Annotated in this window: 54 protein-coding genes and 2 pseudogenes (2 of these 56 running past the window's edge); 36 read left to right on the top strand and 20 right to left on the bottom strand. The window is 73.3% G+C overall.

Annotated features, from left to right (window positions below):
* Together MTO91_RS21820 and MTO91_RS21815 are read right to left on the bottom strand one after the other, a co-directional pair.
* Window positions 1-22 carry the 5' end (the start) of a hypothetical protein gene (locus MTO91_RS21820; RefSeq protein WP_476652558.1) on the bottom strand. The gene continues 353 nt to the left of window position 1, outside the view, so only the first 22 of its 375 coding nucleotides appear in the window; its start codon is at window positions 20-22; the stop codon falls past the left edge of the window.
* A 1-nt stretch (window position 23) separates the two neighbouring features.
* Entirely contained in the window at window positions 24-281 is a 258-nt protein-coding gene (locus MTO91_RS21815; protein ID WP_476652557.1) for a hypothetical protein, read from the bottom strand.
* A gap of 109 nt (window positions 282-390) precedes the next feature.
* On the opposite strand from MTO91_RS21815, the gene MTO91_RS21810 reads away from it, so the two are divergent.
* The 12 genes and pseudogenes from MTO91_RS21810 to MTO91_RS21755 all read left to right on the top strand — a co-directional run bounded on the left by MTO91_RS21810 (window position 391) and on the right by MTO91_RS21755 (window position 16,371).
* Window positions 391-2,100: a hypothetical protein gene (locus MTO91_RS21810; RefSeq protein ID WP_476652555.1), complete on the top strand. Its 1,710-nt coding sequence runs from the start codon at window positions 391-393 to the stop codon at window positions 2,098-2,100.
* On the top strand, window positions 2,097-4,073 hold the full coding sequence (locus tag MTO91_RS21805; RefSeq protein ID WP_476652553.1) for a type I restriction-modification system subunit M: 1,977 nt from the start codon (window positions 2,097-2,099) through the stop codon (window positions 4,071-4,073). Before MTO91_RS21810 ends, MTO91_RS21805 begins: the two co-directional genes overlap by 4 nt.
* Window positions 4,066-4,581 (top strand): annotated as a pseudogene (locus MTO91_RS21800) (restriction endonuclease subunit S); the annotation flags it as partial. The gene MTO91_RS21805 and the pseudogene MTO91_RS21800, both read left to right, overlap by 8 nt.
* 66 nt (window positions 4,582-4,647) lie before the next feature.
* Window positions 4,648-5,310 (top strand): restriction endonuclease subunit S, encoded by a 663-nt coding sequence (locus MTO91_RS21795; RefSeq protein ID WP_476654995.1) that lies wholly within the window; start codon window positions 4,648-4,650, stop codon window positions 5,308-5,310.
* Window positions 5,307-8,438 (top strand): type I restriction endonuclease subunit R, encoded by a 3,132-nt coding sequence (locus tag MTO91_RS21790; RefSeq protein WP_476652552.1) that lies wholly within the window; start codon window positions 5,307-5,309, stop codon window positions 8,436-8,438. Before MTO91_RS21795 ends, MTO91_RS21790 begins: the two co-directional genes overlap by 4 nt.
* Complete coding sequence (gene rhuM / locus MTO91_RS21785) at window positions 8,435-9,463, top strand: RhuM family protein (protein ID WP_476652550.1); 1,029 nt, start codon at window positions 8,435-8,437, stop codon at window positions 9,461-9,463. The genes MTO91_RS21790 and rhuM overlap by 4 nt, the downstream gene beginning before the upstream one ends.
* An 18-nt stretch (window positions 9,464-9,481) precedes the next feature.
* Window positions 9,482-11,032, top strand: a complete 1,551-nt coding sequence (locus MTO91_RS21780) for a protein kinase domain-containing protein (RefSeq protein WP_476652548.1) — start codon at window positions 9,482-9,484, stop codon at window positions 11,030-11,032.
* Window positions 11,033-11,158: 126 nt separating this feature from the next.
* The gene (locus MTO91_RS21775) at window positions 11,159-11,314 is read left to right on the top strand and encodes a hypothetical protein (protein WP_476652546.1); all 156 of its coding nucleotides are present in this window, start codon (window positions 11,159-11,161) and stop codon (window positions 11,312-11,314) included.
* Window positions 11,315-11,326: 12 nt separating this feature from the next.
* Window positions 11,327-11,719 (top strand): hypothetical protein, encoded by a 393-nt coding sequence (locus MTO91_RS21770; protein WP_476652545.1) that lies wholly within the window; start codon window positions 11,327-11,329, stop codon window positions 11,717-11,719.
* Between the two features lie 13 nt (window positions 11,720-11,732).
* On the top strand, window positions 11,733-13,460 hold the full coding sequence (locus tag MTO91_RS21765; RefSeq protein WP_476652544.1) for a hypothetical protein: 1,728 nt from the start codon (window positions 11,733-11,735) through the stop codon (window positions 13,458-13,460).
* Window positions 13,461-13,510: 50 nt separating this feature from the next.
* Complete coding sequence (locus tag MTO91_RS21760; RefSeq protein WP_476652542.1) at window positions 13,511-14,149, top strand: response regulator transcription factor; 639 nt, start codon at window positions 13,511-13,513, stop codon at window positions 14,147-14,149.
* A complete protein-coding gene (locus MTO91_RS21755) occupies window positions 14,146-16,371 on the top strand; it encodes a sensor histidine kinase (RefSeq protein WP_476652541.1) in 2,226 nt (741 codons plus the stop codon). The genes MTO91_RS21760 and MTO91_RS21755 overlap by 4 nt, the downstream gene beginning before the upstream one ends.
* Here the strand turns inward: MTO91_RS21755 and MTO91_RS21750 are convergent.
* Together MTO91_RS21750 and MTO91_RS21745 are read right to left on the bottom strand one after the other, a co-directional pair.
* A complete protein-coding gene (locus tag MTO91_RS21750) occupies window positions 16,353-16,898 on the bottom strand; it encodes an AMP-binding enzyme (protein WP_476652539.1) in 546 nt (181 codons plus the stop codon). The genes MTO91_RS21755 and MTO91_RS21750 overlap by 19 nt on opposite strands.
* A gap of 98 nt (window positions 16,899-16,996) precedes the next feature.
* Window positions 16,997-17,473: pseudogene (locus MTO91_RS21745) on the bottom strand (AMP-binding protein); the annotation flags it as partial.
* 200 nt (window positions 17,474-17,673) lie between these two features.
* Here MTO91_RS21745 and MTO91_RS21740 point away from each other — a divergent pair.
* The 10 genes from MTO91_RS21740 (at window position 17,674) to secA (ending at window position 31,118) form a co-directional block, all read left to right on the top strand.
* Window positions 17,674-19,014, top strand: coding sequence for a glutamate mutase L (locus tag MTO91_RS21740; RefSeq protein ID WP_405415221.1), 1,341 nt, complete (start codon window positions 17,674-17,676; stop codon window positions 19,012-19,014).
* Window positions 19,015-19,267: 253 nt separating this feature from the next.
* A complete protein-coding gene (gene ahcY, locus MTO91_RS21735; protein WP_208821674.1) occupies window positions 19,268-20,755 on the top strand; it encodes an adenosylhomocysteinase in 1,488 nt (495 codons plus the stop codon).
* A gap of 108 nt (window positions 20,756-20,863) precedes the next feature.
* Window positions 20,864-21,343, top strand: a complete 480-nt coding sequence (locus tag MTO91_RS21730; protein WP_073576339.1) for an NUDIX hydrolase — start codon at window positions 20,864-20,866, stop codon at window positions 21,341-21,343.
* A gap of 16 nt (window positions 21,344-21,359) precedes the next feature.
* A complete protein-coding gene (locus MTO91_RS21725; RefSeq protein ID WP_476652537.1) occupies window positions 21,360-22,004 on the top strand; it encodes a dTMP kinase in 645 nt (214 codons plus the stop codon).
* A gap of 25 nt (window positions 22,005-22,029) precedes the next feature.
* Window positions 22,030-22,707, top strand: coding sequence for an MtrAB system response regulator MtrA (mtrA, locus tag MTO91_RS21720; RefSeq protein ID WP_020622190.1), 678 nt, complete (start codon window positions 22,030-22,032; stop codon window positions 22,705-22,707).
* A 28-nt stretch (window positions 22,708-22,735) separates the two neighbouring features.
* A complete protein-coding gene (mtrB, locus tag MTO91_RS21715) occupies window positions 22,736-24,520 on the top strand; it encodes an MtrAB system histidine kinase MtrB (RefSeq protein ID WP_405415227.1) in 1,785 nt (594 codons plus the stop codon).
* Window positions 24,517-26,241: an LpqB family beta-propeller domain-containing protein gene (locus MTO91_RS21710; protein ID WP_405415230.1), complete on the top strand. Its 1,725-nt coding sequence runs from the start codon at window positions 24,517-24,519 to the stop codon at window positions 26,239-26,241. The genes mtrB and MTO91_RS21710 overlap by 4 nt, the downstream gene beginning before the upstream one ends.
* A gap of 117 nt (window positions 26,242-26,358) precedes the next feature.
* Window positions 26,359-27,093: a ComF family protein gene (locus MTO91_RS21705; RefSeq protein WP_308816902.1), complete on the top strand. Its 735-nt coding sequence runs from the start codon at window positions 26,359-26,361 to the stop codon at window positions 27,091-27,093.
* Window positions 27,094-27,413: 320 nt separating this feature from the next.
* Window positions 27,414-28,073 carry a ribosome hibernation-promoting factor, HPF/YfiA family gene (gene hpf / locus MTO91_RS21700; protein WP_073576336.1) on the top strand — a complete coding sequence of 220 codons (660 nt, stop codon included), beginning with the start codon at window positions 27,414-27,416 and terminating at the stop codon, window positions 28,071-28,073.
* 219 nt (window positions 28,074-28,292) lie between these two features.
* On the top strand, window positions 28,293-31,118 hold the full coding sequence (gene secA / locus MTO91_RS21695; protein ID WP_405415234.1) for a preprotein translocase subunit SecA: 2,826 nt from the start codon (window positions 28,293-28,295) through the stop codon (window positions 31,116-31,118).
* Between the two features lie 39 nt (window positions 31,119-31,157).
* On the opposite strand, the gene MTO91_RS21690 is transcribed toward secA, so the two are convergent.
* On the bottom strand, window positions 31,158-32,003 hold the full coding sequence (locus MTO91_RS21690) for an Rv3235 family protein (protein ID WP_476652535.1): 846 nt from the start codon (window positions 32,001-32,003) through the stop codon (window positions 31,158-31,160).
* A gap of 280 nt (window positions 32,004-32,283) precedes the next feature.
* Between MTO91_RS21690 and MTO91_RS21685 the strand changes: the two genes are divergently transcribed.
* The 4 genes from MTO91_RS21685 to MTO91_RS21670 are packed head-to-tail and all read left to right on the top strand — an operon-like array spanning window position 32,284 to window position 35,003.
* Window positions 32,284-32,787: a MarR family winged helix-turn-helix transcriptional regulator gene (locus MTO91_RS21685; RefSeq protein ID WP_405415239.1), complete on the top strand. Its 504-nt coding sequence runs from the start codon at window positions 32,284-32,286 to the stop codon at window positions 32,785-32,787.
* A 16-nt stretch (window positions 32,788-32,803) separates the two neighbouring features.
* Window positions 32,804-33,790, top strand: coding sequence for an ABC transporter ATP-binding protein (locus MTO91_RS21680; protein WP_251784272.1), 987 nt, complete (start codon window positions 32,804-32,806; stop codon window positions 33,788-33,790).
* A complete protein-coding gene (locus MTO91_RS21675; protein WP_178376074.1) occupies window positions 33,787-34,551 on the top strand; it encodes an ABC transporter permease in 765 nt (254 codons plus the stop codon). Before MTO91_RS21680 ends, MTO91_RS21675 begins: the two co-directional genes overlap by 4 nt.
* Before the next feature lie 47 nt (window positions 34,552-34,598).
* Complete coding sequence (locus MTO91_RS21670; protein WP_476652533.1) at window positions 34,599-35,003, top strand: HAD-IA family hydrolase; 405 nt, start codon at window positions 34,599-34,601, stop codon at window positions 35,001-35,003.
* A gap of 118 nt (window positions 35,004-35,121) precedes the next feature.
* On the opposite strand, the gene MTO91_RS21665 is transcribed toward MTO91_RS21670, so the two are convergent.
* The 3 genes from MTO91_RS21665 to MTO91_RS21655 are packed head-to-tail and all read right to left on the bottom strand — an operon-like array spanning window position 35,122 to window position 37,490.
* Window positions 35,122-35,382 (bottom strand): antitoxin, encoded by a 261-nt coding sequence (locus tag MTO91_RS21665; RefSeq protein ID WP_073576330.1) that lies wholly within the window; start codon window positions 35,380-35,382, stop codon window positions 35,122-35,124.
* Window positions 35,383-35,401: 19 nt separating this feature from the next.
* On the bottom strand, window positions 35,402-36,673 hold the full coding sequence (locus tag MTO91_RS21660) for an alpha-hydroxy acid oxidase (protein ID WP_405415243.1): 1,272 nt from the start codon (window positions 36,671-36,673) through the stop codon (window positions 35,402-35,404).
* 22 nt (window positions 36,674-36,695) lie between these two features.
* Window positions 36,696-37,490 carry a TrmH family RNA methyltransferase gene (locus tag MTO91_RS21655; RefSeq protein ID WP_062397518.1) on the bottom strand — a complete coding sequence of 265 codons (795 nt, stop codon included), beginning with the start codon at window positions 37,488-37,490 and terminating at the stop codon, window positions 36,696-36,698.
* Between MTO91_RS21655 and MTO91_RS21650 the strand changes: the two genes are divergently transcribed.
* Both MTO91_RS21650 and MTO91_RS21645 read left to right on the top strand, forming a co-directional pair.
* Window positions 37,489-38,958 carry a WS/DGAT/MGAT family O-acyltransferase gene (locus tag MTO91_RS21650; protein ID WP_476652530.1) on the top strand — a complete coding sequence of 490 codons (1,470 nt, stop codon included), beginning with the start codon at window positions 37,489-37,491 and terminating at the stop codon, window positions 38,956-38,958. The genes MTO91_RS21655 and MTO91_RS21650 overlap by 2 nt on opposite strands.
* The gene (locus MTO91_RS21645) at window positions 38,955-39,461 is read left to right on the top strand and encodes a DUF6912 family protein (RefSeq protein ID WP_073576326.1); all 507 of its coding nucleotides are present in this window, start codon (window positions 38,955-38,957) and stop codon (window positions 39,459-39,461) included. The genes MTO91_RS21650 and MTO91_RS21645 overlap by 4 nt, the downstream gene beginning before the upstream one ends.
* A 14-nt stretch (window positions 39,462-39,475) precedes the next feature.
* Here the strand turns inward: MTO91_RS21645 and MTO91_RS21640 are convergent, their stop codons facing one another.
* Window positions 39,476-40,306 carry a crotonase/enoyl-CoA hydratase family protein gene (locus MTO91_RS21640; protein WP_405415249.1) on the bottom strand — a complete coding sequence of 277 codons (831 nt, stop codon included), beginning with the start codon at window positions 40,304-40,306 and terminating at the stop codon, window positions 39,476-39,478.
* A gap of 32 nt (window positions 40,307-40,338) precedes the next feature.
* On the opposite strand from MTO91_RS21640, the gene MTO91_RS21635 reads away from it, so the two are divergent.
* Window positions 40,339-41,277, top strand: a complete 939-nt coding sequence (locus tag MTO91_RS21635) for an SMP-30/gluconolactonase/LRE family protein (protein WP_476652529.1) — start codon at window positions 40,339-40,341, stop codon at window positions 41,275-41,277.
* A gap of 9 nt (window positions 41,278-41,286) precedes the next feature.
* Here MTO91_RS21635 and MTO91_RS21630 read toward each other — a convergent pair whose 3' ends face one another.
* The 3 genes from MTO91_RS21630 to aroA are packed head-to-tail and all read right to left on the bottom strand — an operon-like array spanning window position 41,287 to window position 44,448.
* Window positions 41,287-42,087, bottom strand: coding sequence for a hypothetical protein (locus MTO91_RS21630; RefSeq protein WP_405415254.1), 801 nt, complete (start codon window positions 42,085-42,087; stop codon window positions 41,287-41,289).
* Window positions 42,088-42,134: 47 nt separating this feature from the next.
* The gene (gene rsgA / locus MTO91_RS21625; RefSeq protein WP_208824101.1) at window positions 42,135-43,154 is read right to left on the bottom strand and encodes a ribosome small subunit-dependent GTPase A; all 1,020 of its coding nucleotides are present in this window, start codon (window positions 43,152-43,154) and stop codon (window positions 42,135-42,137) included.
* Between the two features lies 1 nt (window position 43,155).
* Entirely contained in the window at window positions 43,156-44,448 is a 1,293-nt protein-coding gene (gene aroA / locus MTO91_RS21620; protein ID WP_346104308.1) for a 3-phosphoshikimate 1-carboxyvinyltransferase, read from the bottom strand.
* A gap of 35 nt (window positions 44,449-44,483) precedes the next feature.
* On the opposite strand from aroA, the gene MTO91_RS21615 reads away from it, so the two are divergent.
* On the top strand, window positions 44,484-45,302 hold the full coding sequence (locus tag MTO91_RS21615; RefSeq protein ID WP_405415258.1) for an SOS response-associated peptidase: 819 nt from the start codon (window positions 44,484-44,486) through the stop codon (window positions 45,300-45,302).
* On the top strand, window positions 45,299-45,898 hold the full coding sequence (locus MTO91_RS21610) for an alpha/beta hydrolase family protein (RefSeq protein WP_476652528.1): 600 nt from the start codon (window positions 45,299-45,301) through the stop codon (window positions 45,896-45,898). The genes MTO91_RS21615 and MTO91_RS21610 overlap by 4 nt, the downstream gene beginning before the upstream one ends.
* A gap of 45 nt (window positions 45,899-45,943) precedes the next feature.
* Here MTO91_RS21610 and MTO91_RS21605 read toward each other — a convergent pair whose 3' ends face one another.
* From MTO91_RS21605 to ybaK, 3 genes are all read right to left on the bottom strand, one after another.
* Entirely contained in the window at window positions 45,944-48,133 is a 2,190-nt protein-coding gene (locus MTO91_RS21605; protein ID WP_476652526.1) for a putative bifunctional diguanylate cyclase/phosphodiesterase, read from the bottom strand.
* Between the two features lie 20 nt (window positions 48,134-48,153).
* On the bottom strand, window positions 48,154-48,975 hold the full coding sequence (locus tag MTO91_RS21600) for an SAM-dependent methyltransferase (protein ID WP_346104314.1): 822 nt from the start codon (window positions 48,973-48,975) through the stop codon (window positions 48,154-48,156).
* A gap of 112 nt (window positions 48,976-49,087) precedes the next feature.
* The gene (ybaK, locus tag MTO91_RS21595) at window positions 49,088-49,564 is read right to left on the bottom strand and encodes a Cys-tRNA(Pro) deacylase (RefSeq protein WP_405415264.1); all 477 of its coding nucleotides are present in this window, start codon (window positions 49,562-49,564) and stop codon (window positions 49,088-49,090) included.
* Between the two features lie 313 nt (window positions 49,565-49,877).
* Between ybaK and MTO91_RS21590 the strand changes: the two genes are divergently transcribed.
* Window positions 49,878-50,522 carry a sigma-70 family RNA polymerase sigma factor gene (locus MTO91_RS21590; protein WP_062403710.1) on the top strand — a complete coding sequence of 215 codons (645 nt, stop codon included), beginning with the start codon at window positions 49,878-49,880 and terminating at the stop codon, window positions 50,520-50,522.
* Between the two features lie 41 nt (window positions 50,523-50,563).
* Entirely contained in the window at window positions 50,564-50,908 is a 345-nt protein-coding gene (gene rsrA / locus MTO91_RS21585) for a mycothiol system anti-sigma-R factor (RefSeq protein WP_062403708.1), read from the top strand.
* An 83-nt stretch (window positions 50,909-50,991) separates the two neighbouring features.
* On the opposite strand, the gene MTO91_RS21580 is transcribed toward rsrA, so the two are convergent.
* Entirely contained in the window at window positions 50,992-51,066 is a 75-nt protein-coding gene (locus MTO91_RS21580; RefSeq protein WP_369804880.1) for a 50S ribosomal protein bL37, read from the bottom strand.
* A gap of 92 nt (window positions 51,067-51,158) precedes the next feature.
* Between MTO91_RS21580 and MTO91_RS21575 the strand changes: the two genes are divergently transcribed.
* Window positions 51,159-52,673 carry a sensor histidine kinase gene (locus MTO91_RS21575; protein ID WP_251784254.1) on the top strand — a complete coding sequence of 505 codons (1,515 nt, stop codon included), beginning with the start codon at window positions 51,159-51,161 and terminating at the stop codon, window positions 52,671-52,673.
* Window positions 52,674-53,152: 479 nt separating this feature from the next.
* On the opposite strand, the gene MTO91_RS21570 is transcribed toward MTO91_RS21575, so the two are convergent.
* On the bottom strand, window positions 53,153-53,404 hold the full coding sequence (locus MTO91_RS21570; RefSeq protein WP_043277332.1) for a WhiB family transcriptional regulator: 252 nt from the start codon (window positions 53,402-53,404) through the stop codon (window positions 53,153-53,155).
* A 477-nt stretch (window positions 53,405-53,881) separates the two neighbouring features.
* Window positions 53,882-54,832: a diacylglycerol/lipid kinase family protein gene (locus tag MTO91_RS21565; protein WP_062397493.1), complete on the bottom strand. Its 951-nt coding sequence runs from the start codon at window positions 54,830-54,832 to the stop codon at window positions 53,882-53,884.
* Between the two features lie 83 nt (window positions 54,833-54,915).
* Here MTO91_RS21565 and MTO91_RS21560 point away from each other — a divergent pair, with 83 nt between their 5' ends.
* On the top strand, window positions 54,916-55,344 hold the full coding sequence (locus MTO91_RS21560; protein WP_476652522.1) for a hypothetical protein: 429 nt from the start codon (window positions 54,916-54,918) through the stop codon (window positions 55,342-55,344).
* On the opposite strand, the gene MTO91_RS21555 is transcribed toward MTO91_RS21560, so the two are convergent.
* Both MTO91_RS21555 and MTO91_RS21550 read right to left on the bottom strand, forming a co-directional pair.
* Window positions 55,341-55,838, bottom strand: a complete 498-nt coding sequence (locus MTO91_RS21555) for an N-acetyltransferase family protein (RefSeq protein ID WP_476652520.1) — start codon at window positions 55,836-55,838, stop codon at window positions 55,341-55,343. The two genes, MTO91_RS21560 and MTO91_RS21555, sit on opposite strands and share 4 nt — an antisense overlap.
* Entirely contained in the window at window positions 55,835-56,455 is a 621-nt protein-coding gene (locus MTO91_RS21550; protein WP_476652518.1) for a histidine phosphatase family protein, read from the bottom strand. Before MTO91_RS21550 ends, MTO91_RS21555 begins: the two co-directional genes overlap by 4 nt.
* A gap of 125 nt (window positions 56,456-56,580) precedes the next feature.
* Between MTO91_RS21550 and MTO91_RS21545 the strand changes: the two genes are divergently transcribed.
* A protein-coding gene (locus tag MTO91_RS21545; protein WP_476652517.1) for a serine protease crosses the window boundary here: on the top strand, window positions 56,581-57,004 show its start. Its footprint extends 623 nt past the window's final position; 424 of the gene's 1,047 nt are visible here — the first part of the coding sequence; the start codon lies at window positions 56,581-56,583; its stop codon lies off the right edge, out of view.

The raw sequence follows: 57,004 nt of genomic DNA, 5'->3' as shown, positions 1-57,004 counted from the left end.
GCTCGTCGGGTCCGTAGGTCATGTCAGGTCTCCCGTGGGCGACGGGGCACGGGCACGGTGGTCCACGTCCGGCGGGAGGTCAGGTGCCAACCGTCGCAGGTCGGGCAGGCGTAGGAGCGGACCGGGTCGCGGTGCCGGGCGGCGCCCGAGCAGCGGATCCGGGCGAGGGCCAGGTCGGCGGCGATCCGATCACGGAAGCGGCGCTTTCCGCAGGACCTCTCCCGGACGACCGGGGAGCAGAGCGCGCGTTCGGCGGCGAGGGCGAGACGGTGGTGGCGCACGGTTGGCCTCCTGACGGTGGACGTGGCGCAACCGTAAGGGCATTTGTGTGCGCTCGCCACTGTGTTCACAAACTTGATTCGTGATGTTGTGAACGCTACTGTCTCGTTCGTGAGCACCGACACGGACGATCTCGTCACGGCCGCCGCCATCGCGCGCCGGGCCGGAGTGGGCAGAGCTGCCGTGTCCAACTGGCGGAAGCGGTACCCCGACTTCCCCCGCCCCCGGGGCGGGTTGTACTCCTGGCCGGAGGTGTTGCGGTGGTTGCGGGCGACGGGCAAGGCCGACCAGCTCGCCGTCGCCGGGCAGACCGACACCGGCACTCAGCGGCTCGACGGCGTCGTGGCCGGTTCGATCGCGGGGGTCGCCGTCGTCCCCCAGGAACGGGCCGTGGACGGACTCGGTGACCACGAGCTGCTGGCACGGACGATGGCCGCGCTCCTCCCGTTCCCCGACGATCTCGGTGACCCCGGAGCAGGTGGCACCCCTGACTCCGGCGAGCCCCCTGTCGTACTGGACCCGTCGTGTGCCGGCGGGGTGCTGCTCTCGGCCGTCGCGGACCGCTTCGGCGACCATGCCCTGCTGGTAGGCCATGAGGGCGACGAGGCGGTGGCGCGGACGGCGGCCGAGCGGCTCCGCTCCCACCCGCACGCCCCGCCCTATGCGGTCCTGTCCGCCGAGCGCGGTGGCGACGACCGGCTCGCCCCGTACCGGGGCCGGGCTGCCGGTGTCCTCTGTCTGGGACCGGCGCTGACCCGACCCGCTCCACGGCCGACCGACGATCGGGACGACGCGCCGCGGCACGACCTCGGCTGGATCGGCTACGCCCTGTCCCTGCTGCGCCCCCGGGGGACGGCCGTGGTCGCGGTCCCTCCGACGATCGCAGCCCTGGGCTCGGGGCGCGATCTCCGCGCCGAGCTGGTCCGGAGTGGGACGTTGCGGACCGTGGTCGCGCTCCCGGCGACCTTGACCGGTGCGACCGGGTCGATGCTGCACCTCTGGGTCCTGCGTCGGCCCCCGGTCGATGACCGTCCGGTCCGGATGGTTGCGCTCGACCACCTCGCCGAGCCGGCCGATCTGCCGACCGACGACCGCGGGTGGGAGCACCTGATCGCCGATGCGGGCCCGGAGCGGGTCCGAATGGTCCCGCGGCTGGACCTGCTCGATGACGGTGTCGACCTGTCGCCGCGCCGCTACGTCGACGACGTCGGGATCGGACCCGCCGACGAGTTCACCGACATCGTGCGACGACTGCGTGCCGCATTCGTCGGTGTGAGCGACGCGATCCCCGACCCCGTGGGTTCCCCCGGGAGCCGGGAGCGGTCGACGGTCACGATCGCCGAACTCGAACGGGCCGGGGCACTACGCGTCCGCGCGCGGGACACCACGCCGCGGGCCGGGGACGTGCTGCTGCGGGTTCTCGGGCGCCCACCGGTCGTCGCGACCGGCACGGCCGACGACGACCGCGGCGTCGCCCAGGTCGTGGAGATCGCGCCCGGGAAGCTCGACGCGCACTTCCTCGCGCTGTTCCTGCGGGCCGAGGTCGCCGCACTCACGGTGTCCAACACCCACGGCGCGATCAGCCGCGACGACCTGCGCCGGTGTCGGATCCCCCGGATGCCGTCGGCCGAGCAGCGCCGCTACGGCGCGCACTTCCGCCACGTCGTCGACCTGCAGGCCGCCATGGCCGCACTGGCCGGTCTCGGGCAGGGGGTGCTGGAGCAGACCCTGCACGGCCTGACCGCCGGAGCCCTGCTGCCCGCCGCCATCACCGACCGCGAGACCATCGTCACCGAACCGAGCGAAAGCGAGACCCCGTGACCTCCGGACTCACCTTCACCGACATGCCGGGCGCCATCTGGAAGGTGGCCGATCTGCTGCGTGGTGATTACAAGCGCCACGAGTACGGCGGGGTGATCCTGCCGTTCACGCTGCTGCGCCGCCTCGATGCGCAGTTGGCCCCGACCCGGGTGAAGGTCCGCGAGCGCGACGCGCAGCTCGGGGACATGCGCAACAAGCAGCCGCTGCTGGTGCGGGCGTCCGGGTTGCCGTACTACAACGTCTCGCAGCAGGACTTCACGACGATGTCCGGTGACGCGACCGGGGTCGCGAAGAACGTCCGCGACTACGTCAACGGGTTCTCCGAGAACATCCGGCAGATCCTGGCCGCGTTCGACTTCGACAACAAGATCACCAAGCTCGCCGAGAACAAGCTGCTCTACCAGGTCGTCGCGAAGTTCAACGAGTTCCACGGCCTGGAGAAGCTCGACAGCCACGAGATGGGGTACGTCTTCGAGCACCTCATCCGCAAGTTCGCGGAGGACTCGAACGAGACGGCCGGTGAGCACTTCACCCCGCGCGAGGTCATCAAGCTGATGGTGAACCTGCTGTTCGCCCCGGACGACCGGATCAGCGAGGAGGGCCAGGTGATCAACATCCTGGACCCGGCCTGCGGGACCGGCGGGATGCTGACTGCCGCGGACGAGGCGATCCGCTCGATGAACACGCGCGCCGAGGTCTACCTCTTCGGCCAGGAGGTCAATCCCGAGTCGTGGGCGATCGGGCAGGCCGACATGCTCATGAGCGATCGTCCGGGCCGCATCGACCTGGCGAACACGTTCTCCCAGCCCGCGTTCGCGGACCGGAAGTTCGACTACATGCTGGCGAACCCGCCGTTCGGCGTGGAGTGGAAGAAGGTCAAGGACGACGTCGAGAACGAGGCCGAACTCGGCTTCGCCGGCCGCTTCGGTGCGGGGCTTCCCCGGATCAACGACGGCTCGTTCCTGTTCCTGCAGCACATGATCTCGAAGATGGAGCCCGCGGACGGCAAGGGCTCCCGGCTGGCGATCGTGTTCAACGGGTCCCCGCTGTTCACCGGCGCCGCCGGGTCCGGGGAGTCGCGGATCCGGCAGTGGATTCTGGAGAGCGACCTGCTCGAAGGCATCGTCGCGCTGCCCGACCAGCTCTTCTACAACACCGGGATCTCCACCTACTTCTGGATACTGTCCAACCGCAAGCGACCGGCGCTGAAGGACAAGGTCATCCTGCTCGACGCCCGCGACCAGTGGGTGAAGATGCGCAAGTCCCTGGGGGACAAGCGCAAAGAGATCAGTGCCGACCAGATCAAGCACATCACCGAGCTGTACGACAAGGCCGTCGACGTCGCCGCCGATCCGGAGCACCCCGACCATGCGAAGGTGAAGATCTTCGGGACCCGTGAGTTCGGGTACCAGCGGATCACCGTGGAGCGGCCGCTACGGCAACGGTTCGAGATCACCGAGGACACGCTCGTTGCGCTGGAGTACGCCAAGCCGCTCGCGAAGTGGGCGGACCGGGACGCGTTCATTGAGGCGCTGCGCGATCACGTCGGGACGGTGTGGGCGACGAAGAAGGAGGCCGGGATCGGTCTGCGGGACATCCTCGCCGGGACCGGGGTGCTCTGGCCGAGCACGCAGTCGGTGCTCAAGGCGATCTGGGGTGCGGTCGGGGTCTCGGATCCGGAGGGGGAGTACCAGCTCGTAAAGGGAGAGCGAGTCCCGGATCCGGATCTGCGGGATTACGAGAACGTTCCGTTAGGTGAAGATGTCGAAAGATACCTTGACCGGGAACTGATTCGCTATTTTCCGGATGCTTGGATCGACCACTCAAGAACGAAGATCGGCTACGATATTCCGCTCATGCAGCACTTCTATAGATACTCTCCTCCTCGATCGATTGTCGAGATCGATCGGGAGTTGACAACACTCGAAAGTCAAATTCAGAGCTTGCTCCAAAAGGTGGCACGGGGTGCTTGACTTGCAACTGTCAATCCCCAGTTCGTGGGAGATTGTTCCACTAAAAGTGGTTGCATCCCAGATTCGCAGGGGTCTGACGCCCAACTACGTAGACCATAGCCCTATAAGGGTTGTGGGGCAGACTGCCGTTCGTCATGGGCGCGTTAGCTGGGAGCAGGCGCGGCCTCATGGTCAGGCCTACTCTCCACTGGATTCAGAGAAGGGGAGCCTCCTTCTCGGCGACGTTCTTGTCAATTCAACGGGCACAGGAACGCTTGGTCGAGTGGCCTACTGTGAATCGCTGCCGAGGGGATCGTTTTACGTCGCCGACAGTCATGTGACAGTAGTTCGACCAAATCCGGAACGAGTTCTTCCGCGGTTTCTCTATTATTGGCTGGAGTCGGCCCCCTTGCAGGGTCTTCTGAGTTCAATGGTGGTTGGTTCAACCAATCAGATCGAACTGTCTAGAGACCGTTTCGCAGTAGCTCCCGTTGCGCTTCCCTCGCTTGAGGAGCAGCGAGCCATAGCAGATTATCTTGATGTCGGCTGCGGGAGGATGGACGACATCGCTCGGAAGTCGCGGAGCTTGCAGACGGTGAGCGATGAACGTGTCGATTCCTCGATCATGAATCTCGTCGGGCGGAGCCGTCTAACGGGGGCTGATGGTTTCAAATGTGTGCCGATTCGACGTGTTCTTCGTAAGCTGAATCGCAAGACCAAAGACACCGCCGAGGTTGTTACGGCGTTCCGTGATGGTCAGGTCACTGCCCGCAGCCTTCGCAGGCTAGATGGGTACACCGTCTCGTCGTCGACAGCACCTCAAGGTCAGGGTGTGGAGGTGGGGGACGTCGTTGTGCATGGGCTTGACGGATTCTCTGGCGCGATTGGCGATGCAGAGGCGGCCGGAAACTGCAGTCCCGTAAATCATGTTTGCCTACCCGTTGACGGCGGAGATCCTGCCTTCTATGGACGCCTTCTGCGTCTGCTTGCTCTAGATGGATATCTGGAGCTATTCGCGACAAGCACCCGCGAGCGCGCGGTCGACTTTAGAAACTGGGAGAAATTCGCGGGTATTCCAGTGCCGGAAATTCCGATCACAAGGCAGCGAGAGATCGGCGTCGACATCTTATCCGGCAGGATTGCAAAGACAAGAATTGAAGATTTCTGTAAGCTGATCGGGGAGCGGCGGAATTCGTTAATTGCGGCCGCTGTGACTGGTCGGATCGACGTAACGACCGCGCGAGGTGTCGACGTATGAACCCCGGCGCCCACACCGAGCTGGCGTTCGAGAACGCCGCCGAACACGAGCTGACCACCTACGCCGGCTGGTCCCAGGCGTCGAAGGGTTTCTACCGCCCCGACCTCGGCCTCGACACCGGCGCGTTGTTCGAGTTCATCGCCTCCACCCAGATCAAGGCCTGGAACCGGCTCGTCGACCTCTACGGCGGCGATCAGGACACCGCGCAGCGCAAGTTCGCCGAGCGCGTCGCGATGGAGATTGACTCCCGGGGCACGCTCGACGTGCTGCGCCAGGGCGTGAAGGACCGCGGCGTCCAGATCGAGCTGTGCTTCTTCCGCCCCGGCCACACCATCGCGAAGGACGCGCTTGCCGAGTACGAGGCGAACGTGTTGACCGTTGCCCGGCAGGTGCACTTCAGCACGAAGCAGGCGACGCTGTCGGTCGACGTCGTCCTGCTGGTCAACGGCCTGCCCACCGCGACGATCGAGCTGAAGAACCCCAACACCGGTCAGGGTATCGAGCACGCGAAGGCCCAGTACCGTGATCGCGACCCGCGCGAACTGCTGTTCGCCAAGCGTGCGTTCGTGCACTTCGCCGTCGACCCCGACCAGGCCGCGGTTGCGACCCGGCTAGCCGGCGGGAGCACCCGGTTCCTGCCGTTCAACATCGGCACGAACGGGCCCGGGATCAGTGGGTCGGCGGGCAACCCGCGGCCGCCGGCGGGGGAGTACGCCGTCGCCTATCTGTGGCGCGAGATCTGGCAGCGCGACAACTGGCTGGAGATTATCCAGAGGTTCGTGCACGTACAGGGCGCCGACTCGACCGGGAAGCGGCTCAACCCGCACACCGCGGACCGGATCTTCCCGCGCTACCACCAGTGGCACGCCGTCACCACGATGATCGACCACGCCCGCGCCCACGGCGCCGGGAACAACTACCTGGTCCAGCACTCGGCGGGCTCGGGGAAGTCGAACACCATCGCCTGGCTCGCGCACCGGCTGTCCAACCTGCACGGCGCTGACAACAGGCCGGTGTTCGACAAGACCGTCGTCATCACCGACCGGGTCGTGCTCGACCGGCAGCTCCAGCGCACGATCTACCAGTTCGACCACGTCCCCGGCGTCGTCCGGAAGATCGACGACGACGCGACCCAGCTCGCCGAGGCGCTGACCGACTCGTCGTCGAAGATCGTCATCTCGACGTTGCAGAAGTATCCGTTCGTCCTGCAGAAGCTCGCCGACGGCAACCTCGGCGACCGCCGCTTCGCCGTCATCATCGACGAGGCCCACACCTCCCAGAGCGGTGACGCCGCCACCCGGTTGAAGCAGGCGCTCGGCTCCAACGCCACCGCCGAGGAGGGCGAGGACCCGGTCGCTGCGCTCGCCCGCGCCCGGGGGAAGCAGCCGAACCTGTCGTACTTCGCCTTCACCGCCACCCCGAAGTCACCGACGCTGAAGACGTTCGGCACCTGGAACGAGCGCGGGATCGACCCCGTCTCCGGTGAGCCCGGTGTCTACGAGCCGTTCCACGTGTACTCGATGCGCCAGGCCATCGAGGAGGGCTACATCCTCGATGTCCTCGCCAACTACCTCACCTACGAGACGAAGTGGCGGCTGCGCAACGCCGCCGTCGAACAGCAGTCCGGAACGTCCAACCCCGACGTCGACGAGCGCAAGGCCAAGGCCGCGCTGGTCAAGCTCGCCGAGCAGCACCCCACCGCGGTGAAGCAGAAGGCGAAGCTGATCGTCGAGGACTTCCTGGAGTCCGTCGCCCCACGCCTCGGCGGCCGTGCTAAGGCGATGGTGGTGACCGGCAGTCGTCAGGAGGCGCTCTCGCTCTACCAGGCCATCGTCCACTTCGTACAGAAGGTGGCCGATCGCCCGGAGATCGGGGTGCTCGTCGCGTTCTCCGGGAAGCTGACCGACACCGACTCCGAACTGGAGTACACCGAGGCCCAGCTCAACGGGTTCCCGGAGGCCCGGCTGCCCGAGCGGTTCGCCTATACCCGGGCCGACGACCCGAACGCCGCCGCGCGCGGCCAGGAGGAGTACCGGCTGCTCGTCGTCGCCGACAAGTACCAGACGGGCTTCGACCAGCCGCTGCTCTGTGGCATGTACGTCGACAAGCTGCTCACCGGTGTCGCCGCGGTGCAGACGCTGTCCCGGCTCAACCGCACCCACCCGCTCAAGACCCAGGACGACGTCCGCATCCTCGACTTCGCCAACTCCGCCGACGCGATCCAGGAATCGTTCGCACCCTGGTTCGAACGGACGTTGACCACCGAGGGCGATCCCAACCTGCTCTACGACAAGCAGCGCGAGGTGATGGACTTCGGGCTGCTCGACGTCACCGAGATGGAGAACCTGGTCCGGGTGCTCGCCGGCGCCCCACCCGGGCGGCAGGCGCCGGCGGCGGAGAAGAAGCTGCACGCGAAGCTGCACGGGTACCTCGTCCCGGCGCTCGACCGGTTCGCCGCGCTCGACACCGACGAGCAGGAGCTGTTCCGCAAGGCCCTGCAGGGCTACGTCAACGCCTACAGCGTGCTCGCCCAGGTCATCGACTGGGGCGACCCCGACCTCGAACGGCTCTACCAGTACGGCCGGCTGCTCCTGCTGCGCCTGCCCGGGCGGCCTGTGGTGACCGTCGACATCGGCGACTCCGACCTGACCCACTTCCGGCTGGAGTTCACCGGCGCCCACAACGTGTCCCTGTCCGACGGCGGCGACCACACCGTGCGCGGACATGCCGCCGACGGTGCCACCGCACGGGAACCGGAGATGGTGCCGCTCGCCGAGGTCATCGCCGAACTCAACGACCGCTTCGGGCTCGGACTCGGTACGTCCGACCAGGTGCTCGTCTACCAGCAGGTCCTCGGCCTCGTCGCCGACACCGGGATGCAGCAGATCGCCCTGATGAACGACGAGGAGCGCTTCGGCCAGGTCGCCGACGACCGGCTCGACGACATCGTCGCCGAGAACGCCGAGCGCAACACCGACTTCATGAAGCTCTACTTCGACAACGACCAGTTCTCCAAGGCCATCAAGGAGGCGGCCCGCAAGCGCGCCTACCGGATCATCCGGGAGCCGGCGCGTGACGAGGCGCTGTCCGCGCTGCGCGCGGAGATGGAGCGGGAGACCGGCGGGTGATCGAGCCGGGTGGGGAGATCGTCGTCTACCGCAGTGACGACGGCCGATCGCAGGTGCAGCTGCGAGCAGCGGACGGCACGGTGTGGCTCGCCCAGGCCGAGATCGCCGAGTTGTACGGCACATCGGTTCAGAACATCGGCCAGATTATCGCTCGCGTCCTCGACGACGGGGAGGTGACCGAGGCAACTTTAAACTCTGAGTTGAGAGTTCGAAGAGAAGGTTCGAAGCAGGTCAGGCGCCAGGTCAAGGTCTACAACCTCGACATGGTGCTGGCCGTCGGTTACCGGGTGTCGACTCCTCGCGCCGTTCAGTTCCGTCAGTGGGCGACGACCGTCCTGCACGACTACCTGGTCAAGGGGTTCGTGCTCGACGACGCCCGCCTGAAGGACCCCGGCGGGTTCGATCACTTCGACGAGCTGCTCGAACGCATCCGGGAGATCCGGGCCTCGGAGAAGCGCTTCTACCAGAAGGTCAAGGATCTCTTCCGGGTGTCGAGCGCGGACTACGACGGGAGTGCGGAGACCACCCGGACGTTCTTCGCGACCATCCAGAACAAGCTCGTGTACGCCGTCACCCGGCACACCGCCGCCGAACTCGTGGTGCAGCGGTGCGACCCGGGTGCCGCGAACATGGGACTGACGTCGTGGTCCGGCGACCGTGTCCGCAAGGTCGACGTGACGATCTCGAAGAACTACCTGACCGAGCGGGAACTGTCGGACCTCAACCTGCTGACGACCCGGTTCCTGGACTACGCGGAGGACAGGACCCGACGGCGGCAGCAGATCCTCATGGCCGACTGGATCACCCAGACCGACCGGTTCATCGACTTCGACGAGCGGCCGCTCCTGCACGGAGGCGGTTCGGTCTCGGCCGCCCAGGCGAAGGCGGCCACCGACGAACGTTACGCGCAGTTCGACGCACGGCGCCGGGTCGAAGAGGCCCGCCGGGCCGAGATCGAGGAAGCCGACGACCTCCGAGCATTGACCGAGATCGAGCACCGGCGGGACGATCCCGACCATGCGTGACGGTCTCGCGGAGCGCCCGTGACGGCGGACGGTGCGAGGTACTTCGGCGGTCGCTACCGCGTCGACGGCATCCTCGGCCGCGGCGGTATGGGCCAGGTCTTCCACGGCTACGACGAACGACTCGACCGCCGCGTCGCGATCAAGGTGCTCCGCCAGTCCCGGTCGGTGCCGAATCCGCCGACGACTCCGGAGGAAGCCGAGATCGCCGAGGACCTCGACCGGGACCGCAAGCGGTTCCTGCGCGAGATCCGCACGACCGCACGACTCGAACTCGCCGGAGCCCCCGCGGTCTACGACACCGGCGTCGAACCGGGACCGGACGGCGTCCACGAGCTGTGGGTCGTGATGCAACTGCTGCACGGGACGACGCTGGAAGCCGTGCTCGACGCCGCCGACTTCGACGCCGATCCGCCGACGATCGCCTGGGCAGCGGCGATCGGCGCTCAGCTCGCCGCCGTGCTTGCCGACGTACACCGGGTCGACGTCGTGCATCGCGACCTCAAGCCCGCCAACGTCATGCTGGTCGACGGCGGCCTGGTCAAGCTCCTCGACTTCGGCATCGCGATCCTGCGCGGCGCGGGTGCGTTGCCCCGGCTCACCCAGGTCGACCGCACCATCGGCACGCCGCCGTACATGTCGCCCGAGCAGTGTCTCGGTATCGTCGTCACCGCCGCGTCGGATGTGTACTCGCTCGGCTGTCTGCTGGTGGAGATGTTGACCGGCGACCTGCCGTTCCACGGAACCGCCGACACGCCGCTGCGCGTGCACCACCTCCGCACCCCCGCACCGGCGGTGCGCGAGCGCCGCCCCGAGATCCCGGAGGACCTCGCCCGGCTCGTCGCGACGATGCTCGCGAAGGAACCGACCCGGCGCCCCACCGCCTCGCAGGTGTACGCGGGGCTGCTCCCGCACACGGCCACCGCCGGGGATCCCGCCGTCGACACCGACGGCCGGGACCCGCTCCGTCCGTTCCGCAGCCCGCTGCTGTCCCCGGTCTCCGACACCGAGGACCGCGACGAGCTGCCGCCGCTGAGCGACGCCGAGTACGACGACCTCGTCGCCCGCGCGGTCGCGCTCCTGGACGCAGACCGCCCGGACCAGGCCGTCGAGGTGCTCGACGAGGGGGTCGCACGCACGGTCGGCCGACCGTTCCTCCACCTGCGGCTGCGGCACATGCTCGCCGGGGCCCTGGTCGAGGCGGGACGGCCGGCCCGCGCCGCGCCCCTGTTCGTCGCCGTCGCACAGGAGTACCGCCGGTTCACGACGACCCCGCCGGAGGTCCTGGTCGACCTCGCCTACCAGGCCGGCTACGCCTACGCCGAACTCGGCCGCGCCGAGGACGCACTCCCGCACCTGCGGCTGGCGGTCGGACGGACCGACACGGTCTCCGCCCCCGACGCCGTCGACGCGCGCTTCCTCATCGCGCAGCTGCTCGGCGGGCTGGGGGAGCCCGACCGCGCGATCGAGGAACTCGACGAGCTGCGGCCGCGGCTGGTGACGCGGTGGGGGGAGCGCGCGACGCAGGTCCGCACTCTGGACCGGCTGCGTGAGCGGCTGCAGGAGCTGTGAGACTCGCTACGCGGAGACCGGTGTACCGGTTCCAGCCGGTGTCCGACCGATCACGGACACCGTTCGCGACCGGGTCACGACACGATCTCTGCGGGCCGATCGCCGGCCCGGAGACGAGGTGTGATCGTGCCGAACGCTGACGAGTACGAACGGGTACTGGACAAGGGCGAGATCACCGGGATGGGCTCGCTGAATGCGGCCGAACGGCTGCTGCTCGCCCGGATGGCGCGCGAGTCCGGCTCCCGGGGCAACCGGGCCCGACGGCTGCTCGACGGGCGCTGAGCAGCGATGGCGATGGTCAAGGCACGTGTCCACGACATCACGTTCACTACCCCGCTGCCGGTGGAGGTGATCAAGCGCGCCTTCCACGAGTACGTGTCCGCACAGTCGCGCAAGGTGCTCCTGGAGCCTCTGGACCCGACCACGGACCCGTTCGAGACGGACCCGACGTTCGCCGCCGTGGCGAGCGTGACGCGGTTCTCCGGTGGATGGGCCGTGCAGATCCACATCGAGGACCGCGGCCCGGTCCGCGACGTGCTGCTGCGGGTCATCGGACGTAGCTGGTTCGACCTGGTCATGTTCGGGCGGCGTGACGCGTATCTGATGTCCAAGGGCGTCCCGATCGCGGAGGGCGTCCTGCGGCGGCTGCAGGCCGTCGAGGCGAGCTCGGCACCCGGGCGGATGTGAACGGGCCGGGATCGTGACACGAACGCGCAGTGCAGCGCTCGTCGGCGTCGTCGCCGTGCTGCTGGCCGGGTGCTCGGCGCTCGGCTGGTGGTACGTGTCCGGCGGATCGGCACCGGAGGAGACGGGATCGAGCAGCGTCGAGCTGCCCGGTGGAGTCCCCACCGAAGTCCGGCTCGCCGACGACCTCACGCTGCGGGTCCCGGCCGACGGCGTCCCCCGGGAGGGGGCGCGGCTCGACATCGCCCCGGTCACCGTCGACACACTCGGAACCCTCGTCTCACCCGCGCTGGATCTCCGTCTGTCGTCCGGGCAGCCGACCGCCCCGTGGACGCTGGTGTGGCGACCGCCGACCCCGCGCCCCGACGACGGTGTCGTCGTGCTCGTCTCCCAGCGCGCGGCCGCACCCGGGGAGATCCCGGCCGAGGACGTGATCCCGGCGGTGTGGAATGCCGACCGGACCGAAGCGGTCTTCCCGGTGGGGCACCTCAGCTGGAAGTGGCTGGAGGAGTTCACCGGCGCGACCACCGCCGCGATCGGCAGGTTCTTCGACCAGCGCACGGACCCGCCCACCTGCGCCGGCGAGCGACCGCCGTGGGTCGACGACGTGGTCTTCCTCGACGGGGATCCGAACGCCCCGCTGCTGACCTGCGTCGGTGCCGACTCCGCCGACGCCGCGACCGCCATCGTCAAGATCGCGAACAACCGGGGGGCGACCTTGGTGGTCCGGTCCCCGGCCGCCCCGAGCTGGGCCTACTCCGAGCGGCGGTACGGCTCCATGCAGGACATCGCCCCCGAGCTGGTCGCCGAGGTCCTCGACCGCGTCGCCGAGGGGCCGGTCGAACAGGACCGGACCTGGCTGGTGCAGCCCGGCGACCAGCTGCACCTGGGACTCACCGAAGACACCGTGCGCGGTACCGGCGACATCCCGTTCACCCTGTCCGGTTCCTACACCACGACCGGGGTGGCGTTCGGGGTGATCACGAATCTCGCGATCGAGCTGCTCGACGACGGACCCGTCGGGCTGGAGTACCTCGTCGCGATGGCGTGCCTGCCGACGTCGGATGACGACGGCCTCGCGGCGGTGCTCGCCGCCTCGGCCCGGTGCGTGCTGGAGAGCCCGGAGACGGTGCTGGCACCGTGGCGTGCGGCGGCCGGCGGTGTTCCGGAGGGCGTCCGGCGGGCCACGACCGATCTGAAGAAGTGGATGCGTCACCTGGCCGTCGTCGAGTACGCCGGGTTCGTGCTGCCGGACCTCACCACCACCCTGCTGCTCGACCGGGGAGCCCGCGAGATCAGCCTGTTCACCACGACCGAGACCGTGCCGTCGGCTGCCGGAGGGGACCTCGACGCGCTCTGGCGGGCCCGCAACGAGGCCAACGACCTCTGCCGCGGCACCCCCGGCGACGACGGCGGGTCCTGCGCCCGGCGCGACGCCTTGCAGGAGCAGCACTTCCGGGAGAGCGCGGCCGCGTTCCTGGCGGCGTGGCGGGCGCGCGACGCGGCCGCGATGCGCGCGCTGAGCGCATCGGACGCCACCGACACGTTCGGGCGTCCGCTCGTCGAGAACCTCCTGGATTCCTCCCCGGCGGAAGAGGCGTTCGACCTCCGGTACGACGTGGTGTCGTCGGGGGAGGCGGCCGGGTACATCACGACCGCCCAGGGCCCGGACCTCTACCTGACCTGGGACATCGACGTCGACCGCGGCTGGCTGGTCCAGCGCTTCGCACCGGACGTGGGATGAGCGTGTCGGGCGGGTCGGTCCTGCCACGGAGGGGTTGGCAGGATCGGCCCATGACCTCGCTCACAGTCTCCGGCGTCGACGACCACCCGATCGTCCTCACCGGGCTGCGAGCGCACCTGGAAACGGCGGGGGACGACATCGTCTGGGCCGCGGCGGCGTCGACGGTCGACGACCTGCCCGCCGGTGACCCGTCGGACGTGGTGCTGCTCGACGTCAGGCTCGCCGACGGCAGCGACGTGGCCGACAACGTCGCCCGCCTACGTGAGTGGGGCGCGGCGGTCCTGCTGTTCACCACCGAGCGACGCCCGGCGCCGATCCGCCGGGGTATCGAGGCAGGGGCGTCGGGACTGGTTCTCAAGGGCGACCCGGAGGACGTGCTGGTCGAGGCGGTCCGCTGCGCCGGCAGCGGCACGGCCTACGTCTCCAGTGAGCTCGCCCATCAGATCGTCAACGATCCGGCCGGCCGGGTCCGGCTGTCCGAGCGCCAGCTCGACGTGCTGCGGCTGATGGCGCGCGGCGTGCCGCGCCGCTCGATCGCCGAGCAGCTGTTCGTGACGCCGGGGACGCTGCAGACCTACCGCGAGCGGGCGCTGGCGGCTTACGCGGCCCGTGGGGTCGTGTTCGACGACTCCACCGAACTGCCGTGGCGTGCCTACGCGGACGGTCACCTCGACCTGGATCCGGGATGAGCTTCCGGTCGGGGGTCGAGGTCGGTCTGCAGCGTGCCTATGCGGCGCTGCTGGTGCTCTTCGCCGTCGGCTGGGCGGCGATCGCGTTCCGGGGTGCGACCGGTACCGGTCCCACCGCCGGGGCCCCCGTGTCGACGGCGGCGGCGGTCGCCTTCGTGACGACGGCGACGGTCCTGGCGGTCCGCGGCGTCCGGACCCGGCTCGGCCCGGTCGACGCCGCCGTCGTCGTGCTGGTCGCCGCGCTGGTGCAGGTCGGATACCTCCTGGAGGCGCCGCCCGGGCTGGTCGTCGGTTACCGCAGCCAGCCGGTCGTGGCCGCGATCGTCCCGTTGCTGACGTTGGCCACGCCGCGGTGGGCGGTTGCCGGGACCGGCGGTCTCGTCGTCCTGCAGGTCGCGACGAGCACTCCGACCGACGGGCTGCCCGCCGCGCTGCTGGGGGTGTGGTCGCTGGTCGTCAGCGGAGCGATCGCCGCGGTCGTGGCACCGGTGCTGCGGACCGCGGGTGCCCGGGCCGACGCCGCGGCAGAGGCCGAACGCGCCGCCCGGATCGCTGCCGACGCCGCGGCAGCCGAACGGGAGGCGGCCGCGGAGTTCGCTCGGGTCCTGCATGACGAGGTGTCCGCCGCGCTGCGGGGAGCCGCCACCAGGGGCGTGGACGGGACGCAGCGGCGCGCGGCGGCTCGCCGCGCCGCGGCGGCGCTCGACGGATCCGCGCCGACACCGTCGACCGGTCGGGAGACCGATGTCCGTTCGGCGCTCGATGGATTGGACGGTCGGACCCCGTGCCGGATCGAGCTGCCCGGTGAGCCGGTCGTCGCCCCGGTCGAGGTGGTCGCCGCCGTCCGCGGTGCGGTCCGCGAGGCACTGCGGAACGTCGACCGGCACGCCGCCGCGGACGAGGCACGGATCGAACTCGCAGACGGGCCGGGGATCCGGGTGACGGTCGTCGACGACGGCCGTGGTTTCGATCCCGGGGCGCTGGGCAGGTCGGCCGGCATCGACGAGTCGATCGTCGGGCGGATGCGGGCGGTCGGCGGGACGGCGACGCTCACGAGCGTGCCCGGACACGGGACCACGGTGTGCCTGAAGCGTCCCCCGGAGCCGGTCGGCCCGCCACCTGCTCCCGTATCCGTCGACCGGATCGCCTCCTTCGCCGCCGCCACGGGAGACGTGCGCCGGCCCCTCTACGCGCTGCTGGTCGGATACCTCGCGATGAACGCGCTGGTGGCGGCCCTGCAGCCGGACCAGGTCCCGGAGTCGCGATGGTTCCTGGCGTGGTACGCGGTGGTGTGCGCACTGGCGGCGGTGCTGGTGGTCCGGGCCGCGCGAGGCGTGGGGGCGGCCCTCTCGGCGAGCGCCGCCCTCGTCGCGGTCGCGGGAGCGGTCGCCACCGTCCTCGTGGTACCGGTGGCGGACCTGCTGACCTTCGCCTCGTGGCCGATCGGTGCGACCACGCCGCTGCTCATGGTTCTGGTGACGGTGCGGCGCTCGGGCGAGGCGCTGCTCGCTGTGGTCGCCGCGCAGGTCGGCATCGTCGCCGCGCTCGCCGTCGGACCCCTGGCCGCCGAACCGCTGATGACGGTCGTCCTGTTCGCGATGCCGATGCTCGTCGCCCCCGCGCTGGGGACGCTGATGGCGTGGCTGATCGGGCGGACGGTCCGGCGACTCGGCCGGGCGACGATCGAGGCGAACGACCGGCGGACCCGCGTCGAGGCCGACGCGGTGGTCGACCGGGTGCGGCGCGCGGTGCGGGACCGCCGGATCGAGTCGCTGCACCGCGAGGTGCGCCCGTTCCTGACCGCGGTCGCCGCGGGGACCGAGAAGGCCGAGACCCGGAGGGACACCGCGTTGCGACTGGACGCCGCGATCCGGGACGAGCTGCACCTGCCCGAGGTGCTCGACGACGGCCTGCGCTCCGCTCTCGACGCCGCCCGCGCGGAGGGCTGCCGGGTCGTCCTGCAGCCGTCGGCCGGGCTGTGCGTCGAACCGGGTCGCGTCGCGGCGCTGCTGCGTCCCGCGCTGGCGGGCATCCCGGCGCGGGAGATCGTGCTCGGCCTGCACGACGACGGCGCGACCGTCACCGCGAGCCTCGTCGTCGTCCCCGGCCGGGAGCTGGCGGTGCCCGACGGTGCCCGCGTCACGGTGCACGACTCGACGGCCGAGTACACCTGGCTGGAGGTCGTCGTGTCCGGGGAGGGTCCTCAGGAGGGCAGTTCGTAGTCGGCGAACCGCTCGCGCAGGGACTTCTTGGAGAACTTGCCGACGCTGGTCTTCGGCACCTCGTCGACCAGCTCCAGTGCGTCGGGCAGCCACCACTTCGCCACCCGGTCGGTGAGGAAGTCCCGCAGCTCGTCGAGGGTCAGCGTCGCGCCCGGCTCGACGACGACGCAGGCGAGCGGCCGTTCCACCCACTGCGGGTGCGCGACGCCGATCACCGCGGCCTCGGCGACCTTCGGGCGCGCCATGATCTCGTTCTCCAGCTCGACGGTGCCGATCCACTTGCCGCCGGACTTGATCAGGTCCTTGGTGCGGTCGACCAGGCGGAACGAGCCGTACGGGTCGACGGTGGCGACGTCGCCGGTCCGCAGCCTTCCGTCGTCGGTGAACTGGGCGCCGCCGCCCTCACCGCGGTAGTACTCCTTCGCGATCCACGGCCCGGATGCCTGCACCTCACCGGTGGCGTGGTCGTCCCAGGGCATCTCCTCGCCGGTCTCGGGGTCGGCGATCCGCATCTCCACCAGCGGCATCGGCCTGCCCTGGCGGACGCGGGCGGCGGCGAGCTCGTCGTCGGAATCGTCGAGCGGTGGCTGTAGACCACGCCCTTCGGGTTCCCGGTGGTCCCGGACGTGTAGCACATCGCGGCGGCGGTGTCCTCGTCGTCGACGACGAACCGGCCCGCGTACGGCTCGGCCGCGGCCAGGAGCTCCTCGTAGGACCGGATCCGCGGGTCGTCGGGGACCGCGACGTCGGCGCCGTCGTCGAGCACCACCACGTGCGCGACGCCGGGCAGCCGGTCGACGTGCGGCCAGAACAGCGGCAGCAGGGACCGGTCGACGAAGACGACCTCGTCACCGGCGTGCTCGGCGACGTAGACGAGCTGGTCGGGGTGCAGCCGGATGTTGAGCGTGTGCAGCACCCGGCCGGTGCACGGGGCGGCGAGGTAGAGCTCCAGGTGCCGCGAGGTGTTCCAGCAGAACGTGCCGACCCGGCCGTCCGCGGAGACGCCCAGGGTGTCCAGGACGGTCGCGAGCCGCCGCACCCGTTCGGCCCACTGGGCCACCGTGACGACGTCCTCGGTGCCGTCCGGCCGAGCGGTCACCATCCGTTTGCGCGCGAACAGCTGCTCCGCACGGTGGAACACGTGCGGCAGGGTCAGCGGGCGGTCCTGCATCAGTCCGAGCACGTCGATCAACCTACCGGCGGGGGTGACCGCGATCACCCACCTCTCGGGCAGGTGCGGGTCGCAACGGATCTGCCGCGGACACTCCCTGTGACCGCCCGACCTCGGTACGCTCGCCGTCCATGACCGACGCGTCGCCGGACGACCCGCACTCGCCCGCGGTCTGCCTCGACGTCGGCTCCTGCTGGACCAAGGCCGTGCTGGTGCTGCCCGACGGGACCCCGGCGGGGTTCGCCGAGCACCCCACCACGCCCGACGTGCTCACCGGGGTCGACGCGGCCGTCGCCGCCGCGGCGGCCGCCGCGGGCCGGGGCAGGCGTGCGGCGCCGCGGGTGCTGGCCTGCTCCTCGGCGGGCGGGGCGCTGCGCCTGGCCGTGGTCGGGGCCGAGACGTTGATCGCCACCGAGGCCGGGCACCGGGTCTGCCGCTCCGCGGGGGCCCGGGTGGTCGGGGTGCACCCCGGACCGCTGGAGACCGACGCGGTGCTGGAGCTGTCGAGCCGCCGCCCCGGGGCGGTGCTGCTGCTCGGCGGTGCCGACGGTGCCGACCCGGCGGTGCTGCTGCACAACGCGGGCAGGCTGGCCCGCACCCGCGGGCACTGGCCGGTGCTGCTCTCGGTCGACGACGACGACGCCCGCGCCGACGCGCTCGGCCTGCTGCTGGCCGGTGGGCGGGCCGTCACGACCTGCCCCAACGTCACGCCGCAGCCGGGCCGGATCGTCGCCGGGCCCGCGCGGGACGCCGTCGCCGCGCTCTACGCCCGGCACGTCCTCGGTGCGGGCACCGGCCGGTTCGGCGCGCTGGTCCACTCCGCCACGCACGCTGCGGTCGGCGCCGGGGCCGGGGTACTGGCCCGGCTGACCGGGACCGGGGTGCTCGTCGTCGACGTCGGGTCGGCGACCACCGACGTGCACCGCAGCGGCCCCGGGCCCGGCCCGGCGGCCGCGACCGTGGAGGGGGACCTCGGGGTGCGCGACGGCGCCGTCGGCGTCCTGACGGAGGCCCAGACCGAGGGCGTCGTCGACCCGGTGGAGGCCGACCTGCTCGGCCCGGCCGTCGCCGCGCTGCAGGAGTCGCGCGCCACGGTGCCCGCCGACCGCGGCGCGGCCGCCGAGGACCGCAGGCTGGCCGCGATCGCGGCGGTGGTCGCGTTGCGCAGGCACCTGCGTCACACCGGCGTCCTGGCCGATCCCGCGCATCCCGGCACCGGTCCGGACGCCCCCGTCGACGCGGGTGAGATCGGTCTCGTCGTGCTCACCGGGGGCGTGTTCCGCCAGCGCGACGCGGCCGGGCTGGCCGCGGCGGCCCGCACGGTGCGCCACGACGCCGTCCTGGCCCCGCTGCTGGCCCGGGCGGAGGTGCGGGTCGACAGCGAGTCCGTGCTGGCCCCGGCCGGGCTGCTGGCCGCGCACGGCCGCGAGGTCGCGGCGGGCGGGCTGCTCGCCGAGCACCTGACGGGCTGATCACGCACGAGTTGACACCCCCGCGGCGGCTCGGAACCATGGAGGTCGCGACATCGCCGGGCGCCGAGAGGCGCTGCAGCGGCCGTCACCGGCCGCCACGCTCGGGCCCGGCCGGCACGGACGAGAAAGGGCGCCTGTCTCCGACGAGGAGGGAGGACGCCGTGACCCGTGTACGCCGCTCCTCCTCCCGGCCGGACCGCACCCGTCGTGCCGACGAGTACGACTCTTACGCCTGAGGAGGCGCACCCACCCCATGACCGATCACCCGAAGCTGCAGCACGCCGGCGGCCTGGACTTCGCGATCGCCGACATCTCCGAGGCGGAGTACGGCCGCAAGGACATCCGGCTCGCCGAGAACGAGATGCCGGGCCTGATCGACCTGCGCCGTGAGTACGGGGAGTCCAAGCCGCTGACCGGCGCGCGGATCGCCGGCTCGCTGCACATGACCACCCAGACCGCGGTCCTCATCGAGACCCTCGTCGCGCTCGGCGCCGACGTCCGCTGGGTGTCCTGCAACATCTTCTCCACCCAGGACTACGCGGCCGCCGCGACCGTCGTCGGCCCGCACGGCACCGCGGAGAACCCGCAGGGCGTCCCGGTCTTCGCCTGGAAGGGCGAGTCGCTGGAGGACTACTGGTGGTGCACCGAGCAGCTGTTCAAGTTCCGTGACGCCGACGGCAACGTCGTCGGCCCGAACATGATCCTCGACGACGGCGGTGACGCCACCCTGCTCGTGCACAAGGGCGTCGAGTTCGAGAAGACCGGCGTCGTGCCGAGCTTCGACGACGACGATCTCTCGGTCTCCGACGAGGAGCGGGTCGTGTTCGACACCCTGCGCCGCAGCCTCGCCGAGGACCCGCAGCGCTGGACGACGATCAACTCCGACATCCGCGGCGTCACCGAGGAGACCACCACCGGCGTCAACCGGCTGTACCAGCTGGCCGAGCGCGGCGAGCTGCTCTTCCCGGCGATCAACGTCAACGACTCGGTCACCAAGTCGAAGTTCGACAACAAGTACGGCATCCGCCACTCGCTGGTCGACGGCCTCAACCGGGCCACCGACGTGCTGCTCGGCGGCAAGGTGGCCGTCGTGGCCGCCTACGGCGACACCGGCAAGGGCTCGGTCGAGGCGCTGGCGGGCCAGGGCGCGCGCGTCATCGTCGCCGAGGTCGACCCGATCTGCGCGCTGCAGGCGCTGCTGGAGGGCCACCAGGTCGCGACCCTGGACTCGGTCATCGAGCAGGCCGACATCATCGTCACGGCGACCGGCAACAAGGACATCCTGACGGTCGACCTGCTCAAGCGGGCCAAGCACCAGGCGATCGTCGCCAACGTCGGTCACTTCGACAACGAGATCGACATGGCGGGCCTGGCCCGCGTCGAGGGCATCAAGAAGATCAACATCAAGCCCCAGGTCGACGAGTGGATCTTCCCGGACGGGCACTCGGTCATCGTGCTGTCCGAGGGCCGCCTGATGAACCTGGGCAACGCGACCGGCCACCCGTCGTTCGTGATGTCCAACAGCTTCTCGAACCAGGTGATCGCCCAGATCGAGCTGTTCACCAAGCACGAGGAGTACAACAAGGACGTCTACCGGCTGCCGAAGCACCTGGACGAGAAGGTCGCGCGGATCCACGTGCAGGCCCTCGGTGGCGAGCTGACCAAGCTCACCAAGGACCAGGCCGAGTACATCGGCGTGGACGTCGAGGGTCCGTACAAGCCGGAGCACTACCGCTACTGAGCGAGAAGCTCGCGGATCGCGCATCGGTACCGCGTTCTCCGTTCCGACGGCGCGGTGGTCCCCTCCCGGGGCGCCGCGCCGTCGGCGTACCAGGGGGTCACCGTCGGGATGACGATCGAGATCGGGTCGGGTGACGGCTGGGTGCACTGCGCCCGGGGTCACCGGCACTGGGGCCTGTTCGGCGCGGCCGGGCTGCTCGTGCGCCACCGCGACGACGCCGACCCGGCGGGCGTCGACCGGGTGCTGTTGCAGCACCGGGCGTCCTGGAGCCACCACGGCGGCACCTGGGGGATCCCCGGCGGTGCCCGGGACCGGGGGGAGTCCGCGGTGCGGGCGGCGCTGCGCGAGGCGGCCGAGGAGAGCACCCTCGCCGTCGCCGGGCTGGCGCCGGTGGAGGAGTTCGTCGACGACCACGGCGGCTGGAGCTACACCACGGTCGTCGTGCGGACGCCGGACGCGCCGCCGGTCCGGGTGCGCGGCGCGGAGAGCACCGAGCTGCGCTGGGTGCGCACCGACCGGCTCGGTGAGCTGGACCTGCACCCGGGCTTCGCGACGACCTGGCCCACCGTCTCGGAGCTGGGTGCCTGACCTAGGCTCGACCGCCGTGGGGGAACTGGTGGTCGTCGAGGGACTGGACGGTGCGGGCAAGCACACGTTCACCACGGGGCTCGTCGCCGAGCTGCGCGCACACGGCGCCTCGGTCACCACGACGGCCTTTCCCCGCTACGACGACGACGTGCACGCCGAGCTGGCCCGCGACGCGCTCTACGGCCGGATGGGCGACCTCGCCTCCTCGGTGCACGCGATGGCGGTGCTGTTCGCGCTCGACCGCCGGGCCGCCGCGGCCGGGCTGCGTGCGGCGCTCGCCGCACACGACGTCGTGCTCGTGGACCGCTACGCCGCCTCCAACGCCGCCTACAGCGCCGCCCGGCTCGGCCAGGACGCCGGCGGCGAGGTCGTCGGCTGGGTCCGGGCGCTGGAGATCGACCGGTTCGGCATCCCGGTTCCCGGCCACCAGCTGCTGCTGGCACCGCCCCGGGAGGTCGCCGCGGAGCGGGCGAGGTCGCGCGCGGCCACCGAGCCCGGCCGCGCCCGCGACGCCTACGAGAGCGACGACGGCCTGCAGGCCCGCACCGACGCCGTCTACCGGGAGCTGGCGGCGCGGTCCTGGCTGAGCCGCTGGACAGTGCTCGACGACCCCGCCGCGGCACCGTCGGCCCTCGTGCCCGCCCTGCTGCACCGGTGCTGATCACGGGGCTGGGATAGTGACGTCCATGAAGTCGCGCGTACTGGTGGTCGACGACGACCCGGCCCTGGCCGAGATGCTCACCATCGTGCTGCGGGGCGAGGGCTTCGAGACAGCGGTCGTGTCCGACGGGACGCGGGCACTGCCCGCCGTCCGGGACACCCAGCCGGACGTGGTGCTGCTCGACCTGATGCTGCCCGGCATGAACGGCATCGACGTGTGCCGGGCGATCCGGGCGGAGTCCGGCGTCCCGATCGTCATGCTGACGGCCAAGAGCGACACCGTCGACGTCGTGCTCGGGCTGGAGTCCGGCGCCGACGACTACGTCGTGAAGCCGTTCAAGCCCAAGGAGCTCGTCGCGCGGATCCGGGCCCGGGTCCGCCGCAACGACGCCGAGCCCGCCGAGCAGCTGTCCATCGGCGAGATCGACATCGACGTGCCCGCGCACCAGGTCACCCGGGAGGGCCGGCCGATCGCGCTGACCCCGCTCGAGTTCGACCTGCTCGTCGCGCTGGCCCGCAAGCCACGCCAGGTGTTCACCCGCGAGGTCCTGCTCGAGCAGGTGTGGGGCTACCGGCACGCCGCGGACACCCGTCTGGTGAACGTGCACGTGCAGCGTCTCCGGTCGAAGGTCGAGCGCGACCCGGAGCGCCCCGAGGTGGTCCTGACCGTCCGCGGGGTGGGGTACAAGGCCGGTCCTCCGTGACCGGCGCGCCGCGGGTGGTGCACCGGCCGTGGTGACGCGGCGCCGCGGACTCCGCACCCGGCTCGCCCGGCTGCCCGGCGCCCGGCGGATCGCCCGCGCGCTGGGCCCGCTGCGGGCGCAGGCGCACGAGCTGGGCGTGCTCATCTCCGCGGCCTGGCGGCGGTCGCTGCAGCTGCGGGTGGTCACCTCGACGCTGGCGCTGTCGTCGGCGGTCGTGCTGGTGCTCGGCCTGGTGCTGCAGAGCGAGATCGCCGAACGGCTGCTGCAGAGCAAGCTCGACGCCGCGATCTCCCAGTCGGACGCGAACCGGCAGGTCCTGGAGGGGCAGCTGGCGAGCGTCGACCCGGACCGCGAGGGCGTGCAGGAGACACTGGACACCGCCCTGGAACGGCTGACCGACACCACCGGCCCCGGCCGGGCCGGGACGGCCGGGGAGTTCAGCGCCGCGCTGACCACCGGGTCGGCGAACGGGCCCGAGGTGTCCGCCGGCGACGTCGGCCAGATCACCGCGCGCCAGCAGGACATCACCGCCCGCGGGTCGCTGGACAGCCTGAACCGCCAGTACACGACCGTCGACGGCGTCCCGAACCTCGTCATCGGGCAGAAGATCGCCACCGCGGGCCGGGAGCTGCAGTTCTACCTGCTGTTCCCGCTCAACGGTGAGCAGCTGACCCTCGGGCTGGTGCAGAGCACGCTGATCGTCGGCGGGCTGGTGCTGCTGGTGCTGCTGGCCGCGATCGCCAGCCTCGTCACCCGGCAGGTGGTCCGCCCGATCCGGCACGCCGCCGACGTGGCCGAACGCTTCGCCGGGGGACACCTCGACGAGCGGATGGCCGTGCGCGGCGAGGACGAGGTCGCCCGGCTCGCCGAGTCCTACAACGAGATGGCGGGCAGCCTCGCCGCGCAGATCGCCCAGCTCGAGGAGTTCGGGGCGCTGCAGCGGCGGTTCACCTCCGACGTCAGCCACGAGCTGCGTACGCCGCTGACCACCGTGCGGATGGCCGCCGACGTCCTCTACGCCTCCCGCGACGAGCTGCTCCCGGCGCTGCGCCGCAGCTCCGAGCTGCTGGTCACCGAGCTCGACCGCTTCGAGGAGCTGCTCGCCGACCTGCTGGAGATCTCCCGTCTCGACGCCGGCGTGGCCGAGCTGGGTGCCGAACGGGTCGACCTGTCCGCGGTGGTGCGGCGGGCGACCGACGCGGTGCGCGGCATCGCCGCCGACGCCGGCACCGACCTCGTCCTGGACCTGCCGGCGGGTGAGCTGATCGAGGCCGACCCGCGCCGGGTGGAGCGCATCGTGCGCAACCTCGTCGCGAATGCGATCGACCACGGCGAGGGCCGCCCGGTGGAGGTGACGGTGGCCGGCGACGACGCCGCGGTCGCCGTCGTCGTGCGCGACCACGGCGTCGGGCTGCGGCCCGGCGAGGCGGACCTGGTGTTCAACCGGTTCTGGCGGGCCGAGGAGTCGCGGGCCCGGCGCAGCGGCGGCACCGGGCTCGGGCTGTCGATCAGCATCGAGGACGCCCGGCTGCACGGCGGCTGGCTGCAGGCCTGGGGCGAGCCGGGCAACGGCTCGGCGTTCCGGCTGACCCTGCCGCGCGAGGTGGGCGGGCACATCAGCGCCTCGCCGCTGCCGCTCGGCCCGCCCGCCGCCGCGGCCGGGGACCGGCGCAACGGCAGCTCGGTACCGACCCCGCCGCAGGGGATCGGCCGCGACCTGCGCGAGGAGGACCTGTGGCGGCTGCGCCCCGAGGAGCACGCGCCGATGCAGCCCGCCGAGCGCGCCATCACCGACCCGGGCGGCGACCGGTGACCGCCCGCCGTGCGCTGGCGGCGCTGGTCGTGACGGTCGCCGCCGCCGTCGTCGCCGGGTGCGCGACGGTGCCCCAGCAGTCCGACGTGCAGGTGCTGCGCCAGGGCGAGCAGGCCGCCGAGCAGAACCTGAGCGGCCCGATCGAGGACGACGAGCCGCTCGGCCTGGTCCGCGGGTTCGTCTACCGTTCCGGCTCGCCCGACGACCGGCACGCGCAGGCCCGCCGCTACCTGTCGGCGTCGGCGTCGGGCTGGGACGACGCGGCGTCGCTGACCGTCCTGGACGAGCGGTTCGACACCGTCGTGTCGCCGGACAACGGCACACCGGGCCCGGACCGGATGACCGTGCGGGTGCGGGGCACCCGGCTGGGCACGGTCGGGCCGGGCGGGGCGTTCGAGTCCTCCCCCCAGCGGGTCGAGGTCGACGTCGGCGTCGTCCGGGAGGGCGAGCGCTGGCGGATCGACCGGCCACCGCCCGGGGTGATGGTCCGGCTGTCGGACTTCCGCTCGCACTACCGCGAGCTGCAGGCCTGGTTCGTCGACCCGGTCCGCCGGATGCTGCTGCCCGACGGGCACTACATCCGCGGCGGGCGTCCCGGTGAGCTCGCGATGGACGCCGTCGACGTGCTGTTGCGCGGGCCGTCCACCGGCCTGGCCGGGGCGGCGGTGACGATGTTCCCGGCGACCGCGCGGATCCGCTCGGCCACGACCGACCCCGCGGCGGGCACCGCGTCGATCGAGCTGACCGGGGTGTCGGGGCTGTCCCCGCAGGACCGGGAGCTGCTCGCCGCGCAGGTCGCGCAGACCCTCGGCGGGGTGGGCGTGCCGCGGGTGGAGCTGCTGGCCGACGGCGGACCGCTGGTCCCCGCGACGCCGACGGTGTCGGCCGCGGACCAGGCCGACCTCGTCGCCGGCCCCGGCCGGGCCCCCGCGTTCCCCTACGTCGTCGACGGCGGCCGGGTCCGTCAGCTCAGCGCGACCGGCGTGGCGGCACCGGTCGCCGGGCAGGCCGGGAACGGCTCGTTCGACATCACCGAGGCCGCCGCGTCCGCGCGCAGCGGGCGGATCGCCGTCGTGTCCCGGGAGTCGACGGGCACCCAGCGGCTGCTCACCGGCCCGCTGGGCGGGGAGCTCACCGCCACCCCGGTGTCCGGCGCCGACGTCCGCTCGCTGAGCTGGAACGGGGCGGGCGACGAGATCTGGGCGGTCGTGAACGGCAGGCTGCGCCGGGTCCTCGTCCCGCCGTCCGGGCCGCCGGTCGAGGGCGCGGTGGACGCGGGCCGGCTGACGCCGCTCGGCCGGATCGGGGACATCGCGCTGGCGCGTGAGGGCGGCCGGATCGCCGTCGTCGCCGACGGTGCGCTGCTCGTCGCCCCGATCGTCCCGGTCGACGACGGCGAGGTCGCCGTCGGGCCGCTGCGGCGCCTGCGCCCCGGGGACCTCGACGACGTGGTGTCGATCGACTGGCACTCCGCGGACCGGATCGTGGTCGCGTCCGACTCGGACCGCCCCATGTCCGAGGTGAGCGCCGACGGCCTGCGGCTGGACCAGATCCCCGGCACGAACCTGACCGCGCCGCTGGGGGCGCTGGCCGCCGCCGAGGGGCGCCCGCTGTACGTGACCGACCGGACCGGCCTGTGGAGCTACTCCGGTGGCGAGTTCGACGCCTGGCAGCAGGCGGGCGGGACGGGCGCGGCCGCACAGCCGTTCTACCCCGGCTGAGCGGGTCACGGTGGCCGGACCCCCGGCCTGTGGACAACTCCGGCGGTTGTGGACAACCCGGCCCGGGCGGGCTCCGGCGGGGCCGCGGCGACGGTGCCGGGGGCGAGTATCGGAGCCGTGACCCCGACCCGAGCCCCGTCCCCGGCCGCCGCCCTGCTGGACCTCCTCCTGCCCCGGACCTGCGGTGGCTGCGGTGCCGGGCCGCCCGGCAGCGGGGGCTGGTGCCCGGCCTGCGCGCAGGACACCGCGGGCCCGGTGCCGGTCCGGGTGCCCGGCGCCGGCCGGGTCGCGGCCGCCGGGCGCTACCGCGGGCCGCTGCGCCGGGCCGTGCTGGCCTACAAGGAGCGCGGCCGGCGGGACCTGGCGCCGGATCTGGCCGGGCTGCTGGTGGGCCCGGTGTCGGCGGTGCTCGCGCCGCGGGCCGACGGGACGCCGGACCCGGCCGCGGTGCGCCTGGTGCCGGCCCCGTCCCGGCCGTCGGCGGCCCGGGTGCGCGGCGGCGACCACGTGCTGCGACTGTGCCGGGCGCTGGCGCCGCTGCTGACCGCTTCCGGGCTGCCGGCCCGCACCGATGCGGTCCTGGCCCTGCACCGCCGCGCCCGGGACTCGGTGGGGCTCGACGGCGCGGGCCGGGCGGCGAACCTGGCCTCGGCGCTGCACCCGGCCCGGGGCCGCGAGCCGGTGCCCGCGGCCCCGGGGGAGGCGGTGCTGCTGGTCGACGACGTCGTGACCTCCGGGGCGACCCTGCGGGCCTGCGGGGCGGCGCTCGCCGCATCCGGACTGCCCGCCGTGGGTGCCGTGGTGCTCGCCGACGCCTCGGCCCGACGGCGCCTACCGGGTGGCCGACTGTGACAGCGGTCACACGGGTCGGCGGGTCAGCCGATCTGCCGGTCAGTCGTCCACAGTGGTCGCCGGAAGCGCGATCCGGAGGTGAGCGTGCCGCTCCGCGGGCGACGGGTCACCCGGGTGCCGCAGGGTCGTCGCACACCGCGTCCGATGGCACCAGGGTGTCCACCCGACGGGTCGGCGAACGACCTGTCCCGGAGGCGGATTTCCCGATAACGTCCGCTGAACTCCGACCGCTACCACATCAGGAGGAACGACCGCGAGCCCACCCCCCGGGGCCGTCGTCGGGTCCCGGGTTCAGCACGACTGAAGCGAGGGATGTTCGAGTGGAGATCGTCGTCACCGGCCGGAACGTCGAGGTGCCGGAGCACTTCCGTGGCCTGGTCCAGGACAAGCTCAGCCGCCTGGAGCGCCACGACCACAAGATCGTCGGAATGGAGGTGGAGCTCTTCCACGAGCCGAACCGCCGTCAGCAGAAGTCCTGCCAGCGCGTCGAGATCACCGGGCGCGGCGGCTGCGGAGCCGTCGCCCGCGCCGAGGCCTCCGCCGCCGACTTCTACGCCGCGCTCGACATGGCCGTCGGCAAGCTCGCCGAACGGCTGCGCCGCTCCCACGACCGCCGCAAGCCCAGCCGCCGCGACCGCGTGGCCGCCTCCCGCGCAGCCGCCGACGCCTCGGCCGTCGCGCTGATGGAAGCGGCCCCTCCCGTCACCGACACCATCCCGGCACCGCGCAGCCACGACGAGTCCCTCACCGACGACGAGCTGCTCCGGCTGGAGGAGCAGTGGGAGGCCGAGTACCGGCCCGGTCGGATCGTGCGCGAGAAGACCCACCCGGCCACCCCGATGACCGTCGACGAGGCGCTCTCGCGCATGGAGCTCGTCGGTCACGACTTCTACCTGTTCTCCTGCAGTGACACCGGTCGCGCCTCGGTCGTCTACCGCCGCCGCGGCTACGACTACGGCGTGATCCGGCTCGACGGCTGACGGCACACGACCGGCGGTGGCCGCGCCGCGACGGGGTGAGCTGTCCCCGCCGCGGCGCGGACCTGCCACGGCGTGCCCGTACCATGGTCGGCGGGGGTCCGCCCGCCGCGCCGCGCCGGTGCCGCGCCGGTGCCGTTCACGGCGCCGACCGGGTGCCGGGCGTGCGCGGAGACCGTGGTGGGGCCCCGTGACCTGACCGCGACGTGAATGAGGTCGGCAGTGCCCTTCCTGAGTCGACTCCTCCGGGCCGGCGAGACCAAGCTGGTGAAGCGGCTCGCGAAGATCGCCGCGCACATCGACGGACTGGAGCCCGATTTCGAGGGCCTCACCGATACGCAGCTGCGCGCCAAGACCGATGAGTTCCGCCGTCGCCACGCCGACGGCGAGTCGCTCGACGAGCTGCTGCCCGAGGCCTTCGCCACCGTGCGCGAGGCCGCCCGGCGCACGCTGGGTCAGCGTCCGTTCACCGTGCAGCTGATGGGTGCCGGTGCGCTGCACATGGGCAACGTGTCGGAGATGGGCACCGGTGAGGGCAAGACCCTGACCTCGACGCTGGCCGTCTACCTCAACGCGCTGCCCGGCGACGGCGTGCACGTGGTCACCACGAACGACTACCTCGCCAAGCGCGACTCCGAGACCATGGGCCGCATCCACCGCTGGCTCGGTCTCACCGTCGGCGTGATCCTGTCGGAGATGACCCCGGCGCAGCGCCGCGAGCAGTACGCCTGCGACGTCACGTACGGCACGAACAACGAGTTCGGTTTCGACTACCTGCGCGACAACATGGCGTGGAACACCGCCGACATGGTCCAGCGCGGGCACAACTTCGCCATCGTCGACGAGGCGGACTCGATCCTCATCGACGAGGCCCGCACGCCGCTGATCATCTCCGGCCCGGCCGAGCAGAGCGCCCGCTGGTACCAGGAGTTCGCGCGGCTCGCGCCGATGCTGTCCAAGGACATCCACTACGAGGTCGACGAGCGCAAGCGCACCGTCGGCATCACCGAGGAGGGTGTCGCGCTGATCGAGGACCAGCTCGGCATCGACAACCTCTACGAGTCCGCGAACACCCCGCTGGTCGGCTACCTGAACAACGCGGTCAAGGCCAAGGAGCTGTTCAAGAAGGACAAGGACTACATCGTCAACGACGGTGAGGTCCTGATCGTCGACGAGTTCACCGGTCGTGTGCTCGCCGGCCGTCGCTACAACGAGGGCATGCACCAGGCGATCGAGGCCAAGGAAGGCGTCGAGATCAAGCCGGAGAACCAGACCCTGGCGACGATCACGCTGCAGAACTTCTTCCGGCTCTACGACAAGCTCGCCGGCATGACCGGTACGGCCCAGACCGAGGCCGCCGAGCTCCACGAGATCTACAAGATGTCGGTCGTCTCGATCCCGCCGAACCGGCCGCGGGTGCGCGCCGACCAGGCCGACCTGATCTACAAGACCGAGCCCGCGAAGTTCGAGGCGGTCGCCGACGACATCGCCGAGAAGCACGAGAAGGGCCAGCCGGTCCTGATCGGTACGACGAGCGTCGAGAAGTCCGAGTACCTGGCGACGCTGCTGTTGCGCCGCGGGGTGCCGCACGAGGTGCTCAACGCGAAGAACCATGCGCGTGAGGCACAGATCATCGCCCAGGCCGGGCACGCGGGCGCCGTCACCGTCGCCACGAACATGGCCGGTCGCGGTACCGACATCATGCTCGGCGGCAACCCCGAGTTCCTCGCCGACCTGGAGCTGCGCAGCCAGGGCCTGGACCCGGTCGAGACCCGTGAGCAGTACGAGGCCGCGTGGGACGCGGTGCTCGACCGCATGCGCAAGCAGGTCAAGGCCGAGGCCGACGAGGTCCGCGCCGCGGGCGGGCTCTACGTGCTCGGCACCGAGCGCCACGAGTCCCGCCGCATCGACAACCAGCTGCGCGGCCGGTCCGGCCGTCAGGGCGACCCGGGCGAGTCCCGCTTCTACCTGTCCCTCGGCGACGAGCTGATGCGCCGGTTCAACGGCCAGGTCGTCGAGTCGATCATGAACCGGTTCAACCTGCCGGACGACGTGCCGATCGAGGCGGGGATGGTCACCCGCGCGATCCGCAGCGCGCAGACCCAGGTCGAGCAGCAGAACTTCGAGATCCGCAAGAACGTCCTCAAGTACGACGAGGTGCTCAACCAGCAGCGCAAGGTCATCTACGACGAGCGCCGCCGGGTCCTCGACGGCGAGGACGTGCAGCGCCAGACCCGCAACATGCTCGAGGACGTCATCCACGCCTACGTCGCCGGCGCCACCGCCGAGGGCTACTCCGAGGACTGGGACCTCGAGAAGCTGTGGACCGCGGTCAAGGGCCTGTACCCGATCCAGCTCGACTGGCGCACCGTCGCCGACGACATCGACGACCTGTCGGCCGAGGAGCTCGAGCGGGTCATCCTCGCCGACGCCGAGGCCGCGTACGCCCGGCGCGAGGCCGAGATCGACGCGTTGATCGGCGCCCAGGGCGGGATGCGCGAGCTCGAGCGCCAGGTCCTGATGCAGGTCATCGACCGCAAGTGGCGCGAGCACCTCTACGAGATGGACTACCTCAAGGAGGGCATCGGGCTCCGGGCCATGGCCCAGCGCGACCCGGTGATCGAGTACCAGCGCGAGGGCTTCGACATGTTCTCCGCGATGCTCGAGGGCATCAAGGAGGAGACGATCGGGCACCTGTTCAACGTCGTCGTCCAGGTGCAGCAGCCGGCCGCCCCCGTCCAGGAGGCCGAGCCGGAGACGACCGAGATCCCGGTCGTACGCCGGGTCCCGGCCGAGGACCCCGCCGAGTCCACCGTGGTCCTGCCGAACCTGTTCCGCACCAGCCCGCCGCAGAACCTGCAGTACAGCGGCCCGGGCGAGGACGGCGGGGTCGCGCGTCGCGGCGAGGGCGGGGCGGCCGCCCCGGGCACCGGTCGTACCGGTCGTCACCAGGTCCCGGCCCGTGGCCACGGGGCGTCCCCGAACGGCGACGACGGCGTCAACCGCGCCGAGCGGCGCCGCGCGGAGAAGGCCCGCCGGCGGCGCTGAGCTCCGGGCGCCGCCGGCCGGGCTCGGCCGCGTCGCGCCTCACACGAGCCGGACGGCGGTGGCGAGCCACCGGCCGTCCGGCGCCCGGTCCAGCCGCAGCGCCAGGGCACGCACCCGCCCGGCGACGCTGACGGTCGCGCAGACCTCGGCGACGTCCGGCCGAGGCAGACCGAGGTGCACCCGCGGCGCCCGGCGTGCGGTCGAGCCGCCCGGGCTCCCGCAACCGGGGGCACCGACCCGTCCCCCGGGGCCCGGGCGGCCACGGGGCGGGCGCGCCGGGTGCACGATCCGGGCCGCGGTCAGGTAGCGGCGCACCGCCGGGGTGGTGACGGCGGTGACCCCGTCCGGCGGGCGGCGCCCGGCGAGCACCTCGGTCAGCAGCCGGACGATCTCGTGGGCCGGGGCCCGGACCCGCTCGGCGTCGGCCGGGGAGGTCTCCTCGGGCACCGTCGGCGCCGGGACGGGGCGGACCGCCCCGCGCGGTGCGGGCGCCGGTCCGGAGGACATCCGGAACCCACCCGGCAGGACGACGACGACCCCCGGTGCGAGCGGTTCCGGCACCTCGGCGGGGGTGCGGACCAGGAGCGCGCCGGGGCCGGGCGGCGGCGGAGCCTGCCCGTCGACGGCCCCGGCCTGCGCGGACGTGACCGGGGACCCGGACGCGTCGACGGCACCGGTGTCGGCGCCCGGTGCCGGGGCGACGGCGGGCGCCGCCGTCCCCACCCGCGAGGCCGCGTGCCGCGCGTGGCCGGCCGCAACCGGGGCGGGACGGGCCCGGTTCCCGGGAGGCGGTGGCGCGGGCGCGGCGCGTGTGCCGGGAGTGGTGTCGGTCCGCGGGCCGGAGGCGCCCCCCGCCGGGGCGGTGCCGGTCGTCGTCGTGGTCACGGCGCCAGACTGCGACGGTCCCGGTGGCCGCGACGGGGCCCGGCCCGGATCCGCCACCGGATCGTCCGGTGCCGCACGATCCGGTGCCGCACGATCCGGTGCCGCACGGTCCGGGGGCGCACGTGCGGTCGGCGTGGTCCGGCGCCCCGACGGAGCCACGGAGGCGAGCGGTGCCTGCGCCACGGTCGGGAGCCGCCCTCCGGTGGGGCCGGTGTTCACGAACGCGACCGGCCCCGCCCGACCGCCCCCGCAGGGCCCCGCCGCGTCCTACCCTCCCGCGATGCCCGCACCCCACCTACCGGGACGCATCGACCTCACCCCGCCCCGTCTCGTCGCCGCTCCCGACCCGGTGGACGGCCCCGCGGAGTCGCTGGCCGACCTCGTCGTCCGGGCCGGGGCGGCGGTGCTCGCCGAACGCCGGCGGCGGACCGGGGGCCACGGCCTCGGTGTCACCGGGTTCGCCGTCCTCGACGTGCTGGAGCGGTGCGGCGGACTGGCCCAGCGCGAGCTCGCCGCCCGGGTCCGGGTCGCCCCGACCAGCCTGACCCCGGTCGTCGACGCGCTGGAGGCGGCGGGGCTGGTGGCCCGCCGCGGGGACCCGGCGGACCGGCGGGTACGGCTCGTCGCGCTCACCGACGCCGGGCGGGACCGGTGGCGCGACGCCCGCCCCGACGGGCGCGGACCGTGGCTGCGGGAGCCGGCGGACGGGCTCGACGACGCCGTCCGCGCCTACCTGCTCGCGGTGATCGCCGACCTGGAGCAGGATCGGCCCGACGTGACGTGATCGGCGGGGGAGTGCGATGGGACGGACCGCGGTCGAGGTGGTCGACCTGGTGAAGCGGTACCCGAAGGCGAAGGGCAACGCCGTCGACGGCCTGTCGTTCTCGGTGGCCGAGGGTGAGGTGTTCGGGCTGCTCGGGCCCAACGGCGCCGGGAAGACCACGACCGTCGGCGTGCTGACGACCCGCGTGGTGCCGACCTCGGGCACGGCCCGGGTCGCCGGGCTCGACGTGCGTGCCGACGCCGTTGCCGTCTGCGCGAAGCTGGCCGTCGTCCCGCAGCGCCAGAACCTGGACCGTTCCCTCGGTGTCCGCGACAACCTGGTCTTCCACGCCGCCTACCACGGCGTCGGGCGGGCGGAGCGCAACCGCCGCGCCGACGAGCTGCTGGAACGGATGGGGCTGACGGACAAGGCGAAGGCCGTCGCCGACGACCTGTCCGGCGGCCAGGCCCAGCGCGTCATGATCGCCCGCGGGCTCATGCACTCCCCGGAGGTGCTGTTCCTCGACGAACCCTCGACCGGCCTGGACCCGCAGGCCCGGCTGTTCGTCCACGACCAGATCAGCGGGCTGCGCGACGAGGGCGTGACCGTCGTGCTCACCACCCACGACATGGACGAGGCGCACAAGCTGTCGGACCGGATCGGGATCGTCGACCACGGGCGGCTGCTCGCGCTGGACACCCCGGACGCGCTGGTCCGGTCGCTGCCGGGCAGCGCGACCGTCGAGATCGTCGCCGACCACGGGCCCGGTGCGGCGGAGACGCTGCGCGTGGCGCTGGCCGGGTTGGGCGGTGTCGCGCGTGCCGAGACCCCGCCGGGCCGCGGCCCGGGGGAGAACGGCACCGTGTCGGCGTTCCGGCTGTCGGTCACCGCGGAGCCGGCGGCGCTGCTGGCGCCGGCCGTCGACCTGCTCGGGCGGCACGGCGCCACGGTGCGCGACGTCAGTCTGGGGCAGGCGACGCTGGAGGACGTGTTCATCGACCTGACGGGCAGGGACCTGCGATGACCGGGCGTGCCTTCCTGGCGGTGCTGCGCCGCGACCTGTTCGTCACCGGCCGGGAGCTGCCGTCGTTCCTCGCCCAGACGCTGGTGCAGCCGTTCTTCTTCCTGCTGGTCTTCGTCGTGGTGCTCGGCCGCGGCGGCTTCGTGTCACCCGAGTACGGGCAGATCATGCTGCCCGGCCTGATCGCGCTGAACGCGATGTTCGGCGCCCTGCAGGCGGTGACGCTGCCGCTGGTGTTCGAGCTGTCCTGGACGCGGGAGATCGACGACCGGCTGCTCGCGCCGATGCCCGTGTGGGCCGTCGCCGTCGAGAAGATCGCCTTCGCGGGGCTGCGCGGCCTGCTCGCCAGTCTGCTGATGGTCCCCATCGGATTCGCGATGATCGACATCCGGTGGCCGGCCGAGGGGTTGGCCCCCGCGCTGCTGATGGTGGTGCTCGGGAGCCTGCTCGGTGCGGCGATGGGGCTCACCATCGGCACCGCGGTGCCGCCGCGGCGGATCAACATCCTGTTCGCGGTGATCTTCACACCGCTGCTGTTCACCGGCTCGGTGCAGTACCCGTGGCTCACCCTGGCCGACCTGCGCTGGTTCCAGGTGTTGTCGGCGGTGAACCCGCTGACCTACGTCAGCGAGGGGATCCGCGCGTCGCTGGTGCCGCAGGTCCCGCACATCCCGCTGTGGGTGTGCGTGCTCGTCCCGGTGGCGGCGATCGTGCTGTTCACCCTGCTGGGGATCCGCGGCTTCCTGCGCCGGGCCCTCGACTGAGCCGCGGAGCGCCCCGGGAGGCGGCGACACTCGGTACCGTCGGCCGGGTGGCGGACACCCGGACCCTGCGTGGCCTGATCGTCGACTACGGCGGGGTGCTCGACGACCCCGCCGACGGGGCCCTGCTGCTCGCCTACGCCCGTCGCGCCGCGGCGGCGGGGGTCCGCACCGCACTGTTCTCCGGCGCGCACGCGGTGCCCGACGAGGTCGCCGCGGCGTTCGGCACGGTGCTCCTCGGTGCGGTCCGCGGGGCCCGCAAGCCGAGCCCGGACTCCTTCGCCGCCGCCGCGGCGGAGCTGGGCCTGCCCGCGGGGGACTGCGTCGTCGTCGACGACATGGGGGCGTGCGTGCGCGGCGCCGCCGCGGCCGGGGCGGTCGGGGTGCGCCACACCGGCGCCGAGACCACCCTCGGTGAGCTGGAGGTCCTGCTCGGGGTGCCCGCCCGCGACTGAGCCCCGGGCGACCCGCGGCGCAGCCGGGGCGCACCCCGGACATGCGGAGGCGCCGCCCGCAGCGTGCGGACGGCGCCTCGTGGGCAGCCCGGCGGTGGCCGGACCGGTCGTGCCCTGCTTACTGCTGCGGGGGCGGCGGCGGGGCCTGGCCCGGCGCGGGCGGCGGCGGGGCCTGGCCGTCCGGACCCGGCTGACCGGGGGGCGGCGGCGCGGCGGTGTCACCGGTGCCGGTCCGCTCGCGGGCGAACTTGGTCGCGGTGTCGATCTGACCGTCGTGACCGTACTTCTGCTTGGCCGCGTCGCCGACCTTGTTCAGGGCCTGGTCGACCTTGTCGTCGTGCTTGCCGAGCAGTTCCTTGGCCTTGTCCAGGAAACTCATGCGCCCCATGCTGGCCCCGTCAGCGCCGGGGCGCAGTGCCGGGCCGTCGCTCGTTCGGGTGATGGCGGCCGCCGGTCGCCGAGCGGAGCCGGGCGTGCTCCGGGCGGAGGTCGTCCACCCGGGTGACGCCGAGCAGCTGCATCGTCCGCTCCACCTCGGCGCGCAGGATCTCCACCGCGCGGGACACCCCGGCCTCGCCACCGGCCATCAGCCCGTACAGGTAGGCGCGGCCCACCAGCGCCGCGCGGGCGCCGAGCGCGACGGCGGCGACGACGTCGCCGCCGTGGGTGATCCCGGTGTCCACCAGGACCTCCGCGTCGTCGCCGAGCTCCTGCACCACCGGCTCGATCAGCTCGGCGGGCACCGGGGCCCGGTCCAGCTGCCGTCCGCCGTGGTTGGACAGCAGCACGCCGTCGGCGCCCGCGTCGGCGACGCGGCGGGCGTCGGTGACCGACTGGACGCCCTTGACCACCAGCTTCCCGGGCCAGGCCCCGCGCAGCCAGGTGACGTCGTCGAGGTTCAGCGCCGGGTCGAACACCCGGTTGATCACCTCGTAGGGGCTGCCGCCGCCCGCGGCGAGCGACTCGAACGTCAGCGGCTCGGTGGTGAGCAGGTCGAACCACCAGCGGGGGTGGCGGGCGCCGTCGACGAAGGTCCGCAGCGACAGCGCGGGCGGGATGGACAGGCCGTTGCGGGCGTCGCGGCGCCGGTTGCCGCCGACCGGGGTGTCCACGGTGAGCAGCAGCGTGTCGTAGCCGGCCTCCCGCGCCCGGGAGACGAGCTCGTGGGCGACCGAGCGGTCGCGCCACAGGTAGAGCTGGAACCAGTGCCGCCCGCCGCGCCCGGCCTCGGCGACGCCCTCGATCGTCGTCGAGCCCATCGTCGAGAGCGCGTAGGGGATCCCGGCCCGCGCGGCGACGGCGGCGACCGCGCGCTCGCCCTCGGTGTGCATCATCCGCGTGAAGCCGGTCGGGGCCAGCGCGAACGGCAGCGACGAGCGACCGCCCAGGATGTCCCGGCCGGTGTCCACCCGCGAGACGTCGGTGAGCACGGTCGGCGAGAACTCCACCGACGCCCACACCTCGCGGGCCCGGCGCAGGCTCACCTCGTCCTCGGCGGCCCCGTCGGTGTAGTCGAACACGGCCCGCGGCGCGCGGCGCCGCGCCAGCTCGCGCAGGTCACCGATGCTCGACGCGCGGGCGAGCCGGGCCGCCGTACGGTCCAGGGTGAACGGGGCCGGCCGCAGCAGCGGCGCCAGCTCGGACGGGCGGGGAATGCGACGGCGCACCATCGCCCCGACACTAGGTGACCGGTCAGCGTCGGCGCAGCAGCTCGTAGGCGGCGACGGCGCCGGCGGAGGCGACGTTGAGCGACTCCACCCCGCCGTACATCGGCAGCGAGAGGATCCCGTCGAGCCGGGAACGGACGTCCTCGGTCAGGCCGTCGGTCTCGTTGCCCAGCACCAGCGCGACCCGGGGCGGGAGCGACGCCTCCAGCAGCGAGTCGCCGCCGGCGTCGAGCCCGAACACCCCGAACCCGGCGGCGTGCATGAGGTCGACGCCCTCGGTGGCGGTGGCGCAGCGCAGCACCGGCGCGGCGAACGCCACCCCGGCCGACGCCTTGATCACCAGCGGGTCGATGGCGGGCACCCCGCGGCGGGGCAGCAGCACGCCGTCCAGACCGGCGGCCGTCGCGCTGCGCAGGATCATCCCGACGTTCGACGGGTTGGTGACGGCGTCGAGGACCAGCACCGACGCCGGCCGCCGGGTGCCCAGATCGGACAGGAAGTGCTCCAGCGGCGACATCCGCGGGGCGACGACGTCGGCCAGCACACCCTGGTCGTGGCGGCCGTTGCCGGCCAGCACCTTCACCCGCTGCGCGGTCGCGCGCTGCACCGGCACCCCGCGGCCGCGGGCGGCCGCGGTGATCTCGCGCTCGCCGCCACCGCGCACCGTGTCGGCCAGCACGACCTTGTCGACCTCCAGGTCGGGGTCGGCCAGCGCCTCCAGGACGGGCTTGCGGCCGTAGACCGTGATGAACCGGTCCTTCGGGGAGACCGCACCTGCATCGCTCACGGGGAGAAGCGTCGCACGTAGGATCGCGGCCATGCCGTCCCGGCTCTCCGCACTCGACGCGTCCTTCCTGTACCTGGAGGAGGCGACCACACCGATGCACGTCGGCGGGGTCGCCGTGTTCGACCGCCCCGACAACGGCTTCGACTACGACCGGCTGGTCGAGCTCATCGAGCAGCGCATCGCGCTGGTGCCGCGCTACCGGCAGAAGGTCCGCCACGTCCCGGGCAACCTCGCACGCCCGGTGTGGGTCGACGACCCCGAGTTCGACATCGCCTACCACGTGCGCCGGTCCGCGCTGCCCCGTCCGGGCAGCGAGGAGCAGCTGACCGAGCTGGTCGGGCGCCTGATGTCCCGCCCGCTGGACCACACCCGCCCGCTGTGGGAGATGTACCTCATCGAGGGCCTCGCCCCCGCAGCGGACGGCGGCGGCGACGGCGGACGCGTCGCGATCCTCACCAAGACCCACCAGGCGATGGTCGACGGGATCTCCGCCATCGACATCGGACAGGTCATCCTGGACGTGTCCGCCGAGCCGCGGGACACCCCGGACGAGCTGTGGATGCCGCGCCCGGAGCCGACCGACGGCCAGCTCGTGCTCGACGCGATCTCCGAGGCCGTCACCCGCCCCACCGAGATCGTGGACAACGTCCGGGTCGCCGCGGGCGACGCGCTGGCCACCGTCGGCAAGCTCGCCGGGGCCGCGGGCAAGGTCCTGAACATGGCCCGCACCGCGGGCCGCCGCGCGCCCGGGCTCCCGTTGAACGCCGAGATCTCCACCCAGCGCCGGTTCGCGATGGCCCGCACCGACCTGGAGGACTACCGCAAGGTCCGCGCCGCGTACGGCTGCGATGTCAACGACGTGGTGCTCGCCGTCATCGCCGGTGCCCTGCGCACCTGGCTGATGTCGCGCGGCGAGCCGGTCGCCGGGTCGTCGTCGGTGCGGGCGCTGGTGCCGCTGTCGGTGCGCGGGGAGGGCGACGTGCCCAGCTCGGCGACCGGCGGGTCGCTCGGGAACCGGGTGGCGTCGTTCCTGGTGGACCTGCCCGTCGGCGAGCCGAGCCCGCTGGTGCGGCTGCACCAGGTCACCCACCAGATGCGCGAGCACACCGACACCGGCGACGCCGTCGGCGCCGACACGCTGGTGCGGATCGGCGGGTTCGCCCCGCCGACGCTGCACGCCGTCGGCGCCCGCGCCGCGAACGGCATGGCCCGGCACTTCTTCAACCTGGTCGTGACCAACGTGCCCGGCCCGCAGTTCCCGCTCTACGCGGCCGGGGCGCGGATGCTGGAGATGTTCCCGGTGGTGCCGCTGGCGAAGGGCCAGGCCGTCTCCATCGGCCTGACCAGCTACGACGGTGGCGTGTACTACGGGCTGAACGGGGACAGGGACGCCATGGGCGACCTGGAGGTGCTCGCCGGGATGGTGGACGAGTCACTCGAGGAGCTCCTCGAGACACTGCGACAGACACCGATGACACCCGTCAGAGGAGACGACCGTTGAGGATCTACCTCCCCGCGACCTGGCCGATGCTGGCCCGCACGGTGAAGACCGGGAACTTCGAGCCGCTGGGCGGCACCGCGTTCGCACTCACCCCGAAGCTGCGCGAGTCCTACACCGCGGGCGACGACGAGGAGCTCGAGTACGCCGCGATGAACGAGGCGGCGCGGGCGTCGCTGCGGCTGCTCTCGGTCGAGTTCGGGCTGGGCGAGGACGACACCCCCGCCCGCCGGGTCGTGGTGTCCGCCGACACCGACGACGTCACCCTGCGCCCCGACCTCGACGACGGAGCGGTCCGGGTGACCGGCCCGGTCCCGGTGTCGAAGATCGCCGCCGTGCACGTGGACCTGCCGGAGGCCGAGCACGCCGTCCGGGAGGCGGCCGGCGCGGTCGACAAGGCCGACCTGGGCGACATGGACGCCGAGTTCCTCGTCGGCGAGGCCGAGGACCACGAGCTGGCCTGGTACGACGGCACCGAGCTGCCGTTCCTCGTCGAGCTGGGCTGAGCCCCGGCGGGCGGTCAGCCCGTCCCGGCCGGCGGCCCCGGTGCGGGATCGGCGAACAGCGGGTCCCGCCCCTCCAGCCGCGCGGTCACCGCCTCGCGCTGGTTCGGGCTCGCGATCAGCGCACCGATCTCGGCCTGTTCGGCGGCGAGCTGCTCGGCGGGTGGGCGGGGCGCCGCGAGCAGCCGCTTCGCCGCACGCACGGCGTGCGGGTTGCGCGCGGCGATCTCGTGCGCGGTCGCCAGCGCGGCCGCCCGCGGGTCCTCGGCGGTGCGGGTCGCGAGCCCCAGCGCGACGGCCTCGGTGCCGGACACCGTGCGCCCGGTGAAGGTCAGGTCGCGGGCGACGTCGCGCCCGACCAGCTGCGGCAGCAGCAGCGTGCCGCCCATGTCGGGCACCAGGCCCCACACGATCTCCAGCACCGACAGCGTCGCGGTGGGCGCGACGATCCGCAGGTCCGCCCCCAGCGCGATCTGCAGCCCGCCGCCCAGCGCGTGCCCCTGCACGGCGGCGATCACCGGCACGTCCAGCTCGGCCCAGACGTGGGCGGCGCGCTGCCCGGTCGCGTGCGCCGGGGAGCCCTCGCGCGGCGGGGGCAGCTCGGCGGTGGCCGAGAGCCGTTCCCCGGAGCGCATCGCGCGGAACATGTCGCGGTCCAGCCCGGCGCAGAAGTCCGGCCCGTCCGCCGAGAGGACCACCGCGCGGACGTCCGTGCGGTCGCGCAGCGCCTCCGCGGCGTGCACGATCGCGGTGAACTGGACGACGTCGAGGGCGTTGCGGCGCTCCGGGCGGGTGAGCCGCACCTCGGCGACGCCGTCGTCCACGGTGGTCCGGACACGCTCGCTCATGCACCGGACCGTAACCCGGATCGGAGGCCGGTATGGCGTTCGTCGCGCCGCAGCTGCACGAGGTGACCCGTGGGCTCGCGTTCCCGGAGGGCCCGGTGGCGCTGTCCGACGGGTCGGTGCTCGTGGTCGAGATCGCGGCCGGGCGGCTGACCCGGGTGCTGCCCGACGGCGGCCACGTCACCGTCGCCGAGACCGGGGGTGGCCCGAACGGCGCCGCGATCGGCCCGGACGGCGCCGTCTACGTCTGCGACAACGGCGGCTTCACCTGGCACACCCGCCCCGACGGCACCGTGTACCCGGGCAACCAGCCCGAGGACTACCGCGGCGGCGCGATCCTGCGCGTCGACCCCGACACGGGCCGCTCCTCGGTGCTCCACGACGGCCTGCGCGGCCCCAACGACATCGTCTTCGCCGCCGACGGCACCTTCTGGTTCACCGACCTCGGCAAGCGCCGCCCCCGCGAGGTCGACCTCGGCGGGCTGTACCACGCCCGTCCCGACGGCTCGGCGCTCACCGAGGTCGTGCACCCGCTCATGACCCCGAACGGCGTGGGCCTGTCCCCGGACGGGTCACGGCTCTACGTCGCCGAGACCGCCACCGGCCGTGTCTGGTGCTGGGCGGTGACCGGACCCGGCGCGCTCGCCGCGCCGCCGGAGCTGCCCGGCCCGCCCGGCCCCGGCGACGCCCGGCTGCTGCACGGCTTCGCCGGGTTCCGCAACCTCGACTCGCTCGCCGTCGACGGCGACGGGAACGTCTGCGTGGCCACCCTGGTCTCCGGCGAGGTCAGCGTGCTGTCCCCGGCCGGGGAGCTGCTCGGCACCGTCGCGCCGCCCGAGCACGACCCGCACGTCACGAACATCTGCTTCGCCGGCGCCGGGTCGCGCGAGGCGTGGGTCACCTCGTCGGGGTGGGGGCGGCTCTACCGCTGCACCTGGCCGGTCGACGGCCTGGACCTGGCGTTCCGCCGCTGAGGGCCCGGGTCAGCCGCGGACCGGCGGCTCAATGGTGATCGGGGCGCCCCAGCCGTCGTAGCGGACGAGGACGTCGAGCGCCGCGCCGTCGGGGAGCTGCTGGCGGACCCGGCTGCGCAGCGGCCTGCGCTCGGCGTCGACCCAGATCTCCGCGCTCAGCCGGGTCAGCCCGGCCCGCTGCTGGGCCTGCAACGCCGTGCGGCGCGCCGGGTCGGTCTCGGTCGCCGCGGCCCGGACCAGGTCGACGACCAGTGTGTAGTGCACGGCCGGGGTGCCGTCGACGGCGTCGTCGGCGGCCTCGGCGACGAGCACCGCGTCCGGGTAGCGCGCGACCGCCCCCAGCGGGTCCAGTCCGGCGGCGACGTTCGCGGCCAGCGTCGCGTGGGACATCTGCTCCGGGGGCAGCGCCACCCGGCCGGCCTCGCCCCAGCCGCGGTCGCCGGGGCGCAGCCAGGTCCGGCCGTCGATCCGGATGAGCTCCGTGCTCCGGGCGACCGCGCCGGACGGGCCGGAGCGCAGCAGCAGCCGCACCGCGGGGGCGTCCCCGTCCTGGCCGACCCGCAGGGCGCCGTCGCCGGTCACCGGGACGGTCGTGCCGTCGTGGGTCAGGGTGCCCGCCACCGACAGCGTCGAGCCGCCGTCGAGCCGGGTACGGGCCCGGACGTCGGTGATCAGCGGCGCCGGGTCGTAGTACTTCGGCAGCGCGGCGGGCGCGGCGGCGGGCGGTGCGGGGGTGTCACCGAGGGAACCGGGCCAGGCGCAGCCGGTCAGCCCGGGCACCAGCACCGCCCCGCACAGCAGCAGCGTCATCGCGCGTCGTCCCGGCACTACCCGCTCCCCGGCCGTCGTCGTGATGGTCAGAACCTGTCGCTCGCCAGCGCCACCAGCACGCGGCGCAACGCCTCGAGTCTGCCTCCTCCGAGTGCGCCGGAGGCGACCAGGTCGTCCAGTGCGCACTCCGGGTCGGCGGGCGGCCCGAGGTGCCCGCAGCCGCGCGGGCAGTCCTCGATCGCGGTCGCCAGGTCGCCGAACGCGGCGACGACGTCGTCCGCACCGACGTGCGCCAGCCCGAACGAGCGCACCCCGGGGGTGTCGACCACCCAGCCGTCGGCGTGCGGGAACGCGAGCGCGGCGGTGGTCGTGTGCCGTCCCTTCCCGACACCCGACACGACCCCGGTGGCCTGCTCGGCGGCCGGGACGATCGCGTTGACCAGGGTGGACTTGCCGACCCCGGAGTGCCCGACCAGTGCGCACAGCCGCCCGGACAGCTCCTCGCGCAGCGCGTCCAGCCCGGACGGAGGCCCGGACTCCGAGCGCCCGGTCACCAGCACCGGCACGCCGAGCTCGCGGTACTGCGCCGCGAACGGCTCCGGGTCGGCGAGGTCGGACTTGGTCAGGCACAGCACCGGCTGCAGCCCACCGGCGAAGGCCGCGACCAGGCAGCGGTCGACGAACCCGCTGCGCGGCACCGGGTCGGCGACGGCGGTGACCACGATCAGCCGCTGTGCGTTCGCGACGACGATCCGCTCGTAGGGGTCGGTGTCGTCGGCGGTGCGGCGCAGCACGGTGTCACGCTCGGCGACCCGCACGATCCGGGCGAGGGTGTCCGGCTCTCCGGACAGGTCCCCGACGAGGTCCACCCGGTCCCCGACGACGACCGGCGTCCGGCCCAGCTCGCGGGCCCGCATGGCGACGACCTGGGGCAGGCCCGGGTCGGCGTCGACCGCGCAGGTCCACCGTCCCCGGTCGACGGCGGTGACCATCGCGCGGGTCGCGTCGGCGTGTGCGGGCCTGCGCTTGCTGCGCGGCCTGCTCCCGCGCCGTCCGGGGCGGACACGGACGTCGGACTCGTCGAGCCTGCTGATGTCGCGGGGCATGTCAGTTCCCGACCAGCGCCGCCCACCGGCCGGGGAAGTCCGGGATGGTCTTGTCGGTGCTCGCCACGTCGTCGATCTCGACGCCCGGCACCACCAGCCCGATGATCGCGCCCGCGGTCGCCATCCGGTGGTCGGCGTAGGCGCCCCACGGCCGGTCGGACCGCCCGGTGAGCGGCTTCGGCTCGATGACCAGGCCGTCCTCGGTCTCGGTGACGGCACCGCCGAGCGCGGTGATCTCGGTGGCGAGGGCGGCGAGCCGGTCGGTCTCGTGGCCCCGCAGGTGCCCGATCCCGCGCAGCCGCGAGGTGCCCGACGCCAGCGCGGCCACCGCGGCGACGGTGGGGGCGAGCTCGCCCGCGTCGTGCAGGTCGACGTCGACGCCGGTGAGCCGGTCCGGTCCGGTCACGGTGAGGCCGTCGGCGGTGTGCGTGACCGTGGCGCCGAACTGCTCCAGGACCGGCAGGACGTCGACGCCGGGCTGGGTGGTCTCGGCCGGCCAGCCGCGCACGGTGACCCGCCCGCCGGTCACGACGGCCGCGGCGAGGAACACCGAGGCGTTCGACAGGTCCGGCTCGACCGACCAGTCCCGCGCCGCGACCGGGCCGGGCTCGACCCGCCAGGTGTTCGGCTCGGCGTCGTCGACGGCCACCCCGGCGGCGCGCAGCATCTCCACGGTCATCGCGATGTGCGGCAGCGACGGCAGCGGCGCGCCCTCGTGGACCACGGTCACGCCGCGCTCGAACAGCGACCCGGACAGCAGCAGCCCGGACACGAACTGCGACGACGCCGACGCGTCGATCGTGACCTCGCCGCCCCGGACCGGGCCGCCGTCGAGCACGAACGGCAGCGCGTCGGCGGCGCCGTCGTAGGACACGGTGGCACCGAGTGCGCGCAGCGCGTCCAGCACGGTGCCCATCGGGCGCTCCCGGGCGCGCGGGTCGCCGTCGAAGCGGACCGCACCGGACGCCGTCGCCGCGGCCGGGGGGACGAACCGCATGACCGTGCCGGCGAGCCCGCAGTCGACCTCGGCGGGCGCCTCGGGGGTCCCGCCGCGCAGCCCGGGGTGCGCGCCGATCTCCACCGTGTCCCCGAGCGTGGTGACCGGGACGCCGAGCGCGGCGAGCGCCCCGGTCATCAGCGCGGTGTCGCGGGTGGGCGGGGCGCCGTCGACCCGGACACCGCCGCCGGACAGGCCGGCGAGCAGCAGCGCACGGTTGGTCACCGACTTCGACCCGGGGACGGTGACGGTGCCGGTCACCGGCGACCCGGGCGTGGGGGCGGTCCAGTTGCTCACGCCTCCATCCTTCCCCACGTGGGAGGATGGGGCGCATGTGCGGCCGTTACGCCTCCACCAAGGCCCCCGCGGACCTGGCCGACGAGTTCCACGCCGTCGACGCGACGCAGGAGACCTCGCAGCGTCCGGACTACAACGTGGCGCCGACCAAGGACATCACCGTGGTGGTCGAGCGCCACCCCCGCGACGAGAGCGGCGAGCCCGACCGGGACACCACCGAGCGGTCGCTGCGCACCGTGCGCTGGGGGCTGGTGCCGTTCTGGGCGAAGGACCCGTCGGCGGGTGCGCGGATGGTGAACGCCCGGTCGGAGACGATCACCGAGAAGCCTGCGTTCCGCCGTGCGGCCGCGTCGCGGCGCTGCCTGTTCCCGATGGACGGCTGGTACGAGTGGCAGCGCCACGACGCCGTCCCGAAGTCCCAGGGAGGGACCGGCAAGCCGACCAAGCAGCCGTACTTCACCCACTACGCCGACGGCGCCACGATGGCGATGGCGGGCATCTGGGAGTTCTGGCGCCCGAAGGGCGACGAGCTGACCGAGAAGTACCCCGACGGGCTGGTCACCGCCTGCGTGCTCACCACCGAGGCGGTCGGCCCGCTGGCCCAGGTGCACGACCGGATGCCGCTGCTGCTGCGCCCCGACGACTGGTCGGACTGGCTCGACCCGGACCGCGGCACCGGCGACGAGGGGGTGACCCGGCTGCTGGTGCCGCCGTCGCCGGAGCTGGTCTCGACACTGGACATCCGGCCGGTCTCGCCGCAGGTCAACAACGTCCGCAACAACGCGCCCGAGCTGCTCGACCGGCTCCCCGACGACCAGGTGACCGAGCCGATCCAGCTCGACCTGCTCTCGTGACCGCGGCGCGCGAGGTCGACACCCCGCGCGGCCCGGCCCGGGTCACCCTGCACCGGGCGGGGTTCCCGCGCGGGCTGCTGCTGCTCGGGCACGGCGCGGGCGGCGGCGTCGACGCCCCCGACCTGGTCACCGCGACCGCGGCGGCCACCGCCGCCGGGTTCGACGTCGGCCTGGTCGAGCAGCCCTACCGGGTGGCGGGCCGGCGGGCCCCCGCCCCGGCCGGGCACCTCGACGAGGCGTGGCTCGCCGTCGTCGCGGCGGTGCGGCCCGGCCACGACGGCCCGCTGGTCGTCGGCGGCCGCAGCTCCGGCGCGCGCGTCGCCTGCCGCACGGCGACGACGGCCGGTGCCGCCGCGGTGCTGTGCCTGGCCTTCCCGTTGCACCCACCGGGCCGCCCGGAGCGGACGCGGGCCCCGGAGCTCGAGGCGGCCGGGGTGCCGGTGCTCGTGGTGCAGGGCCGCAACGACCGCTTCGGCGTCCCCGGGGACGGTCCGGCCCGCCGGGTCGTCCTGCTCGACGGCGACCACGGCCTGAAGAGGCAGCACGACCTGCTCGGGTCCGCCGTGGGGGAGTGGCTGGCGACACTCACCCGGTGAGTCGGTGAGGGTCGCCGCCCGGAGTCGTTCCGGCTCTGCGGCCCCCTACGACCTCGGCGACCCGCCGGGCGCGGTGAGCCGGGCGGCGATCTCCGCGGCCGGGACCGGGCAGCCCAGGTGCCAGCCCTGCCCGACGTCGCAGCCCAGCTGGTGCAGCCGCCGGGCCTGGCCCTCGGTCTCCACCGACTCCGCGACGACGGAGAGTCCGAGGGTGTGCGCCAGCTCGATCATCGCCGAGAGGATGACCGGGCTGTCGACGTCGCGCGGGGCGCCGTCGTCGTCGTCCGGGCAGGCGCCGCCCCGGCCGGTGACGAACGAGCCGGCCAGCTTGAGCACGTCCACCGGCATCCGGTGCAGGTAGACCAGGTTGGAGTAGCCGGTGCCGAAGTCGTCGATGGCGATCCGCACCCCGAGCCGCGAGAGCTCCTCCAGCGCCTGCACCGGCCGCCCGGCGGCGGACATGAGGTCGCTCTCGGTCAGCTCCAGCTGCAGCGACGACGCGGGCCACCCGGTCCGCTCCAGCACGTCGGCGATCCGGGCGACGGCGTCGGGCCTGCGCAGCTGCTGGCCCGCCACGTTCACGCTGAGCACGAGCCCGGCGTCGGCACCGCCGTCCACCCAGAACCGCGCGTCGGTGCAGGCCCGCTCCAGCAGGTGCAGCCCGAGCGGCACGATGAGTCCGGTCTGCTCGGCCAGCGGGATGAACACGTCCGGGCCGAGCCGCTCGCCGTCGGCGGTGCGCCAGCGGGCCAGCGCCTCCACCCCGACGACCGAGCCGTCGTGCAGCGACACCAGCGGCTGGTACTCCAGGTGGAACTCACCGCGCTCCAGAGCGCCCGGCATCCGCCCGGCCAGCTCGAACAGGTGCACGTCGTTGGCGTGACGGGCCGGGTCGAACACCGCGATCCGGTCCCGGCCGTCGCGCTTGGCCCAGTACATCGTGGTGTCCGCGGCCTGCATCAGCTCGGCCGCCCCCTCGGCACCGACGGCGCCGGAGCCCACCGCGAACGGCCGGTCGACGATCCCGATGCTGGCCGAGACCACGACCTCCCGGCCACGCACGTGCACCGGCCGTCGGACGACCGCCAGGGCCTGCTCGGCGACCGCGGTCAGCTGATCGACGCCGGCGCAGCGCTCCACCAGCACGACGAACTCGTCGCCGCCCATCCGGGCGACGGTGTGCCCGGCCGGGCGGAGCTCGGCGTCGAGGCGGTGTGCGACGGTGCGCAGGAGCTGGTCGCCCGCGTCGTGGCCGAGGGTGTCGTTGACGGCCTTGAAACCGTCGAGGTCGAGGTAGCAGACCCCCACCGGGGCGGGCGAGCCGTACGGGCCGGCGAGCGCGGACTCGAGCCGGGTGAAGAACAGCGAGCGGTTCGGCAGCCCGGTGAGCGGGTCGTGCTCGGCCTGGTGGCGCAGCCGTGACTGCAGGCGGCGCCGCTCGGTGACGTCGGAGACCATCGCGACGAGGTAGCGGGGCTCGCCGTCGGGGGAGCGGACCAGCGAGACGGTCAGCTCGGTCCACACCTGGTCACCGTCGGCCCGGAAGTAGGACTTCTCCATCCGGGCGTGGCCGATCCGCCCGGCGAGCATGGCCTCGATCTGCGGCCACATCTCCGGGGTGTCCTCGGGGTGGATGAACTCGAACACCGAGCGGCCCACGAGATCGCCCGGCCGGTAGCCGAGCATGGCGGTCAGTGTGCGGTTGGCCTCCAGGATGCGGCCCCCGGTGTCGGCGACGCTGATGCCGAGCACGGAGCTCTCGAAGACGACCCCGTAGCGCGCCTCGGACTGCCATCGGGCGTCCTCGGCGGCGGCGCGCGCCGCGAACGCGGCGGAGCTGATCCGTTCCTGCTCCAACCGGGTGCGGTCGCGCAGCGTCCGGGCGTACCCCGTCGACAGCGCCCCGACCGCCGCGGTCCAGCGGCGGAACCGTTCCGGGTCCGGGCTGGGCCCGGCGAAGTGCCGGGCCAGGACGTCGATCGAGCAGCGCAGCGCGGCCGGGTCGGTGAGGTGCGCGGCGACCAGCTCGGCGCCGACCTCCTCGGCGATCGCCTCCTCCGCCCGTCCCTCGACGACGGCGGTGAACCACCAGGCCGCGCCGGACAGCACCGCGTACAGGTCGGCGCGGGCCGCGGAGACGAAGTTGCGGGCCTCGATGGCGCGCACCCAGGCGTCGGCCAGCGCCGACGGCCCCGGTCCCTGCCCACCGGGCAGGACGGGGACGGGCTTCGCCACGACGGCTCTCCCTCCGATGGTCAGATCCCGGGCTGCCCGGCGTGACGGGCGACGGCGGCGAGCCCGGGGTAACGCTGCGCCTCGGGGCCCACCGGGGACTCCGGACGCCAGAGCGGGATCCGCACGACGCCGGGCTCGACCAGCTCCAGATCACCCAACAGCGCCGCGACCTCCTCGGTGTCGCGCATCCGCATCCGGTTCGGGGACCTGTCCCTGTTGTAGAGGTTCTGGGCCCGGCTCGCACCGGAGAGGCCCCCCTCGTCACTCGCGTGGCTGACGACCACGTGGCTGCCGGGGGCTGCCGCGCCGGCGTAGGCGGCGATGATCCCGGCCGGGTCCGCCTCGTCCGGGACGAAGTGCAGCACCGAGACGAGCAGCACCGCCACCGGCCGGGACAGGTCGAGGTGGGCCCGGGTCACCGGGTCGTCGAGGACGCGGAGCGGGTCGGTCAGGTCGGCGGCGAGGACGGCCGTCGACGGGTCGCCGTCGAGCAGCGCACGGCTGTGCGCGACGGCGATCGGGTCGTGGTCGACGTAGAGGACCCGCGCGTCGTCGCAGGCGGTCGCCGCGACCTCGTGCACGTTGCCGACGGTCGGGATGCCGGACCCGAGGTCGAGGAACTGGCGGATCCCGTGGGCGCACAGGTGGTGCACGGCCCGGCGCAGGAACGCCCGGTTGGCCTGCGCGACGGCCGCCATCTCGGGCAGCGCGTCGAGCACCTTCTCGGCGAAGGCGCGGTCGGCCTCGAAGTTGTGCGACCCGCCCAGGTAGTAGTCGTAGACCCGGGCGACGCTCGGGCTGGTCATGTCCACCTCGTCGGGCGCCCATGCCGGTCGGTCCACGCGTGCTCCCCGTAGCTCGTCTCGGTCGGTGGCGACGGCGTCCTGCTGCCGTCGGTGATCGACCCTACTGGCGCGGTGCCCGGTCCGAACCCGTCCGGATGATCCTCTGCGGTCAGCCGGTCGCGATCGGTGCGACGACGGCGCCGGTGAGCGCCACCAGGTCCGCCGGGGCGAGCTCGATCTCCAGGCCACGTCTGCCCCCGGAGCAGAACACCGTCGGGTGCTCCTGCGCCGAGGCGTCCAGGACGGTCGGCAGCCGCTTGCGCTGGCCCAGCGGGGAGATGCCGCCCGCTACGTAGCCGGTGGCCCGCTCGGCGTCGGCGACGTCGGCCATGACGGCCTTCTTCCCGCCCGCGGCGGCGGCCAGCGCCTTGAGGTCCAGCTGGGCCGACACCGGCACGATCCCGACCGTCATGGCCCCGTCGACGAGCGCGACGAGGGTCTTGAACACCCGGCGCGGGTCCTGCCCCATGACGGCGGCGGCCTCCTCGCCGTAGCCGGCGCCGTCGTGGTGGGTGTAGGTGTGCAGCTCGTGCGCCACCCCACGCTTGCTCAGCAGTGCCGTCGCCGGGGTGCCCCTGCCCGCCATCGTCGGTGTCCTCCGTCCCGCCCCGGGGCCGACCCGGGGGTGACGGCGAACCTACGGGAATGCCGTCCGGCGCCGCACCGTTGTTCCGGGCGTGACGACATCAGTGATGGAGAGGCCCGGGGCCGCGCCGCCGGACGGCCGTGAGCGGCCGGGGCGCGTACCCTCCGACGCGTCCGCCGTGCCGGTGACCCGCACCGGTGCGCGACTCGTGTCACTGGAGAGGGAACCTTTGTCAGTACAGCCGGATCAGCCGGACCAGCCGGAGACGGGCGCGGCAGGGACCGATCCCGCGGAGCTCGCCGCCCTGGTGGGTGTGGCCGACGCCGACGGCAACCGTGCGCCCGAGGACGAGAGCGTCTCCGACCGCACGGCCCGCTTCGAGCGTGACGCGATGCCGCTGCTCGACCAGCTCTACGGCGCGGCGCTGCGCATGACCCGGAACCCGGCCGACGCCGAGGACCTGGTGCAGGAGACCTTCCTCAAGGCGTACTCGGCGTTCGGGTCGTTCCGCCGCGGCACCAACCTCAAGGCGTGGCTGTACCGGATCCTGACCAACACCTACATCAACGGGTACCGCAAGCGGCAGCGTCAGCCCCTGCAGTCGCCGACCGACGAGATCACCGACTACCAGCTGGCCCAGGCCGGTGAGCACAGCTCGACCGGTCTGCGCTCGGCCGAGGTGGAGGCCCTCGACGCGCTGCCCGACAGCGACGTCAAGGAGGCCCTGCAGGGCCTGCCGGAGGACTTCCGCATGGCGGTCTACCTCGCCGACGTCGAGGGGTTCGCCTACAAGGAGATCGCCGAGATCATGGGCACCCCGATCGGCACCGTCATGTCGCGGCTGCACCGCGGCCGGCGTCAGCTGCGCGACATGCTGACCGACGTGGCCCGCGAGCGCGGATTCGTCCGCGACGGGGCCGCCGGCGCGACCGGGGACCGGGAGGTGACGGCATCGTGAGCGCCGCCGAGGACTCGGGCGCACCGCTCGAGCGCAACCCCATGATCCAGGACCCGCCCGCGAACACCGGGTGCACCGAGGTGCTGGCCGAGGTGTGGCTGTTCCTCGACCACGAGTGCGACCAGGAGCGGCGACGCCTGCTCCAGCAGCACCTCGACGAGTGCGCGCCCTGCCTGGCCGAGTACGGCATCGACGAGAAGCTGAAGGCGCTGCTGGCGCGCAAGTGCGGCGGCGAGGCGGCCCCGGCCGGGCTCAAGGACCGGCTGCGGTCGCAGATCCGCTCCGCGGTGCTCGAGCAGGCCCAGGTGACCGTGGAGAGCGGCCCGGACGGCACGAGCGTCTCGGTGTCGCACCAGCGCACCGAGTACCGCCGCTCCGGCGGCTGACCGGCACCGCCGCTCCGGCGACACACGCGAGAGGGCGGGCACCCCACCGGGGTGCCCGCCCTCTCGCGTCGGTGCCGCCGAACTCAGCAGTTCGGCTTCTTGCCGTGGTTGGCGCCCTTCTTGGCGCGGTCACGGCGCTTGCGTGCACGCTTGGACATCTCGACCCTCCTTCCCGTCCGGGTCACGGTTCCGCGGCGTTGCCGCGGGAGCTTCGTACGCGCGATTCTCGCATGTGGTGGGATGGGCGATCGTGACCACGCTGAGCGAGCTGCTCGCCGAGCACACGACGATGGACGGCGAGACCGCCGATCACCTCCAGCGCGTGGTCGGCGAGTGGCAGTTGTTGGCCGACATGTCCTTCGCCGACTTCCTGCTGTGGGTGCCGCTGGACGACCTCCACACGGGGACCGGCGGTGCCTCCCGGGCGGCGACCGCGCAGTTCCTGTGCGTCGCCCAGGCCCGGCCGACCACCGCGCCGACCGCCCACCCGGACGACGTCGTCGGCCGCCGGGCGGTGCCGGTGGAGGTCGGTCAGCTGCGCCGGGCGGTGCTGGAGGGCCGGATTTGCCGCGACGACGACCCGCGCTGGCACCTGGAGGTGCCGGTGCGCCGGGAGACCATCCCGGTGCGCTTCAAGGGCCGCACGGTGGCGGTGCTGTCCCGGGACACCAACCTGTCCACCCCGCGCGTCCCGAGCCCGCTGGAGATCGCCTACCTCGGCAGCGCCTCGGACCTGTGCCAGATGATCGTCGACGGGACCTTCCCGCCGCAGTCCGGTCCGCCCGGCTCGGCCGAGGGCAGCCCGCGCGCCGGGGACGGCCTGGTCCGCCTCGACGTGCACGGCAACGTGGCCTACGCCAGCCCGAACGCGCTGTCGGCGTACCACCGCATGGGCCACGCCAGCGACGTCGCCGGCGCCGACCTCGCGACCGTCACCAAGGCGCTCGTGCTGGACCCGTTCGACGCGAAGGACGTCGCCGGCCGGATCAACGAGGCCCTCGACGGCGCCCCGTCCACCCGGATGGAGGTCAAGGGCCGCCGGGCGACGATGCTCGTGCGCGCGCTGCCGCTGCGGCCCCGCGGTGACGCGGCGGGCGCGCTGGTGCTGGTCCGCGACGTGACCGACCTGCGTCGCCGGGACGCGGCGCTGATGAGCAAGGACGCCACCATCCGGGAGATCCACCACCGGGTGAAGAACAACCTGCAGACGGTCGCGGCGCTGCTGCGGATGCAGGCTCGGCGCAGCGAGAACCCGGAGGCGGGCCGGGCGCTGGAGGAGTCGGTCCGCCGGGTCACCTCGATCGCGCTCGTGCACGAGGCGCTGGCCTACTCCGTCGCCGAGGTCGTCGAGCTCGACGAGCTGCTGCCGAAGGTGCTGCCCGCCATCCGCGACGGCGCGACGACCGAGTCCCGCGCCCGGGTGCGCGTCGATTCCGGGTTCGGGGCGCTGCCCGCGGCGAAGGCCACCCCGCTGGTGCTGGTCCTGGCCGAGCTGACCCACAACGCGCTGGCGCACGCCTACGACCCCGGCACGGCGGGGGAGGTGGTCGTCAGCCCGGTGCGCTCGGCGAGCCGCCTGGAGGTGTCGGTGGCCGACGACGGCCACGGCATGCCGGTCGACTTCGACTTCGAGAGGTCCAAGGGGCTGGGTCTGCAGATCGTGCGAACACTGCTGACCTCCGAGCTGGAGGCGACGATCGAGGTGCGGGCCCGGGAGGGCGGCGGCACGGTGGCGGTGGTCCGGGTACCACTCGGCGGCTCCTGAACGCCCCACCGACCTTCGGGCGTGCTCCCAGGGGAACTCTCGTGGCGTAGAGCGCCCCGAAAGTTCCCCTGGGAGCAGGCCGGCGGAGCCGCGCAGGACGGCTCGGAGAGGGCCCAGGGACGGCGCGGACGACGGCGGTCAGAGGCAACCGGGGACATGCTCGCCGTCCCCGGGCGGTCGCTGCGGTGCGGCGGGTGACCGATCCCGGTCACTCCCGGTGACCCGGGGCGTGGACGGGGGCCCGGAGGGCACCGGATACGCTCGTCCCGTGACCGTTGATCCCGGTGCCGTGGTCGCGCCGGCACCGTGGTCGACCCTCACGCCGGGGTGGCAGATCACCCCGAACGCACCTCGGGCCCGTGGCCGGTGGCGTCCGGCTACGGGCCCGAGGTCGGGGAGCTACTTCTTCTACTGTTCGGAGCTGCTGTCCGGGACAGCTGTTCCTGCCGCATTCCGGGCGAGTGCCCGGGCGGGGCTGCCTACGCGGTGCGAGCGCGCGGACGGGTGCTGCGCCGCTTCAGGGCGCGCCGCTCGTCCTCGCTCATGCCGCCCCAGACACCGGCGTCCTGGCCGGACTCGAGAGCCCACTGCAGGCACGACTCGGTGACCGGGCAACGCCGGCACACGCTCTTGGCCTCCGCGATCTGCATCAGGGCAGGGCCGCTGGTGCCGACCGGGAAGAACAGCTCCGGGTCCTCGTCGCGGCAGATCGCGTCGTGACGCCAGTCCATGATCACTTTCTCCTCTGGTGCGCGATCGGGGTCGCGCCGATCGTCTGTGCGCTTGGTGTTACGTGCGTGTTTCGCAGCTTGTGAATACTTTCACGAGCCACCGCGGTCCTCAATGGGAAACTGCTCGCGGGATGCGTGAGCGCCCTCATAGGGAACGCACGCAGACAGACCAGTGCCCGGGACTTCGAGCCGCCCTGGGCCGGTTCCACGATCCAGTGTCCCTGTCCCACCCGGAATCGGCCACCCGAAAACGATGTCGACCCGGACACCCTCTGAGTGAGGGGTCCGGCCCGGTGGGACGGAACCTCCACGAGCGGCATTGCTCGTGGCCTCGCTTGCGTAGGGACCACCTTGGATCACGGGTTTGGCCTGGTGTAAGCCCCAACGGGACCGACGGTCCGCTCACATCGGTGAATGGCGCGGTTGCTCACTCCGGCGTGTGAGAGCGCCCGCACGATGCGCGACGAACCGTCCGTCTCACACGACGACGCGTAACGCTCCGGGCACGCTGAGGAATTCCACATCGGTGCGCATTCCGAGGTGGTCGCCGTCGAGCTGGAGAGCGAGAGGCTGTTCCGAGGTGATCCGCACCCGGCCGACGGCGTCGTGCCGGACGATGTGCCTCCCGTGCGGGTCGCCGTCGGCGGCCAGGATCTGGCGCAGGGTCGAGGCGATCGTCCGCGGGCTCAGCCCGGTGAGCGCGAACAGCCCCAGCCCGCTGCCGAACGACGAGCGGGGGTTGGTCCGCACCGCGCGGCCGGACAGGAAGGTCCACGGGTCGGTGTTGGAGACGAACGCCAGCCGCACCCCGGTCAGCGGCGCCGCGTCGGGGAGCTCCACCGTCATCGACGGCGGACGGCGCAGCTGCGCGAGGTACTGGGCGATCGCGGTCAGCGCGTAGCGGCCGGGGCTGGCCTCGTGTCCCTGCGCGCGGGCGCGCTCGACCGCGGCCACCACCTCGGCGTCCCAGCCCATGCCGGCGTTGAAGGTGAACCAGCGGTCGTCGGCCCAGCCCAGGCCGACCAGCCGTCGCCGCCGGTGGGCCAGCGCGGTGAGCACGTGCCCGGTGGCCTCGACCGGGTCGCGCGGCATGTCCAGGGCGCGGGCGAACACGTTCGCCGAGCCGCCGGGGACCACCGCGAGCATCGCGGTGGCGTCCGGGTCCGGCCGCGGGGCACCGCTGCCCGAGCCGGTCTGCGCGGCCAGCAGCCCGTTGACGACCTCGTTGACCGTCCCGTCGCCCCCGAGCGCGACGACGAGTTCGACGCCGTCCGCCACGGCCGCCGCGGTCGCCTCCGCCGCGTGGCCCCGGTAGCGGGTCTGCAGGACGTCGAGCTTCAGCTCGCTGGCCAGGGCCTTGGTCAGCACGTCCCGGCCGGCGGCGGTGGTGGACGTGGCCTGAGGGTTGACCACGAGCAGCGCGCGCACGGGGCGACTGTATCGACCGCGCACCGGCCGGTCCGTCGGCCGCCCGGCGGTGGCCGCCGCGGCGGGCGGCCTATCCTCGGCGGGTGGCCGATGACCCCGACGACCGCCCCGTGACGCGGGAGCGACCGCCGGAGAACGTGCGGGTGGCGGGGGTGCTCGTCGCGGCCGAGGGCCTCGTCGGCGCCGTCCTCGCGGTCGTGCTGGGCGTACGCGCCCTGGAGGCCGGTGGCGCCCGCCTCTACTACGGGCTCGCCGAGGCCGGGATCTTCGTGCTCCTGGCGGCCGCCGTGGCCGGTGTCGGCTACGGGCTGGTCCGCGGGGTGCACGGCTGCCGCACCCCGGCGATCGTCGTGCAGCTGCTGCTGTTCCCGGCCATCTACTACGCGCTGGGCCCCAGCCGTCAGCTGGTGTGGGGCATCGTCTGCGGACTGTTCGTGCTGTTCACGTTCCTGATGCTGATCAGCGAGCAGTCCCGGCGCTGGTCGATGGGCGACGAGTACCCCGAGGACTAGCGGGCCGCCGCCCCGCCGGTCCGCCCGGCCAGCGCGACGAGCGGGTCGCCGGTGAGCCGGTAGGTGGTCCACCCCTCGTTCGGCACCGCGCCGACGGAGCGGTAGAAGCCGATGGCCGGGGTGTTCCAGTCCAGCACGTTCCACTCCAGGCGCTTCCAGCCGCGCCGGGCCACCTCGGCGGCCAGCTCGGCGAGCAGGGCCGCGCCGTGCCCGCCGCCGCGGGCGCCGGGGGTGACGTAGAGGTCCTCCAGGTGGATCCCGGCGACGCCCTCCCAGGTGGAGAAGGTCCGGAACCAGATGGCCGTGCCGACGACCGCGCCGTCGTCGCCGGTGGCCACGAAGGCCCCGGCCGAGGGGTCCGGGTCGAACAGCGCGGCGTGCAGCTGGTCCTCGGTCAGCCCGCACTCGTGCGCGGCCTTCTCGTAGTCGGCCAGCTCGTGCACGAGCCGGACCATGACCGGCACGTCGTCGGGGGTGGCCGTACGGACGCTCACTGGTCCTCCGCGGGGGTGGGGCGCTGGTTGACGTGGTCGAGGCGGGGGACCCCGCGCTCGAACCCCAGCACGCTGACCCCGGCCGGGTCCATGCGGAAATGCACACCGCCACTCGCGGGCAGCCCGATCCAGCGCGCCGTCAGCACCCGGGAGAAGTGGCCGTGTCCCACGAGCACGACGTCGCCGCCGCCGAGCAGGGCGCGCGCGTCGGCGAGCACGGCGTCGGCGCGCGCGGCGACGTCGGACGGGGTCTCGCCGCCGGGCCACGGCCCGTCCCAGATCGTCCAGCCCGGCAGGGACTCGCGGATCTGCGGCGTGGTCCAGCCCTCGTTGTCGCCGTAGTCCCATTCGACGAGCCGGTCGTCGACCGCGTCCACGTGCAGCCCGGCCAGCTCGGCGGTGTCCCTCGCGCGCGTGCGCGGGGAACAGAGCACCCGGGCGGGCGGGGCGTCGTGGCGGACCAGGGCCAGTGCGTCGCGCACCCGGCGGGCGGCGGCCCGGCCCTCGTCGGTCAGCGGGACGTCGGTGCGGCCGGTGTGCTTCCCGGTGCGCGACCACTCGGTCTCGCCGTGGCGCAGCAGGAGGATCCGTCCGTCCGGATCGGCGTCGGTGCTCACGGGCGGCGACGCTAGTCGCGGACACTGCGGGACGCTCGCGGTGATCAGGTCACCCGGTCGGGTCGGATCCGGACCCGACCGGGCAGTCCGCCGGGCGCGCCGTACCCGCAGGGTGGCCGGATCGGATGGGATCCGTGGCGGACCACGAGCCGAGGAGCGTCATGTCGTCGCAGTTCTCCCGCCGCCCCGCGCGGCGGCGCATCGCCGGGATCGCCGCCGCGGCCGGCCTGGCGGTCACCGCCGCGCTCACCGCGCCCGCCGCCGCGGGCGTCGCGACGGCCGCCCCGTCCGCCCCGGCGGTGCAGGCCGGGGCGATCGGCCCGGGCGTGCAGATCGCCACCCCGGTCACCGGCGGCGCCGAGCTGTGCACGGCCAACTTCCTCTACACCCCGGCCGCCGGGCAGGACGGGCACCGCGACGAGCCCGGCGGCCGCGGTGCCGAGCACCAGGCCGCCCCGGCCGGGGTGCTCTACCTGGGCGCGGCCGCGCACTGCATGGCGGGCGAGGACGCGATGTCCTCGGTCGACGGCTGCCGTGAGCCGGTCATGC

Source organism: Pseudonocardia sp. 2-7 (assembly GCF_056341085.1).
The sequence above is the reverse complement of the archived record's forward strand: the minus strand, read 5'-3'. Positions and strand labels throughout refer to the sequence as shown.

Bases quoted from the DNA above. Each gene is read 5' to 3' on its own strand.
- MTO91_RS21790 (WP_476652552.1), top strand. From the start codon at position 5,307: ATGAACCCCGGCGCCCACACCGAGCTGGCGTTCGAGAACGCCGCCGAA.
- MTO91_RS21770 (WP_476652545.1), top strand. From the start codon at position 11,327: ATGGTCAAGGCACGTGTCCACGACATCACGTTCACTACCCCGCTGCCG.
- MTO91_RS21760 (WP_476652542.1), top strand. From the start codon at position 13,511: ATGACCTCGCTCACAGTCTCCGGCGTCGACGACCACCCGATCGTCCTC.
- MTO91_RS21755 (WP_476652541.1), top strand. From the start codon at position 14,146: ATGAGCTTCCGGTCGGGGGTCGAGGTCGGTCTGCAGCGTGCCTATGCG.
- MTO91_RS21750 (WP_476652539.1), bottom strand. From the start codon at position 16,898: ATGCCGCTGGTGGAGATGCGGATCGCCGACCCCGAGACCGGCGAGGAG.
- MTO91_RS21740 (WP_405415221.1), top strand. From the start codon at position 17,674: ATGACCGACGCGTCGCCGGACGACCCGCACTCGCCCGCGGTCTGCCTC.
- ahcY (WP_208821674.1), top strand. From the start codon at position 19,268: ATGACCGATCACCCGAAGCTGCAGCACGCCGGCGGCCTGGACTTCGCG.
- MTO91_RS21730 (WP_073576339.1), top strand. From the start codon at position 20,864: ATGACGATCGAGATCGGGTCGGGTGACGGCTGGGTGCACTGCGCCCGG.
- mtrA (WP_020622190.1), top strand. From the start codon at position 22,030: ATGAAGTCGCGCGTACTGGTGGTCGACGACGACCCGGCCCTGGCCGAG.
- MTO91_RS21685 (WP_405415239.1), top strand. From the start codon at position 32,284: ATGCCCGCACCCCACCTACCGGGACGCATCGACCTCACCCCGCCCCGT.
- MTO91_RS21680 (WP_251784272.1), top strand. From the start codon at position 32,804: ATGGGACGGACCGCGGTCGAGGTGGTCGACCTGGTGAAGCGGTACCCG.
- MTO91_RS21675 (WP_178376074.1), top strand. From the start codon at position 33,787: ATGACCGGGCGTGCCTTCCTGGCGGTGCTGCGCCGCGACCTGTTCGTC.
- MTO91_RS21665 (WP_073576330.1), bottom strand. From the start codon at position 35,382: ATGAGTTTCCTGGACAAGGCCAAGGAACTGCTCGGCAAGCACGACGAC.
- MTO91_RS21660 (WP_405415243.1), bottom strand. From the start codon at position 36,673: ATGGTGCGCCGTCGCATTCCCCGCCCGTCCGAGCTGGCGCCGCTGCTG.
- MTO91_RS21650 (WP_476652530.1), top strand. From the start codon at position 37,489: ATGCCGTCCCGGCTCTCCGCACTCGACGCGTCCTTCCTGTACCTGGAG.
- MTO91_RS21655 (WP_062397518.1), bottom strand. From the start codon at position 37,490: ATGGCCGCGATCCTACGTGCGACGCTTCTCCCCGTGAGCGATGCAGGT.
- MTO91_RS21640 (WP_405415249.1), bottom strand. From the start codon at position 40,306: ATGAGCGAGCGTGTCCGGACCACCGTGGACGACGGCGTCGCCGAGGTG.
- MTO91_RS21635 (WP_476652529.1), top strand. From the start codon at position 40,339: ATGGCGTTCGTCGCGCCGCAGCTGCACGAGGTGACCCGTGGGCTCGCG.
- MTO91_RS21630 (WP_405415254.1), bottom strand. From the start codon at position 42,087: ATGACGCTGCTGCTGTGCGGGGCGGTGCTGGTGCCCGGGCTGACCGGC.
- rsgA (WP_208824101.1), bottom strand. From the start codon at position 43,154: ATGCCCCGCGACATCAGCAGGCTCGACGAGTCCGACGTCCGTGTCCGC.
- MTO91_RS21615 (WP_405415258.1), top strand. From the start codon at position 44,484: ATGTGCGGCCGTTACGCCTCCACCAAGGCCCCCGCGGACCTGGCCGAC.
- ybaK (WP_405415264.1), bottom strand. From the start codon at position 49,564: ATGGCGGGCAGGGGCACCCCGGCGACGGCACTGCTGAGCAAGCGTGGG.
- rsrA (WP_062403708.1), top strand. From the start codon at position 50,564: ATGATCCAGGACCCGCCCGCGAACACCGGGTGCACCGAGGTGCTGGCC.
- MTO91_RS21570 (WP_043277332.1), bottom strand. From the start codon at position 53,404: ATGGACTGGCGTCACGACGCGATCTGCCGCGACGAGGACCCGGAGCTG.